55 protein-coding genes, 6 tRNA genes, 1 other RNA gene and 1 pseudogene (2 of these 63 only partly in view) are annotated in these 56,878 nt (G+C 65.2%); 4 read left to right on the top strand and 59 right to left on the bottom strand.

The annotated features are described in order from the left end of the window. The 8 genes from U1E26_09715 to U1E26_09680 form a co-directional block, all read right to left on the bottom strand. Nucleotides 1–686 carry the 5' portion of an acetylornithine/succinylornithine family transaminase gene (locus U1E26_09715; GenBank protein MDZ4169913.1) on the bottom strand. It extends 520 nt beyond the left edge of the window, so only the first 686 of its 1,206 coding nucleotides appear in the window; it begins with the start codon at nt 684–686; its stop codon lies beyond the left edge, outside the window. Then, entirely contained in the window at nt 686–1,561 is an 876-nt protein-coding gene (argB, locus tag U1E26_09710) for an acetylglutamate kinase (protein MDZ4169912.1), read from the bottom strand. The genes U1E26_09715 and argB overlap by 1 nt, the downstream gene beginning before the upstream one ends. Before the next feature lie 99 nt (nt 1,562–1,660). After that, nucleotides 1,661–2,890, bottom strand: a complete 1,230-nt coding sequence (gene argJ, locus U1E26_09705; protein MDZ4169911.1) for a bifunctional glutamate N-acetyltransferase/amino-acid acetyltransferase ArgJ — start codon at nt 2,888–2,890, stop codon at nt 1,661–1,663. Nucleotide 2,891: 1 nt separating this feature from the next. After that, a complete protein-coding gene (argC, locus tag U1E26_09700) occupies nt 2,892–3,932 on the bottom strand; it encodes an N-acetyl-gamma-glutamyl-phosphate reductase (GenBank protein ID MDZ4169910.1) in 1,041 nt (346 codons plus the stop codon). 100 nt (nt 3,933–4,032) lie between these two features. Further along, nucleotides 4,033–6,450 (bottom strand): phenylalanine--tRNA ligase subunit beta, encoded by a 2,418-nt coding sequence (gene pheT / locus U1E26_09695; GenBank protein MDZ4169909.1) that lies wholly within the window; start codon nt 6,448–6,450, stop codon nt 4,033–4,035. A 34-nt stretch (nt 6,451–6,484) separates the two neighbouring features. Continuing rightward, nucleotides 6,485–7,546: a phenylalanine--tRNA ligase subunit alpha gene (gene pheS, locus U1E26_09690; GenBank protein ID MDZ4169908.1), complete on the bottom strand. Its 1,062-nt coding sequence runs from the start codon at nt 7,544–7,546 to the stop codon at nt 6,485–6,487. 339 nt (nt 7,547–7,885) lie between these two features. Further along, nucleotides 7,886–8,311: a S24/S26 family peptidase gene (locus U1E26_09685; protein MDZ4169907.1), complete on the bottom strand. Its 426-nt coding sequence runs from the start codon at nt 8,309–8,311 to the stop codon at nt 7,886–7,888. Further along, on the bottom strand, nt 8,311–8,796 hold the full coding sequence (locus U1E26_09680) for a TasA family protein (protein MDZ4169906.1): 486 nt from the start codon (nt 8,794–8,796) through the stop codon (nt 8,311–8,313). The genes U1E26_09685 and U1E26_09680 overlap by 1 nt, the downstream gene beginning before the upstream one ends. 216 nt (nt 8,797–9,012) lie before the next feature. Here U1E26_09680 and U1E26_09675 point away from each other — a divergent pair, with 216 nt between their 5' ends. Next, nucleotides 9,013–9,552: a hypothetical protein gene (locus U1E26_09675; GenBank protein ID MDZ4169905.1), complete on the top strand. Its 540-nt coding sequence runs from the start codon at nt 9,013–9,015 to the stop codon at nt 9,550–9,552. Nucleotides 9,553–9,648: 96 nt separating this feature from the next. Here the strand turns inward: U1E26_09675 and rplT are convergent, their stop codons facing one another. The 15 genes and pseudogenes from rplT to U1E26_09600 form a co-directional block, all read right to left on the bottom strand. After that, nucleotides 9,649–10,005, bottom strand: coding sequence for a 50S ribosomal protein L20 (rplT, locus tag U1E26_09670; protein MDZ4169904.1), 357 nt, complete (start codon nt 10,003–10,005; stop codon nt 9,649–9,651). A 48-nt stretch (nt 10,006–10,053) separates the two neighbouring features. Then, a complete protein-coding gene (rpmI, locus tag U1E26_09665) occupies nt 10,054–10,251 on the bottom strand; it encodes a 50S ribosomal protein L35 (GenBank protein ID MDZ4169903.1) in 198 nt (65 codons plus the stop codon). Between the two features lie 15 nt (nt 10,252–10,266). Beyond that, nucleotides 10,267–10,881: a translation initiation factor IF-3 gene (gene infC, locus U1E26_09660; GenBank protein MDZ4169902.1), complete on the bottom strand. Its 615-nt coding sequence runs from the start codon at nt 10,879–10,881 to the stop codon at nt 10,267–10,269. Nucleotides 10,882–11,123: 242 nt separating this feature from the next. Next, complete coding sequence (locus U1E26_09655) at nt 11,124–14,186, bottom strand: proton-conducting transporter membrane subunit (GenBank protein MDZ4169901.1); 3,063 nt, start codon at nt 14,184–14,186, stop codon at nt 11,124–11,126. Next, nucleotides 14,183–15,664, bottom strand: a complete 1,482-nt coding sequence (locus U1E26_09650; GenBank protein ID MDZ4169900.1) for a proton-conducting transporter membrane subunit — start codon at nt 15,662–15,664, stop codon at nt 14,183–14,185. The genes U1E26_09655 and U1E26_09650 overlap by 4 nt, the downstream gene beginning before the upstream one ends. Further along, on the bottom strand, nt 15,657–15,974 hold the full coding sequence (locus tag U1E26_09645; protein ID MDZ4169899.1) for a cation:proton antiporter subunit C: 318 nt from the start codon (nt 15,972–15,974) through the stop codon (nt 15,657–15,659). Before U1E26_09645 ends, U1E26_09650 begins: the two co-directional genes overlap by 8 nt. Before the next feature lie 8 nt (nt 15,975–15,982). Beyond that, nucleotides 15,983–16,687, bottom strand: a complete 705-nt coding sequence (gene mbhE / locus U1E26_09640) for a hydrogen gas-evolving membrane-bound hydrogenase subunit E (protein ID MDZ4169898.1) — start codon at nt 16,685–16,687, stop codon at nt 15,983–15,985. A 58-nt stretch (nt 16,688–16,745) separates the two neighbouring features. Next, nucleotides 16,746–16,979 (bottom strand): annotated as a pseudogene (locus tag U1E26_09635) (hydrogenase subunit MbhD domain-containing protein). Continuing rightward, complete coding sequence (gene mnhG / locus U1E26_09630; GenBank protein ID MDZ4169897.1) at nt 16,976–17,278, bottom strand: monovalent cation/H(+) antiporter subunit G; 303 nt, start codon at nt 17,276–17,278, stop codon at nt 16,976–16,978. Before mnhG ends, U1E26_09635 begins: the two are co-directional and overlap by 4 nt. Beyond that, entirely contained in the window at nt 17,275–17,565 is a 291-nt protein-coding gene (locus U1E26_09625; protein ID MDZ4169896.1) for a monovalent cation/H+ antiporter complex subunit F, read from the bottom strand. Before U1E26_09625 ends, mnhG begins: the two co-directional genes overlap by 4 nt. Then, entirely contained in the window at nt 17,558–18,076 is a 519-nt protein-coding gene (locus U1E26_09620) for a Na+/H+ antiporter subunit E (GenBank protein MDZ4169895.1), read from the bottom strand. Before U1E26_09620 ends, U1E26_09625 begins: the two co-directional genes overlap by 8 nt. Beyond that, nucleotides 18,073–19,998: a threonine--tRNA ligase gene (gene thrS / locus U1E26_09615; GenBank protein ID MDZ4169894.1), complete on the bottom strand. Its 1,926-nt coding sequence runs from the start codon at nt 19,996–19,998 to the stop codon at nt 18,073–18,075. Before thrS ends, U1E26_09620 begins: the two co-directional genes overlap by 4 nt. An 88-nt stretch (nt 19,999–20,086) precedes the next feature. Further along, complete coding sequence (locus tag U1E26_09610; protein ID MDZ4169893.1) at nt 20,087–20,524, bottom strand: zinc ribbon domain-containing protein; 438 nt, start codon at nt 20,522–20,524, stop codon at nt 20,087–20,089. 79 nt (nt 20,525–20,603) lie between these two features. Continuing rightward, nucleotides 20,604–21,983, bottom strand: a complete 1,380-nt coding sequence (locus U1E26_09605) for a Mur ligase family protein (protein MDZ4169892.1) — start codon at nt 21,981–21,983, stop codon at nt 20,604–20,606. 8 nt (nt 21,984–21,991) lie between these two features. Then, complete coding sequence (locus U1E26_09600; protein MDZ4169891.1) at nt 21,992–24,631, bottom strand: valine--tRNA ligase; 2,640 nt, start codon at nt 24,629–24,631, stop codon at nt 21,992–21,994. Between the two features lie 169 nt (nt 24,632–24,800). Between U1E26_09600 and U1E26_09595 the strand changes: the two genes are divergently transcribed. Next, nucleotides 24,801–25,031: a hypothetical protein gene (locus U1E26_09595; protein MDZ4169890.1), complete on the top strand. Its 231-nt coding sequence runs from the start codon at nt 24,801–24,803 to the stop codon at nt 25,029–25,031. A 9-nt stretch (nt 25,032–25,040) separates the two neighbouring features. On the opposite strand, the gene clpX is transcribed toward U1E26_09595, so the two are convergent. From clpX to murI, 13 genes are all read right to left on the bottom strand, one after another. Then, entirely contained in the window at nt 25,041–26,312 is a 1,272-nt protein-coding gene (gene clpX, locus U1E26_09590; protein MDZ4169889.1) for an ATP-dependent Clp protease ATP-binding subunit ClpX, read from the bottom strand. Between the two features lie 2 nt (nt 26,313–26,314). Next, the gene (gene clpP, locus U1E26_09585) at nt 26,315–26,929 is read right to left on the bottom strand and encodes an ATP-dependent Clp endopeptidase proteolytic subunit ClpP (protein MDZ4169888.1); all 615 of its coding nucleotides are present in this window, start codon (nt 26,927–26,929) and stop codon (nt 26,315–26,317) included. A gap of 4 nt (nt 26,930–26,933) precedes the next feature. Then, nucleotides 26,934–28,265, bottom strand: coding sequence for a trigger factor (tig, locus tag U1E26_09580; GenBank protein ID MDZ4169887.1), 1,332 nt, complete (start codon nt 28,263–28,265; stop codon nt 26,934–26,936). Nucleotides 28,266–28,333: 68 nt separating this feature from the next. Next, nucleotides 28,334–28,418, bottom strand: a tRNA-Leu gene (locus U1E26_09575). 62 nt (nt 28,419–28,480) lie between these two features. Further along, nucleotides 28,481–28,556: transfer RNA gene (locus U1E26_09570), tRNA-Lys, on the bottom strand. A gap of 101 nt (nt 28,557–28,657) precedes the next feature. Then, nucleotides 28,658–28,734 (bottom strand) — tRNA-His (locus U1E26_09565). Nucleotides 28,735–28,745: 11 nt separating this feature from the next. Next, nucleotides 28,746–28,822 (bottom strand) — tRNA-Arg (locus U1E26_09560). A gap of 102 nt (nt 28,823–28,924) precedes the next feature. Further along, nucleotides 28,925–29,000 (bottom strand) — tRNA-Gly (locus tag U1E26_09555). 5 nt (nt 29,001–29,005) lie between these two features. After that, a tRNA-Pro gene (locus U1E26_09550) sits at nt 29,006–29,082 on the bottom strand. A gap of 77 nt (nt 29,083–29,159) precedes the next feature. After that, nucleotides 29,160–29,810 (bottom strand): RdgB/HAM1 family non-canonical purine NTP pyrophosphatase, encoded by a 651-nt coding sequence (gene rdgB / locus U1E26_09545; GenBank protein MDZ4169886.1) that lies wholly within the window; start codon nt 29,808–29,810, stop codon nt 29,160–29,162. After that, nucleotides 29,800–30,543, bottom strand: coding sequence for a ribonuclease PH (gene rph, locus U1E26_09540; protein MDZ4169885.1), 744 nt, complete (start codon nt 30,541–30,543; stop codon nt 29,800–29,802). Before rph ends, rdgB begins: the two co-directional genes overlap by 11 nt. Before the next feature lie 19 nt (nt 30,544–30,562). Continuing rightward, nucleotides 30,563–31,312, bottom strand: a complete 750-nt coding sequence (locus U1E26_09535) for an MBL fold metallo-hydrolase (GenBank protein ID MDZ4169884.1) — start codon at nt 31,310–31,312, stop codon at nt 30,563–30,565. Next, entirely contained in the window at nt 31,303–32,226 is a 924-nt protein-coding gene (gene murI, locus U1E26_09530; protein ID MDZ4169883.1) for a glutamate racemase, read from the bottom strand. Before murI ends, U1E26_09535 begins: the two co-directional genes overlap by 10 nt. Here murI and U1E26_09525 point away from each other — a divergent pair. After that, nucleotides 32,225–32,725, top strand: coding sequence for a hydrogenase maturation protease (locus U1E26_09525; protein ID MDZ4169882.1), 501 nt, complete (start codon nt 32,225–32,227; stop codon nt 32,723–32,725). The genes murI and U1E26_09525 overlap by 2 nt on opposite strands. Here U1E26_09525 and U1E26_09520 read toward each other — a convergent pair. The 13 genes from U1E26_09520 to U1E26_09460 form a co-directional block, all read right to left on the bottom strand. Beyond that, nucleotides 32,713–32,952: a hypothetical protein gene (locus tag U1E26_09520; GenBank protein ID MDZ4169881.1), complete on the bottom strand. Its 240-nt coding sequence runs from the start codon at nt 32,950–32,952 to the stop codon at nt 32,713–32,715. The genes U1E26_09525 and U1E26_09520 overlap by 13 nt on opposite strands. A gap of 1 nt (nt 32,953) precedes the next feature. Continuing rightward, nucleotides 32,954–34,366, bottom strand: coding sequence for a Ni/Fe hydrogenase subunit alpha (locus U1E26_09515; GenBank protein MDZ4169880.1), 1,413 nt, complete (start codon nt 34,364–34,366; stop codon nt 32,954–32,956). After that, nucleotides 34,359–35,249 (bottom strand): F420-nonreducing hydrogenase, encoded by an 891-nt coding sequence (locus U1E26_09510; protein ID MDZ4169879.1) that lies wholly within the window; start codon nt 35,247–35,249, stop codon nt 34,359–34,361. The genes U1E26_09515 and U1E26_09510 overlap by 8 nt, the downstream gene beginning before the upstream one ends. Continuing rightward, nucleotides 35,246–36,853 carry a hydrogenase iron-sulfur subunit gene (locus U1E26_09505; protein MDZ4169878.1) on the bottom strand — a complete coding sequence of 536 codons (1,608 nt, stop codon included), beginning with the start codon at nt 36,851–36,853 and terminating at the stop codon, nt 35,246–35,248. Before U1E26_09505 ends, U1E26_09510 begins: the two co-directional genes overlap by 4 nt. Nucleotides 36,854–37,066: 213 nt before the next feature. Continuing rightward, complete coding sequence (cheB, locus tag U1E26_09500) at nt 37,067–38,110, bottom strand: chemotaxis-specific protein-glutamate methyltransferase CheB (GenBank protein ID MDZ4169877.1); 1,044 nt, start codon at nt 38,108–38,110, stop codon at nt 37,067–37,069. Nucleotides 38,111–38,122: 12 nt separating this feature from the next. Then, complete coding sequence (locus U1E26_09495; protein MDZ4169876.1) at nt 38,123–40,501, bottom strand: hybrid sensor histidine kinase/response regulator; 2,379 nt, start codon at nt 40,499–40,501, stop codon at nt 38,123–38,125. 36 nt (nt 40,502–40,537) lie between these two features. Continuing rightward, a complete protein-coding gene (locus U1E26_09490; GenBank protein ID MDZ4169875.1) occupies nt 40,538–41,764 on the bottom strand; it encodes a methyl-accepting chemotaxis protein in 1,227 nt (408 codons plus the stop codon). Between the two features lie 27 nt (nt 41,765–41,791). Beyond that, a complete protein-coding gene (locus U1E26_09485; protein ID MDZ4169874.1) occupies nt 41,792–42,349 on the bottom strand; it encodes a chemotaxis protein CheW in 558 nt (185 codons plus the stop codon). Between the two features lie 2 nt (nt 42,350–42,351). Then, entirely contained in the window at nt 42,352–42,843 is a 492-nt protein-coding gene (locus U1E26_09480) for a chemotaxis protein CheW (protein ID MDZ4169873.1), read from the bottom strand. Between the two features lie 7 nt (nt 42,844–42,850). Further along, on the bottom strand, nt 42,851–44,665 hold the full coding sequence (locus U1E26_09475; GenBank protein ID MDZ4169872.1) for an ATPase, T2SS/T4P/T4SS family: 1,815 nt from the start codon (nt 44,663–44,665) through the stop codon (nt 42,851–42,853). Nucleotides 44,666–44,680: 15 nt separating this feature from the next. Then, entirely contained in the window at nt 44,681–45,061 is a 381-nt protein-coding gene (locus U1E26_09470) for a response regulator (GenBank protein ID MDZ4169871.1), read from the bottom strand. 74 nt (nt 45,062–45,135) lie between these two features. Then, nucleotides 45,136–46,647 (bottom strand): CheR family methyltransferase, encoded by a 1,512-nt coding sequence (locus U1E26_09465; protein ID MDZ4169870.1) that lies wholly within the window; start codon nt 46,645–46,647, stop codon nt 45,136–45,138. A gap of 5 nt (nt 46,648–46,652) precedes the next feature. Then, nucleotides 46,653–47,399 (bottom strand): DUF4388 domain-containing protein, encoded by a 747-nt coding sequence (locus U1E26_09460; protein ID MDZ4169869.1) that lies wholly within the window; start codon nt 47,397–47,399, stop codon nt 46,653–46,655. A 183-nt stretch (nt 47,400–47,582) separates the two neighbouring features. Between U1E26_09460 and U1E26_09455 the strand changes: the two genes are divergently transcribed. Beyond that, entirely contained in the window at nt 47,583–48,314 is a 732-nt protein-coding gene (locus U1E26_09455; GenBank protein MDZ4169868.1) for a hypothetical protein, read from the top strand. Between the two features lie 13 nt (nt 48,315–48,327). Here the strand turns inward: U1E26_09455 and U1E26_09450 are convergent, their stop codons facing one another. From U1E26_09450 to rnr, 10 genes are all read right to left on the bottom strand, one after another. Continuing rightward, nucleotides 48,328–48,798 (bottom strand): pyridoxamine 5'-phosphate oxidase family protein, encoded by a 471-nt coding sequence (locus U1E26_09450; GenBank protein ID MDZ4169867.1) that lies wholly within the window; start codon nt 48,796–48,798, stop codon nt 48,328–48,330. Continuing rightward, on the bottom strand, nt 48,795–49,649 hold the full coding sequence (locus U1E26_09445) for a hypothetical protein (protein MDZ4169866.1): 855 nt from the start codon (nt 49,647–49,649) through the stop codon (nt 48,795–48,797). Before U1E26_09445 ends, U1E26_09450 begins: the two co-directional genes overlap by 4 nt. Continuing rightward, nucleotides 49,646–50,047 (bottom strand): hypothetical protein, encoded by a 402-nt coding sequence (locus U1E26_09440; GenBank protein MDZ4169865.1) that lies wholly within the window; start codon nt 50,045–50,047, stop codon nt 49,646–49,648. The genes U1E26_09445 and U1E26_09440 overlap by 4 nt, the downstream gene beginning before the upstream one ends. A 33-nt stretch (nt 50,048–50,080) precedes the next feature. Next, nucleotides 50,081–51,733 carry an EAL domain-containing protein gene (locus U1E26_09435; GenBank protein ID MDZ4169864.1) on the bottom strand — a complete coding sequence of 551 codons (1,653 nt, stop codon included), beginning with the start codon at nt 51,731–51,733 and terminating at the stop codon, nt 50,081–50,083. A gap of 160 nt (nt 51,734–51,893) precedes the next feature. Next, nucleotides 51,894–52,245: a transfer-messenger RNA gene (ssrA, locus tag U1E26_09430) on the bottom strand. Nucleotides 52,246–52,369: 124 nt separating this feature from the next. After that, nucleotides 52,370–52,843: an SsrA-binding protein SmpB gene (smpB, locus tag U1E26_09425; GenBank protein ID MDZ4169863.1), complete on the bottom strand. Its 474-nt coding sequence runs from the start codon at nt 52,841–52,843 to the stop codon at nt 52,370–52,372. Next, a complete protein-coding gene (locus tag U1E26_09420; GenBank protein ID MDZ4169862.1) occupies nt 52,840–53,226 on the bottom strand; it encodes a hypothetical protein in 387 nt (128 codons plus the stop codon). Before U1E26_09420 ends, smpB begins: the two co-directional genes overlap by 4 nt. Nucleotides 53,227–53,276: 50 nt before the next feature. After that, entirely contained in the window at nt 53,277–54,344 is a 1,068-nt protein-coding gene (locus tag U1E26_09415) for a M42 family metallopeptidase (protein MDZ4169861.1), read from the bottom strand. Between the two features lie 56 nt (nt 54,345–54,400). Continuing rightward, nucleotides 54,401–55,504, bottom strand: coding sequence for a hypothetical protein (locus U1E26_09410; GenBank protein MDZ4169860.1), 1,104 nt, complete (start codon nt 55,502–55,504; stop codon nt 54,401–54,403). A 113-nt stretch (nt 55,505–55,617) separates the two neighbouring features. Then, nucleotides 55,618–56,878, bottom strand: partial view of a ribonuclease R gene (gene rnr / locus U1E26_09405; GenBank protein ID MDZ4169859.1) — the 3' portion only. 785 nt of this gene lie beyond the right edge of the window; only the last 1,261 of its 2,046 coding nucleotides appear in the window; its start codon lies off the right edge, out of view — the gene reads right to left on this strand; it ends in the stop codon at nt 55,618–55,620.

Genomic DNA, 56,878 nt, shown 5'->3' with positions numbered 1-56,878 from the left:
GTCTGGACCTCATCGATCATGAACAACGCGTCGCGCTCTCGACACAACCCTTCAGCGGCCCTCAGATACTCGGGTGTGGCCGACCACACGCCTCCCTCGCCTTGGATGACCTCGACGAGGAACGCTGCTGCTCCCTCGTCGAGCGCCTCGGACAGCGCATCGATGTCGTTCAGCGGCACGTGGACAAACCCGCTGGGCAGCGGCGCGAAGGCCTCCTGCTTGCTCGCCTGCCCGGTGGCGGCAAGCGCGGCCAGGGTCCGACCGTGAAACGAGCGATGGGTGGTCACCACTGTGAAGGCTCCGGGCTTCGTCTCCCCGGCCCAGCGCCGGGCGATCTTGATGGCGCCCTCGTTGGCTTCAGCCCCTGAGTTGGCGAAGAAGGTACGCATACCGCCGCCCAGCAGCCGGTTCAAGTCGCACGCCAGCTCGGCGCGGTGCTCGACGAAGAACAGATTGGAGACGTGGACGAGCTTGGCGGCCTGCTGAGCCACCGCCTCGGTGACCGCCGGGTGCGCGTGGCCGAGATTCACCGCGCCGATGCCGCTCACGAAGTCGAGATACTCGCGACCGTCATCATCGAACAGGCGCATCCCGTCCCCGGAGAGAAACATGATGGGCTTGCGCGCGTAGGTCTGCATCACGCACGCGGCGTCGCGCTCTCTGGCCGCCTCGAAGAGGGCACCCATCACTCAGCACCCCCCTGCTCGGCCTCATGAGTGATCATCGTACCCACACCTTCGTCGGTGTAGACCTCCAGCAGCAGAGCGTGGGGCACCGTGCCGTTGAGGATGTGTGCGCGCCTCACGCCACCTCGGAGGGCATGCACACATGCTGCAACCTTGGGCACCATGCCGCCCTCAAGCTCGTCGGCCATGATCATCTCCTCAGCCTCGACGGCGCTGAGCGCGCTGATGAGCGAGCCCTTGTCGGAGAAGTCGCGATACAGCCCATCCACGTCGGTCAGGAAGATGCACTTGTCCGCACCGAGCGCTGCAGCCAACCGGCCCGCGACGAGGTCTGCGTTGACGTTGAACGATCCGCCGTCATCGCCAGCGGCCACCGTCGCGACCACAGGAATGAATCCGTCCTCGATGAGGTTCGCCAGCACGGTGGTATCTATCTCGGTCACCTCTCCCACCCGGCCGAGCTCGGGGTCGAGCGCTGTGGCAACCACCGTGTTGCCGTCCTCGCCCGACATCCCGACGGCATAGCGACCGTGAGAGTTGATGGCGCTGACCAGTTCCTTGTTGACCTTGCCCACAAGTACCATCTTCACGACGTCCATGGCTTCGTCAGTCGTCACCCGGAGGCCCTGATGGAAACGCACGGGCATGCCGAGCCGCTCCATGAACGAGGTGATCTCAGGTCCTCCGCCGTGCACGACGACGGGGTTCACGCCCACGAGCTTCATGAGCACGATGTCGGCGGCGACGGCGTCGCGCAACGCGGAGTCGGTCATGGCCGCCCCCCCGTACTTGATCACAACCGTCCGGCCCCACGCATGCTTGATCCACGGGAGAGCCTCCATGAGGGTTGCGGCCTTGGCAAGTGAGTCCTTCATCGCTTCACACCATTCTTTGTCGTCGGGGGTGCCTGACGGCACGACGTGAGTCGAGTCCGCGTGCCGTGTGGCTTCGACCGAGTGATCGTCACCACACCGCTAACTTCGGTAGTCGCCGTTGATGCGAACGTAGTCGTATGACAGATCGCAGGTAAGGACGGTCACGGCCGCGCTTCCGGCGCCCAGGTCCACAGCGATGGAGACCTCGTCGGCTGCCAGCGCAGCAGCAGCTTCCTCCTCGTCAAAGGGAACTGCGGTCCCCTTGCTGCAGACCTCGATTCCGGCGAAGCGGATTGCCAACGCGCTCTGATCGAACGCGGCACCCGACTTCCCAGCTGCCATGGCCACCCTGCCCCAGTTGGCGTCGCCGCCAAAAAGCGCGGTCTTGACGAGCGGCGAGTCGGCGATCGCGAAGGCCGCGAGTTCCGCGTCAGCCTCGGTCGATGCACCGGTCACCGTCACGGTGACGAGCTTCGTCGCACCCTCGCCATCACGGGCGAGCATCCGGGCGAGCCGCTCAGATACGATCCGAAGGGCCTCAGCGACGTGAGCGAAAGCAGGTGCATCGGGCCCGATCGGCTCACCCCCCGCCGCACCGTTGGCAAGAAGCACCACCGTGTCGTTCGTGGACGTGTCGCCGTCGACGGTCACCCGGTTGAAGGTGGTTGTGGTCGCTGCGCGCAGGGCTGCATCGCACGCGCTGCTTGTGAGAGGCGCGTCGGTCGTGAGAACCCCAAGCATGGTAGCCATGTCAGGTCGGATCATGCCGCTGCCCTTGGCCATGCCGGCAACCGTGTAGCGCGCGCCGTCGTACGTGAACGCGACCGCGGCCTGCTTGGCGAAGGTGTCCGTGGTCATGATCGCGGCGGCGGCATCCCCGGCACCCGACCGCGTTGCAGCACGTGCGGCCGACGGAACCGCAGCGACGATGAGGTCGACCGGCAACGGGACACCGATCACACCGGTAGAGCACACGATCACGTCGCCCGGGTCACAGGCAAGCGTCGAGGCGAGCGCCCGCGCCGTAGCGATCGCGGCCGACTCGCCCGGCTCACCTGTGCATGCGTTCGCGTTGCCTGCGTTGATCACGACCGCCCGCGCGTGCCCATCAGCGATATGTCGCCGCGATACGACCACCGGGGCCGCGGCGACGCGGTTGATGGTGAACACGGCGGCAGCGGGGACCCGATCACCGGCATCCACCAGCGCCAGATCGAGCCGGCCTTCCGGCTTCAGACCGCAGTGAACGCCGGATGCGGAGAATCCTGTCGGGGCCGTGACCCCGCCTCCAACGTCCTCGAAGACAGGGACGGAGTGTCCGGATGGCATCTCAGATCACCGGGCCTATCGACGTGAGCCCCGTGTCCTCAGGAAGACCGAGCACCGCGTTGGCGCACTGGATGGCCTGACTCGCGGCACCCTTGCCGAGGTTGTCTAGGGCACACGCCGCGATAAGCGTCGATGTCCGCTCGTCCACGGTCACCCCGATGACCGCACGGTTCGTTCCGCGGACTTCGGCCGTCGAAGGCATCGAGCCGGCCTCAAGGACCCGGACGAACGGCTCTCCGGCGTACCGCGCGCGGTACATCTCCACTGCCTCATCTGCGCAGATCTCCCGCGCCATCCCGAGGTACACCGTCGACAGAAGCCCGCGCGACAGCGGCACCAGATGCGGTGCGAACACCACGGGGACCGATTCGTTCGCCGCCCGGCCCAGTGTCTGCTCGATCTCGGGCGTGTGACGATGAGTGCCGACCTTGTACGGCAGTACTGATTCGTTCGCGGCGACGAAGTGCGAACCCGGCGAGAGCCCTTTGCCGGCCCCGGTCACGCCCGACTTGGCATCGACATGTACGGGACGGCCGTCCCACAGGCCCGCCGTCTCGAGCGCCGGCAGGGCAGCCAGCGCAGTGGCCGTCGGGTAGCAGCCGGGCACCGCGACCAGCTTCGCGCCGAGCAGACCGCTCCTGTCGGCCTCAGGAAGACCGTAGACGGCTTTCGCCAGAAGGTCGGGCGCAGCATGCGTGACCCCGTACCAGTGCTCATAGATCGAGGCGTCACTCAGACGAAAATCCGCCGACAGGTCGATGACGGTCAGGCCGGCATCCAGAAGCGAAGGAACGATTGCCATCGCGGCGGTGTGCGGCACCGCTAGAAACGCCAGCTTCGCCCTGCTCGCGATGGTCGCCGCATCGACGGGCTCGAACACCGCATCTGTCGATGCGGCCAGCGCGGGATGGATCGCAGCCACGGGCCTGCCCGCCTCGGCGTCGGATGTGACCAGCGACAGCGCAAACTCAGGATGCCCGAGAATCCACCGAAGGAGCTCGGCTCCGGTATAACCCGACCCCCCTATGACAGCTACGTCCATCACGATCGCCTCCGACTCACAGCCAGGTACTGAGTCGGTACTATATTCAAAGTTATGCATACAAGTCAATCAATATGCGTAATTATGCTTCCCTGATGCGCTATGCCCTGAGTATTCCCCCCACGGCACCCGTCGCCTTGCGCACCAGCCGTTCGTGCGCCGCATCGACCTCCTCGGTAGTCAGGGTGCGATCCGCCGCGCGGTACTCCAGCGCGAACGCTATCGACTTCTTGCCCGACTCCACGCCGGTTCCGCGGTAGACATCGAAGACGCGTACGTCGGCCAAGAGCTTGCCACCCGCCGAGCGAATCGCCTGCTCGACGCGCTCTGAGGAGACCTCCTCATCCACGACGATGGCAATGTCGTGCGCGATGGCCGGAAACCGCGCGGGTTCCACGAACGGCCGAGCATCACGGGCCGCACGTATGAGCCTCCTCACGTCGAGTTCGAATGCCACGACCGGCGCCGTGGCGTCGAAGCGCTCGAGCACCAGCGGATGCACCTCACCGAGCCAACCCACCACCTCGCCACCGATCAGCAGTTCGACAGCTCGCCCGGGCTGCAGATGTGGCGGCTCGAACGCCCGCACCTTGAACTTCTCGATAGCGAGTTCGCGGACCAAGTTCTCGACAACGCCCTTGCCGTCGAAGAAGTCGAGCTGGACGGCCGGCGAGTTCCACGACGATCGATGCCACCCACCGGCAAGCACGCCGCCCACGACCGTGCGCTCCTTGGGCTGCTTGCGCCCCGGGGAGGTCCAGAAGACGCCGCCGACCTCGTAGAGATGCACATCGGACACCCCGCGTCGCTGGTTGTACGACACACTCGAGAGTAGCCCCGGCAGCAGGGAGCGGCGCAAGACCGCCTGCTCAACCGACATCGGGTTGAGCAGCTCGACCAACAGCTCGTCCGCGGCGAGGGGCATCGATGCCCGTTCGGGATCGCCGGGGTCGCCGAACGCGTAGGTCATGGTCTCGTTCAGACCACAGGCGCGCATGATCTCGCCGATTCGCTCGCGAAGCATCTGCTCGCGCGTGAGCATCCCTATGCGCTCGCGGCCGCCGGGCAGCGTCGACTCGACCCGCTCCATGCCCCAGATGCGCAGCACCTCTTCGATGAGGTCGATCTCGCGCTCAAGGTCGGGCCGGAAGCTCGGGGCTCGCACCTCGAGGCGGTCCGGATGCGCTTCGACCTCACACCCCAGTGACCCAAGGATGCGCTCCACTTCGACACGATCAAGCATCACACCGAGAACCGCCCCGAGGCGATCCAGGCGCAGTGTGAGGGCTCTCGGGGCCAGCGGCGCAGGGTAGGCATCGATCACCCCGGGGGCGACCGTGCCGTCGGCCACCTCGGCAATGAGCGCTGCGGCACGATCGAGCGCAGCGACACAGGCGGTTCGGTCCACCGCGCGCTCGAAACGCATCGAGGCCTCAGAAACGAGGCCCAGCGACCGGCTCGTGCGCGAGATCGACGCTGGCTGGAAGCAGGCTGACTCAAGCAGCACGTCGACCGTCGCATCTGAGACTTCCGTGGCCTCGCCACCCATGACGCCGGCGAGCGCAACCGGTCCGCTGCCGTCGCAGATCAGCAGGGTGTCTGAGCGCAGCTCGCGATCGACCCCGTCGAGCGTGCGCAGGCGCTCTCCCACCCCAGCGGTCCGCACGGTGATCGCAACCGTTCCATCCGGCTCAGGTGCCAACGTACCGAGGTCGAAGGCGTGAAGCGGCTGTCCGAGTTCGAACAGCACGTAGTTGGTTACATCCACGACGTTGTTGATGGGACGCGCGCCTGCCGCGCTCACCTTCTCGGCCAGCCAGTCCGGAGAAGGTCCGACGCGCACCCCGCGAATCACGCGGGCGGTGTAGCGCGGGCACAGGTCCGAGTCGAGAATCTCAACGGTGCACGCGGTTGCCGCTTCGGTTCCGGACTCAGACGGCTTGGACGCAGGAACCGCGGCCTGTGTCCCGAGCACCGCGCCCACCTCGCGGGCGACACCAGCCATCGACAGACAGTCAGGACGGTTCGGCGTGATCTCCAGCTCGAGAATCGTGTCGCCTACGCCATACCACTCAGCGAATGCGGCTCCCACAGGCGCATCCGCCGGCAGGATCATGAGTCCGTCGTGGTCCTCACCCAAGCCCAGTTCGCGCGGCGAGCAGTTCATGCCCTCGCTCACCACGCCGCGCAGCTTCGCCTTCTTGATCTCGAAGCCCCCGGGGAGCACCGCGCCGACGAGCGCGACCGGAACCTTGTCGCCGGCATCGAAGTTCTGGGCACCGCACACGATGGTCCGCGGCGTGCCGTCTCCGACGTCGACCGTGGTCACCCACAACTTGTCGGCCTCAGGGTGCTTCGCGCGCTCGACGATGAGGCCGACCACCACCCCTGAGAGCGACTCCCCGGTCTCGTGGATGGCCTCAACGGCCGTGCCGGTCATGTCGAGACGTTCCGCAAGCTCGCGAGGCGCGATACCTACCTCGACCAGCTCTTTGAGCCATGTCATCGATACTCGCATGGAGTGCGTCCTTCCGTTGTCTCGCGTCGTGGATCTAGAACTGGCGCAGGAAGCGCATGTCGCCTTCGACAAGCATGCGAAGGTCGGGCACGTTGTACTTGAGAGCGGCGATGCGCTCGACACCCATACCGAACGCGAACCCTGAGTACTTCTCGGGGTCGATGCCGACGTATCCGAACACGTTCGGGTCGACCATGCCGCAGCCAAGGATCTCGAGCCATCCCGAGTTCTTGCAGAAGCGGCAACCTGACCCGTCGCAGATGCCGCAGCTCATATCCACTTCAGCGCTGGGCTCAGTGAACGGGAAGAAGTGCGGGCGGAACCGCGTCTTGCGGTCCGGCCCGAACATCTGGTGGACGAAGTGATCGAGGGTTCCCTTGAGGTCAGCGAACGTGATCCCCTCATCCACCACGAGACCTTCGACCTGCGTGAACTGCGGAAGGTGGCTCGGATCGGCGATGTCACGACGGTACACGCGCCCCGGGGAGAGCACGTAGATGGGCGGCTTCTCGCGCTCCATGGTCCTCACCTGGACCGGAGAGGTCTGGGTGCGCAACAGCACGTCGGATTCACCTTTGACCGCTGCCTCATCGCCGGACAGGTCACGCACGTAGAACGTGTCGGCGAGCGAGCGAGCAGGATGGTCGGGCGGCGTGTTGAGCGCGGTGAAGTTGTAGTAGTCGAGCTCGACTTCCGGGCCTTCCGCAACCCGGTAGCCCAGCCCGAGGAAGATCTCCGTGATCTCTGCGGTGATCCGGTTGATGAGGTGCCGGCTGCCGAGGGGACGCGCTCGCCCCGGGAGCGTCACGTCCACGGCCTCGGCGATCAGACGCGCATCCATCGCGGCAGCGGACAGTTCGGCGTTGCGGTCTGCCAGCGCCTCTTCCAGCGCGACTCGGACCTCGTTGGCCCTCTTGCCTACGACGGGCCTCTCGTCAGTCGAAAGCGAGCCCAGCCCTCGCAACACCGCGGTGAGCGAGCCCTTCTTGCCCAAGATCGCGACGCGAATCGCCCCAAGCGCAGCCAGATCGTCGGCTCCGGCGATAGCCGCTAACCCGTCGTCGCGCGCCTGCATCAGTTCCTCTGCAACGCCCATACTCGCGGTCCTTCCCATCGAGACTGAAAGGAGCCGCCACCCCGCCCGAGAGGCATCTCGCCCCAAGGACGGGAGCAGCGGCTCCCGCGGTACCACCTCGGTTGGCCCCGAACCTGCGGGCCCTCTTGTTCCGGCTACGCCATGGCGTATGCCTTGGTGAAGCTCGCACCTCACCCGTCCCGGTATCGGAGGATCCGGCTCCCCTACGTGGCACCGTTCACGATCGGTGCTTTCAGGTCGCGGCTGATGGAGTGAACCGGTGGTGCCGTCGTCGTGGAGCCCTCTCAGTCTCGAGACTCCTCCCTGGGCCGACGATCCTTCCGCCCACCGTCTTCTCCGTCATCGCCTTGCACTATTCGATTGAGCCGAGATTGTAGCGCTATCGCCGTCGCCCCGCCAGCGCTCAAGCGTGCTTCCGACGGGCACAACCAGCACGGCTCGACCGCGGACGCACGTGCGCGGGGTTGCGGATGCATCCACGACGGGATTGGCGTCTCCACGCAACCGAACCCCCTCGTCAGGCATCACGCGGTCCACGCGGTGAACGACCGGGCCGTGGCCCGGTGAGACGGCAAGGACGATGTCTCCCTGCCGCACACCGGCCCCACGCCTGAAGATCACCAGGTCTCCGTGTGCGAGCGCAGGACGCATGGACCCGCCCGTGACGGCGACCGGGATGTACTCCCGCGAACCGACGACGACCAGGACAGCGACCAGGATGTAGGCGACGACCATGGGCAAAGCCTGATTCAACCGCTCAAGCATCAGTGGACCTGCTCGGCATCGACGTAGAGCGACAGCCGCACGTAGTCGTTAGCCAACGTGTTCGGGGCTTCAGCTGGCAGCCCCACCTCGAAGCGCACCTGACCTCGAGCGGCCGGAGCGAGCCGCACCGGTGCCGTGCGCATGCTCGACAGCGGGCCCCGGTACAGCTCGGTCTCTCCGCAGGTCGCCCGGCACGTCAACGCCTCGTAGAAATCCGTTATGCCGGCCTTCTTCGATGCAGTGACGACGACATCCACCGGAAGTGAACCATCGTTGATGACCGACACATCCCGTGCGACCACCGCTCCTGGCGCGAGCGCGTCGATGGACAGTGGCGCGACCGTCGGCTCGGTCGAGATCGCAACCGTCCCCGCCCGTATCACTGAATCGGGAACCTGCACCTGAGCCGTGAAGTACGCGCTCGCCGCGCCGACCGACAGGGCCAGCACTGCACCCACCGCGGTCACGATGACCTTTCTGAGCATGATGACGTCCTCCTCTCAAAGACGCACGTCGAGGGGAGACGCGCATACCCGCTGCCGTGCGGATGCCCGGCCGGATTCAAGCTAGCCGACGACGCTTTCCGCTTTCTTTCGAATGTCAAAATGCCGGGCCGCGCTCCGGCGACGCCGTGCGACTGCCTATGCGGCACCACGAGTGGGGTATGAGCTCTTCAATGACTGCACAGCCGAGGAGGACCCATGAACCGCCCCATCGCCCTCGCGTCCGTCTTCATCGCCCTCCTGCTTGCCCTGAGCGTCGGCGGCTGCGCCCCCGAACAAGAACCGGCCGCGCCGCTGCCGGTCGCTCCAGCTGAGGCCGAACCGCCGGAGACGGGCCAGTCCCTGCCCGCCGACCTGTACTCTCGCATCGAAAGCTACGAGTCGTGGAAGCCTGCACCCGACTTCGCCGAGCCCGCCCCCGCGAAGGGGCCGCACGGCGAGCAGGTGCGCATCTTCCTCGATCCGGCTGCCGAAGACGGCTACTTCAAAGCCGCGGCAAGCTCCGCATCGGGCGGTCACACGTGGCCCGAGCGCAGCATCATCGTCAAGGAGATCCTCGCCGGCGGCGAGGTGATCCAGCTCGCCGCCATGGAAAAGACCGCCGACGGTTGGTACTGGGGCGAGTGGTCCGCCGAGGGCGACCCGGTCGTAGAGGAAGGCGTCGGCACAGAGCCGTGCGAGGGTTGCCACTCACAGGGCGGGACCGACGGCACGCTGGGCGTACTGCTCGCCCCGTGATCGGCTGCAACTCACCGGACGAACCGAAGGGCCCCGCCGCGGCGGGGCCCTTCGTGGGTAGATCCTGTCACGCCGTAAGCTACGCGCGGGGAGTCCCTACGCGGCCTGGTTCTTCACCATCTCAGTGAGCTTTGCGAACGATGCGGCGTCGTTGACGGCCATGTCCGAGAGCACCTTGCGGTCGAGGGTGATGCCGGCCTTCTTCAGGCCGTTCATGAACACCGAGTACGACAGCCCGTTGAGACGAGCCGCGGCGTTGATGCGGGTGATCCACAGGCGGCGGATCTCACGCTTCTTGTTGCGGCGGTCACGGTAGACGTACTGGAGAGAGTGCTGGACCTGCTCCTTGGCGGCACGGTAGCTACGGCTTTTCGCACCGTAGTAGCCCTTGGCCTTGGTAAGTACGGTGCGGCGCTTCTTCTTCGCGCCCACTGCGCGCTTCACGCGAGGCATAACTGATCACTCCTTGCTTTGGCGTCGAGGGTAGACGGCCGTTTCGGGCTAGCCGAGGCCGAGGTTCTTCTTGATGACACGTGCGTCGCAGGCTGCGACTTCGGTCTCCTGGCGGAACCCGCGCTTACGCTTGGGGCTCTTGTGCTCGAGGATGTGGCTCTTGAACGCCTTTCCTCGCATGACCTTGCCGGTGCCGGTCACACGGAACCGCTTGGCGGTCGACTTGTGCGTCTTCTGCTTGGGCATATCTGCCGTTCCTCCCTAGCTGCTCTCGTCCGCCGGCTCTTCGGCGGCGCTCTCGTCTTCGATCGGCTGCTCCTTGATCTCCTTCTTCTTCAAAGGAGCGAGCAGCATATGCATGTTGCGGCCCTCAAGCTTGGGCTGCGTCTCGATGATCGCCAGATCCTGCAACTCGCCGGCGAGCTTCTCGAGGATATTCAAACCGAGTTCCGGGTGGGCCATCTCACGACCGCGGAACATGATCGTGACCTTCACCTTGGCACCCGCGTCGAGAAAGCGAAGGATGTGCTTCTTCTTGGTCTCGTAGTCGTGCTTGTCGACCTTCGGGCGGAACTTCATTTCCTTGAGCTCGATCTTCGACTGGTTCTTACGAGCGGCCTTCTCTTTCATCGACTGCTCGTACTTGAACTTGCCGAAGTCCATGATCTTGCAGACGGGCGGGTCCGCAGTCGGGGCGATCTCAACGAGATCGAATCCCTGCTCGTCCGCTATGCGCAGCGCATCGCTCATGGCGAAGATGCCGAGCTGGCTTCCGTCAAATCCGATGAGCCGGCACTTCGACGCGCGAATGCGGTCGTTGAGCCTGTACTCCGTGCTGCTGATAGGCAGCTCACCTCCGTGCTCACGGAGCCGCACCTACGGGCGGCTCCTCTTCCTGCAAAACAAAGAACTCCCGCACGGCGAAGGCCGACGGGAGTGTCACGCGCACTGCGGACCCACGGGGGCCTCAGGCTCGCATCTCATCGACCTGGCAGCTGCCCTAAGTTCGGCGCCGCTCGGGTGGGGACCATTCTCGTCCTCATCGGACGGGGTCCCGCTTGTAGGCGATATTCGATTGGTTCGGGGAGTATACCTGCACCGCCGCGAGGTGTCACGTCCTACCGAACCAGCAGTAATGCCAGAACGCCGAAGACGCCGAGCGCCGTCCCTGCGATAGCCCATGTGAGGAGCCAAGCCTCGGCGCGCGTCAGGCCGCCCGCGACTGCTACGACGCGCTGACGCGTCACCGCACGCCATGCCGGCTCGACCGGCACCTTCTGCTCCTGGGCTTCCAGCGACGACTGGTACGCTTCCCACCGTCGTTCGTACAGAGCGAGCAGAGGTGCCCAGACATCTCCGGGTGGCAGGCGCAGCGACCAGCGCGCGGGGATGCGCTCGCGCAGCACCCACGTGACCGCGCCCAGGGCCGTCCCGAGCACTACGGGCCACGTGAGAGCCCACAGGTAGTGGCTGTCGAGTGACTTCAAGGCCGCCGAGCGCACAACCTCAGCGTCCACCAACCACACCCAACCGACGACGAACGCGAACAGCAGCCCGAACGCTATCGACCGCCCACGCGGTACCGAGTCCGTCTCGGTCTCGGTGCGCGATCCAGTCCGCAGGTATACCAGTGCGAGGAAGCGCACCATCAAAAGCGTCGTCCCCACGGCCGCAAGCGGAAGCAGGAGCTCGAGCGCGTGAGCGACCGCATCGGGCGTCTTGCCCGCGACCGCCTTGAGCGCCATCTTCGCCACGGCTCCGCTCGTGAACGGCAGTCCGGCCAACGAGAGTGCCGGAAGTGCCAACGCCACGACGACCGCACGCGGGCGGGCGCCTGCGGCCGCGACGTCATCGCCCGCGAAGAGCGCAGCCTTGGCGAGACCGTGGTGGAGAAGATACACGGCCACGGCCGCCACGGCCGCCGGCCAAAGTTCCGCCTTCATGAGTCCGGCCCCCACACCCACCCACATGAGCCCGAACTGGCTCACGCTCGAGTAAGCGAGCACGTGGCGCGCATGGCGCTGGAAGATTCCGCACACGACTCCGTAGAAGGCACTCGCAAGGCCGAATATGACAAGCGCGAGCCCCCACTCGGCCAGATCGATCACGCCACCCGGCATGAAGCGCACGAGCCCCAGCACTCCTGCCGTCGAGACGACGCCGGCCAAGGCAGCACCCGATCCCCTCGTCGCCGCCCGATACGCACCGGGCATCCATCCACCCAGCCCGAGCATCGACACCTTCAGGCCGAACGAGGCGAGAATCGAGAGCGTGCCTGCCATGAACCACGGTGACACGAGGAGGTTGTAGGCAAACGGTCCCTCGCCCGCAGCGCCCACGAGCAGGCCGGTGAGCAACAAAGCCTCCCCCACCACCGTGAGCGCGAGATACGCCTTGCCTGCGGCGCTCGCACGCGGCGTCCCGTCATCGACGATCAGGCCGTAAGCGGACAGCGCCATCACGCCAAAGCACGCATAGAACGCGGCGGGGTCACGCGCAAAGGCGAGCAGCAGCGATGCGAAGGCCGACAGCGTCAGGAGCGTCCTGAAGCGCAGGGGATGCGAGCGCGGGGCCCGCCAGGTGCTCACGGCCGCTGCGAGCCACCCGATCGATGCCAGCACGAGGAACGCGACTCCGGCGCCGTCCAGCCCGAAGGCCGCCGGATCCCAGGGCCGAAGTGCCGTTGGGACGATACCGGCCACTGCCGCCGACCACGCGGAGGGCGTCCACGGTGCACCGGCGGCCACGCCGAACGCAACTCCGGCGAGTGCGGTGAGTCCGAGCGGCCACACCATGCGCGCATCGGCTTCGCGCACCCCGAAGGCTGCCCGCTTCGGCTCGGGCCATTCGCGCTCCGTCGCCCCGAACCACGCCTTGCCGATCATCGGCATCAGGTAGGCCGCGTTGAGTACGCTGCTCAGCCCCAGAACAACGAGCGGCCACAGTTGACCGGCGTCGAGCGCCCCCGATCCCAGCCCCCACTTGGTGACGAAGCCGGAGATGGGCGCCACTCCGATGATGCCCAGCGCAGCCAGTGAGAATGCGACCATGGTGAAGGGCATGCGGCGCCCCACACCATTCATCTGGCTCACACGTGAGACGCCAAGCTCCTCAGCGAGCACTCCGGCCGTGAAGAACATCGTGATCTTCATGACCGCGTGGTGCGCGATGTGTGCGACTGCAGCCGCCACGGCGACCGGCGTGCCGATCGCCAGCCCCAGTACGATGTAGGAGAGCTGCCCGATGGTCGAGTACGCAAGCCGCTTCTTGATGTCGTCGAAGGCCAACGCGCGCACCGATGCGAAGATCATCGTGAACGCGGCAAGCGCGGCGAGAGGCACGAGCACTCCGAGGACTCCGGCCGCCTGTGGTCCATAGACGTGTAGGACGACTCTCGCGATACCGAACACCCCCGCCTTGACCACGGCGACGGCATGGAGCAACGCGCTCACCGGTGCCGGCGCCACCATCGCAGCCGGTAGCCACCCATGGGCCGGGAAGAGCGCGGCCTTGACCCCGAAGCCCGCGATGAGCAGCACGAAGATGGCGATCAGCTCGGTGCGCCGACCCGCCATCAGCTCTGCCGAAAGAGCACCACCCTCCGCGAAGTCGCCGACTCCCCCAAGGGTGGCGAGCCCTATGATCCCCAGCGCGAGCAGCACGCCGCCGCCCAGCGCGTAGAGCAGGTACGTGCGCCCTCCGGCGATGGCCTTCGGCGTGCCGGAATGAACCACCAGCGGGTACGTTGCGAGCGTCAGTACCTCGTAGAAGACGAAGAGGGTGAGCAGGTTCGCGGACAAAGCGATTCCCGCCGCCGACCCCACGCACAGTGCGAAGAAGCCGAAGAACCGCGCTTTGTCTCGGCCATGTGACAGGTAGCCGATCGCATAGACCGTCGTCACCAGCCACAGGGCACTTGCGACGACAGCGAAGACCGCGCCGAGCGCATCCGCGCGCAGCGCAAGACCGATACCCAGAAGCTCGATTCCGACTCTGGCAGGCGTATCACCGCTGGCAGCATCAAGACCCACCGCGACCGCGGAGAGTGTGGTCACGGTCGCTGCGCACAGGGCGATCGTCTCGCGGATGCGCCCGCGAGCCTCTCCCAGCGCAAACACGACCGCCGCGCAAGCGAACGGCATGAACGCCGTCGTCAGAAGAGCGAACTGAGTAAATGTCATCGGCCCACACCCGCCAAGGACGCGGCGGCCGGGCCGATGAGGTCGAGCACGGGCTGTCCGAGGACGCCCACGAACAGCGACGCGAATGCCAGTGCAAGCGGCACCCACGTCAAAGCTGCCGGAGCAGATTGGAGCACCACGGCCTCCCCGACCGGAGCCCGCATGAAGACTCCGACTACACGGAAGACGTACGCACCGGCAAGAAGGCCACCGATGAGGACCGGTATGGCCCACCACCAAGCGGTCGAGCCCAGTGCGGCGGAGACGTAGAGCCACTTGGAGACGAAGCCGCCACTGGGCGGCAGTCCCAGCATAGAGACCCCCGCGACGCCGAACGCCAGCACGAGCGCGGGCGCGGTACGCACGAGCCCCGTGAGGTCGGCGATGCGATCATGCCCCGCTCGCACCAGTACGGTCCCGGCGACAAGGAACATCGCGCTCTTTGCCAGAGCGTGGCTCACGGCGTGGAACACGCCCGCTGTGATCGCCGTCGCTGCCGGCGCGGTGCCACCTGAGGCAGCGGTCACTCCGAAGAGTATGAACAGATAGCCGATCTGCGCGACCGTCGAGTACGCGACGAGCATCTTCAGTCTCGACTGCATCAACGCATGCACCGACCCCCAGACGATCGCGACGGCTCCCAGCACACCGAGTGCAGTCGAGAGTGCATCCGCCGCTCCGGAGACCGAAAACACGCCGATGATCGAGAGCAGGACGTAGAAGGAGCCCTTGACGACCAGAGCCGACAGGACCGCGCTGACGGGCGCCGGCGCGTTCGCATGAGCCGGCGGAAGCCAGAAGTGCAACGGCACGAGCGCCGTCTTGAGCACAAGCCCGGTCACGATGAGAGCGAGGCCCACCAAGCCCGCGGGGCTGTTGCCGGCGACAGTCGAAAGCGCATCAAGATCCAAGACGCCGAATGCACCGTAGAGCATCGCCACGCCGAGCAGGTAGAACAAGGAACCGCCCACCGCAGCCAGCATATAGCGCATCGCAGCTGTAAGCGCGCTGCGCGATCCGGCCACGGAGACGAGCGCGACGGCCGAGACGCTCACCAACTCGAGGCACACGTAGAGGTTGAACGCGTCATTCGTCGAGAACAGCGCGGTGAGAGATCCCCACAGGAAGAGCCACAGCGGCCAGAAGAGCCGGTAGCGCTCGTCGGAGCCGAAGTAGGCCACCGAGTAGATGGTGACGCCGAGCGCGACGACACTCGTGAGCAGAATGAGTACCGCCGAGATGCCGTCGACAACCAGGTCGATGCCGAGCGGCGCCCCCCAGCCCCCTATCTCGTAGCGCAGTTCGCCGCGTGATGCCACGGCAACGGCAAGGGCGATCGCGAGAGCGGTCTCGAGGACTGCGGTAAGCACCGAGACGACACGCGCGCCGCGCGCGCTGACGACGAACGCGATGGGCGCGGCGAACAGCAGCGTCACGATGCACAACGCCGGCAGCTGGACTATCAGAGCCTCAGACATCCCCGCGCTCCGCACTCTCAAGGTCGGTGCAGCCAGTCTCGGTGAAGATGCGTTTGACCAGCGCGAGCGCGAACGCCGTCGCCGAGACCGTGACGACGATGCCGGTCAGCACCATGGCATGCGGCAGCGGGTCGGGCACGTCGCCGGGAACGCGTCGCGCGATAGCAACGATCACGAGAAAGCAGCCGGAGCTCATGATGTTGAGCGCAAGCACCTTGTGGAGCAGATGCGGCCGCGTGATCAAGCCGTAGAGCCCGATGCAGAAGAGCAGGGCGCCCGCAACGGCATACAGATCGGTCTGACTCGGCACGTGTCCGATCACCCCTCTCGCTCGTGACGCTCGGGCGTCGCTGACGAGATGAACAGGCTCACGAGTATCACGCCGATAGAGAAGGTGAGCCACGACTCGATCACAAGCATGAGAGGCTTCGCGAGGCCATCGGGATAGTCCAACAGCGTCCCCCCTGAGAGCAGCGGCATCAGCGCGATCAGCAGGAACACGATGAAGCCCACAGCGATGGCCACGCGAAGCGCAAGCCGAGTCACCCAGCCAGGACGTGCGTACCCGGACAGCGCAAGCAACACGCCCGCGGCACCCAACACCGCCCCGGCCTGGAAGGCACCACCGGGCGCGTGCTCCCCTGCCCACAGCAGGTAGCCGCTCGTGAGAACCATGAGCGGAACGAGCACTCGCGTCATGCTCGACAGCACGGGGTCAGCGGCGGGCGCCAGCGGAGCCCAGATGCCGGAGGTACCCTTACGAAGCGAAAGCACCCCGATGGTGGCCAGCATCAGCACCGCGATCTCGAGCAGGGTGTCGTAGCCGCGGAAGTTCAACAGTACCGCTGTGACAGCGTTCTTCACGCCACTTTGAGCCAGATTCTGCTCGATGACCGGCGCGAGCCCCGGCTCCTTCTCGGGAATCGCCACAACGCCCGATGCGAGCATCGCGAACACGAGCACACACAAGAGGCCCGCGACGAAGCGCAGACCCACACGAAGCGGCCGCCGCGATTCATTCATCGCCATCACCCTCACGCACTGACGGCCCGGCCACCGGGAACGGCACGTCCCGCCCGCGCAGGTGTCCCGCCGCGTCGAGCAGCAACGCCCCGGTGATGCCGGCTCCGATGGCTGCCTCCGCTAGAGCGATATCCGGCGCCGCCAGTCTCACCCACGCGAGCGCGGTGAGCAGACCAAAGGCGATGAAGAGCACGACTGACCGGAACAGCTTGACCTCAGCAAGCGTCCGGAGGGCCAGCCACACGATGGCGAGCAGTAGCACGGTGTCAAACAAGATGCCCGTCGCGCTCATCCACGCCTCCACGGCTTTGTGCCGCTTACACGAGCGGCTTCAGAGATGAGATGCCCCGCGGTGGCGCCAGCTATCAGCACGAGCACCCATGTGAGCACGAGCTTCGCGGCAACGACCAGGGATCCTGCCTGGACAGACAGGGCGATGACAATGAAGCCAAGGCCCAGGTTGTCCGCCTTCGTGAGCGCATGGAGACGCGTGTAGACATCGGGGAAGCGCAGAACCCCGACGGATCCGGCGACGAAGAAGACGGTCCCGATCACAAGCAGCGCAAGCGTCAAGAGATCCTTCAGCGTCATGGCTGCTCGCCTACCGAGGTATCGCGCGGACCCTTGTGCCATGCACGCTTCACGAAGGCCACCGCGGTCATCGCAGCCAACAGTGCGAAGACAAGGCCGACATCCCTCAACGACGGCATGTTCAGCCCCTCAGAGAGAAGCAGGAGCATCGCGACGCCGGAGGTGCCGAACAGCTGTGCCGCCAGCATCCGATCGGCGGGCGACGGCCCGCGCTCGACTCTGATCAGCCCGACCACGATCGTCGCAAGCAGAACGGTAGCGAACGCGACGTACACGACGTCACTCACGCGCACCACCGCCCCGACCCGCAGCTGCCGCGGGCTCGAGCGACAGCCCCAGCGCTTCGGAGATTCGCGATTCGACCTGCCGCACATCGTCGAGGATAGGCAGATTGCAGTCGAGCACGTGCATCACGAGCGTGTCACCTTCGAATCCCGAGCTCAATGTGCCCGGCAGCAGACTCACCGTGTCTGCGAGCAGAACGCGAGCGGACTCTGTAGGCAGCCTGACAGGATAGGACACGAAACCCGGAGAGATAGGCATGGAAGGGCGCAGGGCCCGTAGCGCGACATCGACCCCTCCTACAATCGACTGATGAGCGAAGAAGACGATGAATCGCAGTGTTCCGCCCGCGCGCAGCCTCCACGCACGCGCCGGCGTCAGTCTCAGGGACGTGATGGAGGCGAGTACGACGAAGGGCACGCCGAACAACCAGGAGGACGGCTCGCCCTCCGCGAGCACCCACCACACGAAGGCGAACGCTACGAGGCGCTCGGTGAATCGCAGTGCCAACCTCATCGAACCACCGCGGTCTCGCTTTCGACCCGGTGCGCGAAATCAGCAACACGCACTGCGCCGATGTCACCCTCAGTGCGCTCGCGCACGCCCACGGTGCCGTCCTCGGCCTCGCGATCGCCCACAATCAGCATGTAGGGCACCTTCTGCTGCTGCGCCTTGGCGATCTTCACGCGCATCGGCTCGTTGTCCGCGTACACCTCCACGCGCACATCGGAGGCCACCAGCTCGGCGGCTACCTTCTGTGCGTACTCCAGGTGGCGGTCGGCAATCGGGATGATGACGGCTTGAACCGGCGCGAGCCACGTCGGGAACGCGCCCGCGTAGTGCTCGATGAGGATGCCGAGGAAGCGCTCCATCGATCCGAGGATCGTACGGTGAAGCATGAACGGCCGTGCCTCGGTGTTGTCCGCCGTGCGATACGTCATGTCAAAGCGCATGGGGTTGTTGAAGTCGACCTGGATGGTGGCCGTCTGCCATGTGCGACCGATGGCATCGCGCAGCTTGATGTCGATCTTCGGCCCGTAGAACGCGCCGTCGCCCTCGTTGATGTCGTACTCCATACCCCGCTGGTCGAGTGCGTCGATGAGCGCCTTGGTGGCGTGCTCCCACTCATCGTCGAAGCCTTCGATCGACTTCTCGGGGCGCGTGGAAACTTCGGCGGTGTACTCGAACCCGAAGACGCCGTTCACGTAGTCGACAAGGTCGAGCATGAGCATGACCTCAGGCGTGACCTGCTCGGCGGTACAGAAGATGTGTGCGTCATCCTGGGTGAAGCCACGGGCCCGCATGAGGCCATGCACGACACCCGAGAGCTCGTGGCGATACACCGTGCCGAACTCAAACATGCGGATGGGCAGGTCGCGATAGGACCGCAGGGCGTTGTTGTAGATCATGATGTGGCCCGGGCAGTTCATGGGCTTGATGCCGTAGTCATTGACGCGCCCGTCGCCCTCGTCCACCTGGAAGAAATACATGTTCTCGCGGTAGTTGTCCCAGTGCCCCGAGATCTTCCACACGTCGGCCTTGTAGATGTGCGGCGTGATCGCTTCGACGTACCCGCGACGGTAGAGCTCGGCGCGCAGCCACTCCTGGATCATGCGCAGCACGCGCGCACCCTTCGGGTGGTACAGCGGCAGGCCGGCGCCGGCCTGTTCGTGGAGCGAGAACAGATCGAGCTCGCGGCCCAGCTTGCGATGATCGCGCTTCTCAGCCTCCTCGATGCGGGTCAGATACGCTTCGAGATCCTTGGGCGTGAACCACGCGGTGCCATAGATGCGCTGCAGCATCGGCCGATCCGAGTCACCCCGCCAGTAGGCGCCGGCGATCTTCGTGAGCTTGAACGCGCCCACGCGCCCCGAGTCCGGGATGTGCGGGCCGCGGCACAGGTCGATGAAGCCACCCTGCGAGTAGGTGGAGATGGTCGCGTCGTCAGGCAGCTCGTTGATGAGCTCTTGCTTGAACGTCTGACCGTCCATGCGATCGAACGCCTCGAGCCGCGTCCACTCCTCGCGAACGAACGGCGCCTCGAGAGAGATGATCTGCCGCATCCGCTCCTCGATCGCCTCAAGATCCTCGGGCGTGAAGGTGCGGCCGATGTTGAAGTCGTAGTAGAAGCCATCCTCGATCGAGGGGCCGATGCCGAACTCGGCATGAGGGAACAGTTCGCGGACCGCCTCGGCCATGACGTGCGCCGTCGAATGGCGAAGCAGGTCGAGCGCCTCGGGGCTTCGATCGGTGATGATCTCGATGGTGTCCCCGTTTGCGACCACACGGTTCACGTCTACCATCTCGCCGTTCACCTTGCCCGCAAGGGAGGCCTGCGCCAGCCGGGCGCCGATAGCCGCGGCGACATCGTGGACGGTCGCCCCTTCGGGAACCGCCTTCTCAGACCCGTCGGGAAGCTTCACGTTGATGTCAGGCATCGCATGACTCCTGTCGTGTGCGCGAACGCCCCGCGACAAGGGCGGGGCGGTCATCGTTGTCGTACGAAATGCGCAGGTGGCAGGGTGCCTACTCCTGGCGCGTCTTGCAATACGGACAGACCGTCCACTGAAGCTTGAGCGCCCTGCCGCAGTCTGTGCAGGACTTGCGCAGCTTCTTCATGCAGTACGGACAGATCAAGAAGTCGTGGTCCACAGGCTTGTAGCATGCGGGACAAGATTCGAAATCGCGCGACAACGTGACCTCTTTGGCGCGAATCTCCAAGTCCCGCTCACGCGCGTCATCGATGAACTCCGGTGGACGCACGACCAGGTAGATAATCCACCCGGCCACGGGGAAGATCAGTGCTGCCAAGCCCCAGAACCATCCCATGGCACCGCGGCGGTTCGCATCACGCCACGTCCAGAAGACGAGCGCGATCCACAGGACGACGCTGAACAGGATGCACAGCTGGGATACGAGCTTGAAAAGCGGGCTATCAAGAACCGGTGCGAGAAGGTCGCCCATCATCTCCCCTTATCAGGCCACCCGCGCAGGCGCGCGGACGTACGCAGGGATGATATCAGAAGCCGCTCACTTCCTTGCCCTACGGCTCGAGCTTCGTCGCCAGGATGTCACGAAGCGCAGCCCGCGCCTGTCCGGCTGTGGCGAGCGACCCTGTGATGACCATAGCGCCCGGGTGCGTCCGCACCAGCTCCGGGAGCCCCTGAGCGAGCGTACCGACGAACACAGGAGCCACCCCGGTGCGCTCCCCGATGACTGCGCCCATCTCCTCGGCCGAGCGTGCACGAGGCGTGTCGGGCGCTACGACCGCGAAACCAGACGCAACGGGCGCAAGAGCTGCCACGATGCCGTCAGCGTCCTTGTCCGAAAGGATACCGAGCGCGACCAATGGCCGCTGTGCGGAATCGGGCCACGCATCGCGGATGGCTCCCGCCAGCACTGCAGCCGCCTCAGGGTTGTGCGAGCCGTCCACGATCAACGCAGGGTGGTGACGAACCATCTCGAACCTGCCCGGGAACCGAACGCCACTCACCGCCCTGCGTACATCCTTCGCATCGAGCGCGCGTCCCAGGTGCGCCTCCGCAGCTGCGATGGCGATCGCAACGTTTCCTGCCTGGTACGCCGGGGCGGCTACTTCAAGGTCCGTGTAGGACCCGCGAGTTCCTCGTACGTCCATCCTGGTAGAACCGTCAGGCGACGCCGGGCGGCTGCGCACGTGGTAGCGCACCGTCAGTTCTTCGTGCGCGAAGGAGGGTTCATCGGCGGCCAGCACCGCCACCCAGTCGTGCCCACCGACCCGAGCGATCTGCGCACGGAACACGTCCTCGACCCCGGCGACTCCCGGTCCAAGCACGGCAGTTGCACCGGGCTTGATGATGGCCGCCTTCTCGGCGGCGATGGCCTCGCGGGTCGCGCCGAGAACCGCGGTGTGATCCAGCCCCACGCCCGTGATCACGGCGACCCGCGGCGTGGTCACGCTGGTTGCGTCCCAGCGACCACCCATCCCCACTTCCAGAACCGCGACCTCGGTCCCACGCTCGCGAAACAGCCACAGTGCCGACGCAGTGAGCAGCTCGAATTCGGTGGCATCCGCTGCCGCGCCCGGCGCAGCGCCGGCGCTCATGGCCACGCGGGCCGCCGCCTCAAGGGCCGCGCCCACCGCGCGCGCGAACTCGCCGTCCCCCACGACCGAGCCACCGATCTCCATGCGTTCCGGGTAGCGCTCCAGTTCGGGACTCGTATACAGAGCGCTGGCCAGGCCCTCGGCGCGCAGTAGTGCGTCGGTGATCCGTGCCACCGAGGTCTTTCCGTTGGTTCCTGTCACCTGAATGACGTCGAAGCTGTCCTGCGGTCGGCCGAGCTCCTCGCACATCGCCCCGATGCCGTCGAGGGACGGGTTGATGCCGAACCTGAGCGCGGTCGCCAGCACAGCCGCCGCCTCGAGGTAGCCGACCTCGCTCATGGCGCTCGCTACCCTCCGAGTTCGGCGAGTTGGGCTTCGATGGTTCGGAGCGTGTCGGCAAGATCGGAGGCCTTGGCACGGTCCTTCTCCACGATCTCGAACGCTGCCTTGGCGAGGAAGCCCTCGTTGCCGAGCTTGCGCTCGAGCTTCTCCAGCTCGCCTGCGGTCTTTCCGCGCTCGCGGTGGAGTCGCGCCGCCTCGGCTTCGAAGTCGACTAGCCCCTCCAGCGGCACGTAGACCTCTAGGCCGCTTGCGATGACCGTGGCCGAGTGCGGTGGCTTCACCGAGTCGGTCGCCGCCACGAAACCACTCACGCCGGCCAGCCTCGACATCTCCGAGAACTCGCTCTCCACCCAACGCGTCTCGGACTCGCCCGCGGTGCGGAAGACCACATCCACGCCCTGCTTGGGCGGAACCTGGTAGCGCGCACGCACCGCGCGAATGCCGGTGACGACCTCGATCAGTCGTCCGATGGAACGCTCGGCCCCTTCATCCTCGAAGCGGGCGAGCGCTGCGGCGTCCGGCCAGGATGCGACCATGAGGGAGGGCGCGTCATCGCCGTGGGGCACGTTGCGCCATATCGCCTCGGTCACATAGGGCATCAGCGGGTGGAGCAACCGCAGCGCTTGGTCGAGGACGAACACGAGCACCCGCTGCACGCCGCCGCGCTGGGAGTCGTCACGCAGACGGCCCTTAGCCAGCTCGATGTACCAGTCGCAGAACTCATTCCAGAAGAAGTCGTAGAGCAGACGCGCGACCTCGCCGAACTCGTAGGTGTCGAGGCCCTCGCTCACGCGTGCGGACAGCCCGGCAAGCCGCGACAGGATCCACCGGTCCGCGACGGTGTGCGCCACCGGCTCGCCCGGCTCGTAGCCGTCGAGGTTCATCAGCACGAACCGACTCGCGTTCCAGATCTTGTTGGCGAAGTTCCGGCTGGAGACGAGCTTCTCCTCGCTGAACTTCAGGTCTTGGGCGCCCGTGACCTGGAGCATCAGACCGAAGCGCATACCGTCGGCACCGTAGTGCTCCATGAGATCCAGGGGGTCGACGCCGGTACCGAGCGACTTGCTCATGCGTCGGCCTTCGGCGTTGAAGACCGTCGGGTGGATGATCACATCATCGAACGGGATCTTGCCGTCGACGAAGTACATGCCGCTCATCACCATGCGTGCCACCCAGAGGAACAGGATGTCACGGGCGGTGGACAGTACGCCCGTCGGGTAGAAGTAGTCCACGCGCGGGTCGGCATCGGGCCAGCCCAACGTTGCGAACGGCCACAGCTGCGAGCTGAACCACGTGTCGAGCACGTCCTCGTCCTGCCGAACCGCCGCGCTGCCGCACGTAGGACATACCGTCAGGTCCTCCTCGCTTGCCACCATCGCGCCGCAGGCGTCGCAGTAGAACACCGGAATGCGGTGACCCCACCACAGTTGGCGCGATATGCACCAGTCGCGGATGTTCTCCATCCAATGGAAGTAGACGTTCTCCCAGCGCTTGGGATGGAACGTCACGCGCCCATCGCGCACCGCCGCAATCGCAGGGGCCGCGAGCGGCTTCATATCGACGAACCACTGGTCCGAAAGCCACGGCTCGACGGTGGTGTGGCACCGGTAGCAGTGCCCGACCGAGTGGACGTGGTCGTCGGTGTGCTCGAGCAGTCCTGCTGCGTCGAGGTCGGCGATGATGCGCTTGCGAGCCTCATAGCGGTCGAGTCCGGCGTAGGCGCCCCCTGCTTCTGCGATCGTCGCATCTGCTTCCAGGATGTTGATCTGGGGACAGTCATGCCGGGCGCCGATCTCGAAGTCGTTCACATCGTGGGCCGGCGTGACCTTCACGGCCCCGGAGCCGAAGCTCGGGTCGACGTAGTCGTCGGCGACGATTGGAATCTCCCGACCAAGCAGCGGCAACACCACGGTCGCGCCCACCAGCGCCGTATAGCGCTCGTCGTCAGGATGGACCGCCACGCAGGTGTCGCCGAGCATCGTCTCCGGACGGGTCGTGGCGACCACGACGTGATCCACGCCGCCCACCGCCTCCTTGAGTGGGTAGCGCAAGTGCCACAGGTGGCTGTCCATATCCTCGTGCTCGACCTCGATGTCGGACAGCGCCGTGGTGCAGCGCGGACACCAGTTGATGATTCGCTTGCCGCGGTAGATCAGACCCGCTTCGAACCAGTCGACGAAGACCTTGCGAACCGCCTGCTGATAGCTGGGGTCCATGGTGAACCACTCGTCGGAGTAGTCGCAGGAGCACCCCATCGCCTTGAGCTGGCTGATGATCGTCGAGCCGTGCTCGTGACGCCATTCCCAGCAGGCGTCGATGAACGCCTCCCGGCCCACGTCATGGCGACTCTTGCCTTCGGCAGCGAGCTTCTGCTCGACTTTGTTCTGCGTCGCAATGCCCGCGTGGTCGGTACCCACGATCCATCGCGTCGGACGACCGGTCATGCGTTGGCGGCGAACGACAACGTCCTGGATCGTGTTGTTGAGCGCATGGCCCATGTGGAGCGAGCCGGTCACGTTGGGCGGGGGGATGACCACCGAGTAGGGCCTGACGCCCTCAACCATGTCGGCGCCGAAGTAACCGCCCTTCGTCCACGAGTCGAAGATGGGGCCTTCGACGGCCTTGGGGTCGTAGGCGGTCGGCATGTCGCTCACTGGCGGTCCCTTCGTCACCGGATTGTCGTGTATGCGCGATTCTATCAGGCACGGGTGGGCGACCGGCGGCCAACGGCCAAACTGGCGATTGGGTCACGTCGCTACGTGGAACAATCCACGGTAGTGGGCGGAGGGGCCGCCGACCAGCGAGGTGATAGCCATGGCGTGCGAACTGTCCGTCGGCTGTCCATACTTCAACTCCACCACCGGCATGCCGCCGGCAACGTCAGCGATGTTCAAGGCCCGGTACTGCCGAAGTCACAACCACGAGTGCGCCCGTTACGCGGTGTACGTGAGGCTGGGGAGACAGTCCATCCCCGATGACCTGCCGCCCAACGAGAGGCTGCGCGCGCTGACGATCATCCGCGCACCGCACGCGCACGCGTCCTGACGGTCGGCGCTACGCGGAAGCCTCGTGCGCTTGGCCGCGACGCACGAGGGTAGGCCCGGCATCGCCGTCCACAGCCTCAGCGGTGACAACGACGCGTTCGATGTCACTTTCGCTGGGCAGCATATACATGGTGTCGAGGAGAATGCCCTCACAGATCGAGCGAAGGCCGCGAGCACCGGTGCCGCGCTTCATGGCTTGGTGCGCGATGGCCGAGAGCGCATCTTCGGTGAAGAAGAGTTCGGCCTCTTCCAGGGCGAACAGGCGCTGGTACTGCTTCACGAGTGCGTTCTTGGGCTCGGTCAGGATGTGGATCAGGTCGGCCTCAGTGAGCTCCGTGACACCGGTGACCACCGGCAAGCGTCCGACGAACTCGGGAATCAGCCCAAATCGGTTGAGATCTTCGGGCAGCACCCGAGCGAGCAGCTCACTCTCTGAGTCGCGCGACGCGTCTGAGAGCTCGGCCTGGAAGCCGACACCCTTCTTGCCGATGCGGTCGGCGATGATCTTGTCGAGCCCCACAAAGGCCCCACCGAGGATGAACAGCACGTTCGTGGTGTCGATCTTGAGCAGCTCCTGCTGGGGGTGCTTGCGCCCTCCCTGAGGCGGCACCGATGCCTCAGTGCCTTCGAGGATCTTGAGCAGCGCCTGCTGCACGCCCTCACCCGAGACGTCGCGCGTGATGGACAGGTTCTCGGCCTTGCGCGCGACCTTATCGATCTCGTCGATGTAGATGATGCCGACCTCGGCGCGCTTGATGTCGAAATCAGCGGCCGTGATGAGCTTGAGCAGGATGTTCTCGACGTCCTCGCCGACATATCCCGCCTCAGTGAGCGCCGTGGCATCCGCGATGGCGAATGGCACCTTGAGCACACGAGCGAGCGTCTGAGCGAGCAGAGTCTTGCCGCAGCCCGTGGGTCCCAGAAGCAGAATGTTGCTCTTCGCCAGTTCGACTTCCTCATCAGCCGAAGATGGCGGCAGCGTGACCCGGCGGTAGTGGTTGTACACCGCGACGGACAGGACCTTCTTCGCCCGCTCCTGACCGATGACATAGCCGTTCAGGGCCTCGTGAAGCTCCAGCGGCGTGGGCAGATCGTCGAGCAGTGTGTCCTCAGACGCCGCCTCGGCAACCTCATCTTCGACGATGTCGTTGCACAGCTCGATGCACTCATCGCAGATGTAGACACCCGGGCCGGCTATGAGTTTCTTGACGTGCCGCTGGCTCTTGCCGCAGAACGAGCATTTGAGCTGGTCGGAGCCTTCCGGCGTGCGCGAGGGACTCACGGCTACTTCTCCTCGACCGACTTGCGGCTCTCGATGACCGCATCGACGAGCCCGTAGGTCTTGGCCTCGTCGGCCATCATGATGTTGTCGCGTTCGGTATCGACGTGGATGGTCTCGGCAGACTGCCCCGTGTGCTTGGCGAGTATCTCGTCGAGCTGGGCGCGCATGCGCAGCATCTCCTTGGCCTGGATCTCGATGTCGGTGACCTGGCCCTGCGTGCCACCCCACGGCTGGTGTATCAGTACGCGCGAGTGAGGCAAGGCGAAACGCTTGCCCGGTGCACCGGCAGCCAGCAGAACGGCGCCCATCGACGCACACTGTCCGATGCAGATAGTGGACACCGGAGGCTTGATGAACTGCATGGTGTCGTAGATGGCGAGTCCGTCGGTGACGCTGCCGCCGGGCGAGTTGATGTAGAGACTGATCTCCTTGTCCGGATCGGCACTCTCGAGGTGCAGAAGCTGAGCGATCACGAGATTGGCGACGTGATCATCGATTGCCATGCCGAGGAAGATCACGCGCTCATTGAGCAGCCGCGAGTAGATGTCGAAACTGCGCTCTCCGCGGCTCGTCTGCTCGACGACGATCGGTACGAGCGAGTTGATCTCAGGTAGCATGCGTCTACTCCTCTGTCTCGGCGTCCGGCTCATCCGGCGCCTCGATGACCGCGACGTTGTCCAGCAGCCACATCACGGCCTTGCGGTGCATGATCTGCTCATGAAGGACCGCCATGAGGCCCATATCTGCCCATCGAGCACGCGCCTCATCGGGGGTCGAGTTCGTCGCTTGAGCGACCTCCTTGAGCTCCTCATCGACATCCGCATCCGTGAGCTCCATGTCCAGAGCGCGGAACAGCGCCTCAAGCGCGAGGTCCTCACGAACGGTCTGCAGCGCCTGCACGCGCATATCGGCCTCGAAGGTCTCCATGTCGACCCCGGCTTGCGCCAGATACTGATCGATCATGAGCTCCTGGCCTTCGAGCATCGTGATGAAGTCGCGCGTCATCGAACTCTGCCGCGCCACGATCATCGCCTCAGGCACCTCGCCCTCGAGGCGTGCGGCGACCGCCTCGCGCGACCGCTGCTCCCTGAGCCGCTCATAGTTGACGGTCTTCTGGGTTGTGATGCGCGTGCGCAGATCGGCACGCAGGTCCTCGTAGGAGTCGAATCCGCCGACCTGCGCCGCAAACTCTTCGTTGAGCTCGGGCAGAACCTTGGCCTTGACCTCGTGCACTGTGATGTCGAACGCCGCGTTCTTTCCGGCGAACTCCGGATTGGATGTCGTATCGGGGATCACGAACTCGACGCGGGTCGTGTCGCCACCCGTGAGGCCGATGATGCCGGCGTCGAACTCCGGAGGCATGAGGCCACGACCAAGCTCGTAGAGGTACTTGTCTACCTCGTTGCCCTCGTAGCCCTCCCCCTCCACGGTGCCGACGAACGACAGCAGGGCGAAGTCATTCTCCTGGGCACCTCGGTCCTCCACAGGCTCGAGACTGGCGAAACGATCACGGGCCAGCTCGATCTGTGCGTCGATCTCGGCGTCGCTCGCCTCCTTGCCCGGCAAGGTCACTTCGAACTCGTCGGTGCCGGTGAGGGTCAACTCCGGGCGCACGTCGATGTCGGCCGAGTAGGTGAACTCCGTGCTCGGTTCGACGGTTTCGAGATCCTCGAGTTCAGGGGCCTCAATGGGACGCAGCCCCTCCTTGTCCAGGGCCTGCGGGTACGTCGTGTTGACGACATCCTCAGTGGCCTCAGCCATGAGGTACTCGCGTCCGAGCATCGACTCGAGCATCGGCTTGGGCGCCTTTCCGGGGCGGAAACCCGGAATCTTGACCTTGGCGGCGGCGGACTTGTAGGCACGCTCGATGGCAGCGTCAACCTCGTCGGCGGCCACCGTGACGGTAAGCCGGACAGTGACGCCCTCGAGACGCTCGACAGAAGTAGTCAGCACAGGTGTACGTTCCTTTCACGGGGTGTTCGTTCGGTCGATCCGACGACCAGCGCCGGCGTTTGCTGCTGTGGTGCGGGCGAGAGGACTCGAACCTCCATGAGTTTCCCCACTGGAACCTAAATCCAGCGCGTCTGCCAGTTCCGCCACGCCCGCGGATACGGCGTCCCATGATAGCAAAAGGCCGGGCGGCGAGCCTCCCGGCCTTGCAAGTCCGATGGTGGGCCGTGTAGGGGTCGAACCTACGACCTTGGGATTAAGAGTCCCCTGCTCTGCCAGCTGAGCTAACGGCCCGTGAATCAGCGAATCGTAATTCTACCCAGTTCGCGCGGGAATGCAAGCGCCTACGCCTACAGCAACGGCCCGCCGGTGAGGGCGGGCCGCGCATGAATCACTGGGGTGGGTAACGGGACTTGAACCCGCGGCCTTCGGAGCCACAGTCCGACGCTCTAACCAACTGAGCTACACCCACCGTGAGTGGCTTGGCACGCCCGGAGGGATTCGAACCCCCGACCTAGAGATTAGAAGTCTCCCGCTCTATCCAGCTGAGCTACGGGCGCACATGTGTTCTCGCGAACCGCCCGGAAGTGCCGAGGCAGTACGGTACTCTGAGCCGCGAGATTCTGTCAATCAGCCGCCCTACGGGGAGGCTGGGGTGATCATGGAGCGGCGGACGGGACTCGAACCCGCAACAATCAGCTTGGAAGGCTGATGCTCTACCAATTGAACTACCGCCGCGAAAATGGTCGGGCCGACAGGATTCGAACCTGCGACCCTCTGCTCCCAAAGCAGATGCGCTACCAAGCTGCGCTACGGCCCGACATCTCAACGCGCCCCTTGCGCGAACGTTCGTCGGGCGCAGGGCGAGAGACAGTATAGCGCGAGCTTTGGTGTGCGCTACTCCCCCGTGCCTGATTCGCCCGAGACGACCGCATCGACCGAATCGGTGAGCTGTGCACGCAACGCCCGTAGCGCGGCGCCCCGGTGGCTGATCGCGTTCTTTTCCACCATGGACAACTCAGCCATGGTCACCCCGGGTGTCGCTGCAGGAAAGAACAGCGGATCGTACCCGAAACCGTTCTCACCACGCGGCTCAAAGCCGATCGCGCCTTCGCACGTGCCTGTTGCCACGAGCTCGGTTCCGTTCTCGGACACGAACACGAGGGTCGAGCGGAAGTTCGCTGCGCGCTCCGACGGCGGAGTGTCCCGGAGTGCGAGAAGCAGCCGCCGGTTGTTCTCGTCGTCACTTGCACACGGTCCGGCGTAGCGACTGGAGTAGACACCCGGCTCGCCGTCGAGCGCGTCAACCTCCAAGCCGGAGTCATCGGCCAAACACGCAAGATCGAAGTCCTTGCGCGCCGCCTGAGCCTTGATCCGTGCGTTCGCCTCGAACGTCTCGCCATCCTCCTCGGGACTGGGCCACTCGGGGTTGAGCTCCGTAGCCGCGACGAACTTGATGCCCGGAAGGTCGATGGCTGCGCGGATCTCATCGACCTTGTGCCGATTACCGGTAGCCACGACCACCGTCCTGACGTTGTCAGAACCCATAGGACTCAAGCCCCTCGTCAACGATACGGCGCTGAATCGCCAGCAGCTCGCCCGTGGCGTCTGCGGCAAGATCGAGCATCGCTTCCAGACGCTCCCGGCTGAAGGGGGTCTGTTCACCGGTCCCTTGCACCTCGATGAACCTGCCCGAACCATCCATGACGACGTTCATGTCGACCTCGGCTATCGAGTCCTCTTCGTAGGCCAGGTCGACCAACAGCTCGCCGTCCACGAGCCCGACGCTTGTGGCAGCGACCTGACCAAGCAGGGGGATGGCCGCGACCTTGCCCGCGTCCTGCCAGGCAGCCAATGCATCGTGAACCGCCAGCCACGCGCCGGTGATCGCCGCGCAGCGAGTGCCGCCGTCCGCCTGGATCACGTCGCAGTCGATGGTGACCGTCGCCTCGCCTCCCAGCGCGCCCATGTCAACGATAGTGCGCATCGAACGGCCGATGAGACGCTGGATCTCCTGCGTCCGACCCTTCGGTCCCGTCATCGACTCACGCCTTGATCGGGTGTGGGTGGAGGCGGGCAGCATGGAGTATTCGGCTGTGACCCAGCCCAGTCCCGAGCCGCGACGCCACGATGAGACCCCCGCCTCGACCGAGGCCGCACACAGCACGCGCGTGTCGCCCATCTCGAAGATGCAGCTGCCCATGGCGTGTCTCAAGTAGTTGCGCGTGACCTTCACAGGCCTAAGCGACGACGGACCGCGTCCGCCAGAACGTTCCCTCATGTGAGTCCTCTCCCTGAAGTCATCCGACGTCGAAGACGTCGAACTCGGTGGCTATGGTGACCGCTCGCCCGAACGCCTCGTCGGCCTGTCGCTGCATCGCCTCACGGTCGTTGGTGGGCCACACGTGCGCCAACACGAGCTGTTTGACGCCCGCGCCCCGCGCCAACTCGCCAGCCTGCCGCGCGGTCAGGTGGGGGCTTGCGCCGGCCCACTGCTCAGGTAGCGTCGCCTCGGCCAGCAACAAGTCCGCACCCTCGGCCGCAGCCGCAACACGGGGACCCGGCGCCGTGTCCGAAGTGTAGACGAACCTGCGCCCGGCACACTCCGCGACGAGCGCGTACGTCGGCTCGGTATGGTCAACGAGTAGCGGCGTCACGGTCAGGCAGCCGACGCTGACGGCCCGGCCGTGCTCCAACGGGCGAAAGGTGAAAGCCTCCCGGAACTCCAACGCACCGCGCTCGGAGAGTAGCAGCTGCATTCGTTCGAAGAGCGTCTCCGGCATGAACAGCGGAACGGCAGGAGCCGGGCCCTCGGGCGAGTAGCGCAGCATCGACTGCATCGAGTACAGATCGACGTAGTGGTCCGGATGGTTATGCGTGACGAACACTGCGTCGATCTCGGTTGGATCAGCAACCCGATACAAGTTGGCCAAGACCCCGTTGCCGCAGTCGAACAGCACCCGCGTCTCATCGCACTCCACGAGATGGCCCGCGCACGCCTGCCCCTGTGCTGCGTGGCTCGCTGCCGAACCGAGAACAGTCACGCGCATGTGGGCTCCCCTTCATAGACGGCGGCACGTCGCATCGCCTCGGGCGAGACGAAGTCGGCGAGTTCTTCGAGGGTGATGCGTTCGACCGCTCCCAGCGGCGCACCGAACACGCGCGAACCGAGCCGCTCGAACTCACGCTCATCCCCTGTGGTGACGAAGGCGCGCGAAACGCCGCTGCCCGGCGCGGCCAGCGCGCCGCGACGCCTGAGCGTCTCGGCGACCTCCAGCGCGGTCTCCTCGGCAGAACTGATGATACGCACCGACGAGCCCATCGCCTGCCCGATGGCGGCCGAGAGCAGCGGGAAATGCGTGCACCCCAGCACGAGGGTATCCACCCCGGTTCGCTTGAGCGGGTCGAGATAGTCCCGCGCGATCTCATAGAACGAAGGTCGGATGAACACCTCGCTGGCGTGCGCGAGCATGTCTTCGATACGCCCCGAGTCCCGCCTAAGGCCCTCCTCGACGATGTCGACAAATCGCGGGGTGGCCGCCGAGAACACCGTGACGCCGGCGTCTATCGCCCTGACGGCTGTGCTATAGGCGCCGGACTCGATGGTTCCCACCGTCCCGATCACCCCTACCCGCCGGTTGTTCGTAGCCATCACAGCCGCGCGCGCGCCTGGCTCGACCACGCCGATCACCGGCACCGAGAACGTCTGTTGGGCGAGCGCCAGACCGGCTGCGGTCGCCGTGTTGCAGGCGATGATGATCAACTTGACCGCGCGGCCTTCCAGCCACGATCCGATCTCAAGCACAAAGCGGCGAACCTCGGCCAGATCGCGCGGACCGTACGGGCAGCGCGCGGTATCACCGAGGTAGACGAGTGACTCCCCCGGCAGAACGGCCGCGACTTCCCGCGCAACCGTAAGCCCCCCCAGGCCAGAGTCAAAGATGCCGATTGCAGCAGGTTCCATGCACCGAAGTATACCGTTCGTCGCGCCGACAGTCGGTCATACTGTGACGATGGGCACCACACTGGTCATCTGCATCGGAAACCTGGCACGTGGCGACGATGGAGTCGGGCATGAGGTCGCGCGGCTCATGAGAGAGTCGGAGCCCGTGCCGGACGTGGTCGTTCTGTCCGCCACCGACCTCGACGTAGCCATGGCCGAGGACGTCGCGGCCGTCGATGCGCTCGTGATCGTTGATGCGGTGCGCCGCGGCGAGCCGCCCGTTGACGTGCGAGCTCTCCACGCAGGACCGGCACCGCGCCCCACCGGCCATGGGATCGATCCGGCGTCGCTTCTGGCCATGAGCGTCGCGCTCTGGGGCAGGTGCCCGCGCGCGTTCGCCGTCACGGTGGCGGCCCCCGAGATGGGACACGGCGAGCGGCTCAGCGCGACCGCGACCTCGGCCGCGCTCGAGGCCGTGTCGGTGATTCGCAGAATCGTGGGCCAGGCTCAGACGAGTTGACGCCATTGCGCGAGGGCATCTGACGCACCGGCCGTGCCCCACATGTCCACCACGCGCTGGTCCGCACTGACCTTCTCTGCGAGCCTCACGAAGCCCGTGGCATCGATTCCGATGGTCGACACATCAGCAGCGTTGCTCGCGCTCGCTATGATCATCGTCGCAAGGCCTCTGCCGAAGCTGTCCTCCAGCCTGCCCCTCAGCTGAGCGAGCGCACCGCTTGCCTCCACGCTACGACACCCCCCGCTCTGCGACGAGGGTCCCGTCAGGGTTGTGCACGGACACGACGAGGGGCATACGCCCGATCTCGTGCGTCGCGCAGCTCAGACACGGATCGTGGGCCCTGATGCCGAGTTCCATGCGCAGCACGCTCTCGTCGGTCAACGCGTCTTCCTTGGCGAAGCCCTGTACCGCCTCAAGCACGGCGGCGTCAAGGGATCCGACGTTGTGCGTCGTGGCGACGACCAGGTTGGCCCTCGTGACCCGTCCGACCATGTCGACCTCGTAGTCATGGATGAGGGTGCCTCGTGGTGCCTCGACGGCGGCGACTCCGCGCCCCTCGATCCCGCGGTCGACGCGCACCCTGACCGCGTCGGAGACGATCTCGTCGTCCTCAAGAACCGCGATCATGCGCTCCACGGAGGCCACGAGCTCGATCATGCGGGCGTGATGGAATGCGAGCACCGAATGCACCGGGCGCCCGTACCGCTCACGGAAGCCCGCAAGCAGCTCATCGGCGTGCGTACCGCCCATCGTCTCGGCCATGTTCACCCGAGCAAGCGGGCCCACGCGATAGCCGCCTTTGTCGGGGCCCTCGGCAGTCAGGTACGGCGAGTTGGCGTAGCTGCCATCGAGGGTGCGCTCGGTGAGGTGATCGGCGTAGGCGGCCGCATCGAACTCGGCAAAACCCGATCCATCCGGTGAGACGATGCGAATCGTGCCGTCGTAGATGGCGAACTCATCGCCGCGCATCTGCGCCATGTTGTACCTCGGCGTCGAGGCGTATCCCGGGTTCTCGGACATCAGCCTCGCGGTGGTCTCGACGGCAAGGTCGGCCGCTGAGCGCGCGTCGTCGAACATGCCTTTCGCGGCCGCCAGCAACTCATCGCGCTGTGACCGGTCGATGCCTCGGCTCATCCCGCCGGGTATCGCAGCGACGGGGTGGCTCTTGCGCCCCCCGACGACCTCGACGACGTTTTGCCCGGCGCGCCTCAGGGCGATGGCCCTTCGAGCCAGATCCGGCCTGGCCTCGATCACGCCCAGCAGGTCACGGCTCGCGCCCCCTCCCGTGAGGAAGTCCGGCCCTGCGAGGAAGAAGAAGTGCAGCGCATGGTCCTGCGCGAAGCCCCCGAGGTGCATGAGCTCTCGAAGGAGGAGTGCCGCCCGCGGGATCTCGACGCCGTAGAGCGCGTCCACCGCCTTGACTGCGGCCAGATGATGCGAGACCGGGCAGACGCCGCAGATGCGGCTGGTGATGAGCGGCATCTCCCAGACCATGCGACCTTCGAGCATCTTCTCGAAGCCCCTGAACTCGATGACGTCGAAATGGGCGTCGGCGACACGACCATCGTCGTCCAGGTGCAACGCCACCCGGCCGTGACCTTCGATGCGCTTGATCGCAGGAAGCGTGACCGTCTCAGTCATCGTCGCCTCCTTCGTGGTCAAGGGCACCAGGGAACACCGACACCGGCATCGAGAACCGGTACCCCGTACCTATCAGATCGTCCATGTACATGATTCCTCCGGCCGGAAGGACTGCAGCCAGTGCATCGATGGTCTTGGCGCCCTGCTCGTAGTCGAGCCGGCTCGGGCCCATGCATCCGCGGCACGGCACGTTGGCTGCGGTGCACTTCGCGCCACAGCCCTCTCGTGTCATGGGGCCCATACAGATGAGGCCCTGTTCGAGGAAGCAGCGCTTCGGGTCGATCTCATCGAGCTCCATCAGCGCGAGCACGTCGTCGGACACGAACTCCGAGGAGTGCTCCAGCAGCGCACGCTTCTCGCGATGACACTCGTCACACAGGTTGCGAACTCCGAACGAGAACTCGTTTCCGCTCACCGCCGCGACGAGCGCATCAACGATGAGCCCTGTCTCGGGTGCGCAACCGGGTACGGAGATGTCGATCTCGACGAAGTCGCTCAGTGGCTGAACAAGACGCCTCAGACGCGGAAGGCGCTCGGACTTGGTCACGTGGTCTCCGAAGGCACGTGCCTTCACCTCCGCCACGGGGCTCAGGTTCCTCAGACCGCCGATGCCGCCGAGCACCGCACACGATCCGACAGCCACGAGGGTCGTCGCGGACGCTCGAGCTGCGTGGAGTCGGCGGAGGTCCTCCTCGGTGGTGATGGCACCTTCGACCATCACCACATCGACGTGGGCGGGAATCTCCTCATCGCCACTGAACGGCGAGTGCACGAGATCGGCCGCTTCGAGCAGATCGAGAAGGCCCTCGTGGGCATCGAGGAGCGAGACGTGGCACCCCTCGCAACCGCCCAATGACACCGTGGCCAAAGTGGGCTTGCTCACAGCGGACCTCCTTTCCCGTTGGCGAGTCCGCCGATGGTGGAGTACACCTCTTCAAGTGTGTGGATGAAGTGCTCCCCTTCGAAGGGCGAGATATCGATGATGCGCAGACGCGCGTCGTCGATGTTGCGCGAGCGCAAGACGGTCCGAAGCAGGTTCACCCGCCGGTCCATGTCGAGGTTGCCCACGAGGTTGTGGCAATGCCCCTCGCGACATCGATACACGCAGACGCCTTCAAAGCCGACCTTGAAGGCCTCCAGCACGTAGAGTGCGTCCAGGCGCCCGCCGCACGGGATGCGCAGCGGCAGGAACGATGAAGGATAGCCGACGCCGCGCCCGGCCACGGTGCTCGCCGCGCTGTCGGCCGCAGGGTACCCGCAGCCGCCGCACAGAAAACCGATGACCTTGTCGCCTTCGACCTTCGCACGCGCCAGGTCGCGGACCGCCCCCAGCAGATAGTCGTGCGGCGAGCTGACGATATCGCGAGCACCCACCGGACAACTCACGACGCACTTGCCACAGCCGACACAGCGACGGATGTCCACGTCACTGAAGCCGTCGTCGCTGATGGAGCAGGCGCCGAAGGCACACGTGCGTACGCAGGTGGCGCACCCTCCGCACAGCGCCGTGTCGACCGCTGAGGTGTCACGGTAGTGCACGACGGTGTCGTGCGAAAGCTTGAGGACGAGGGCCATCGCAGCGGCATCGGCGGCTGCGACCTTGTCGACCTGTTGCGCATCACTGCGCCTCAAAGGCATGACCATGATGCCGGGGTCGACCGTCTCGGCCGGGTGCATCGCCGGATCCAGTGAGCGGGCGAACCCGGCATCGTCCACGTCGACGCGGAAGTGCTGCCTCAGTTCGCTGACCCACTCCGTGTGGTCGGGGCGAGCAAGAAGGATCCCGCCCACCCGATAGGTCTCGAGGCCGTCGGCGGACTCGAGGACGATGCGAAAGTCGCCGAGATAGCCGTCCCCGTCCTGCAGACGCGCCGAATCGATGACTCTGGCCTGGGGATGGTCCAAGACGTATGACGTCGTGGCGTGCATTTCGAAGGCCCGTCCCGCCCTCTTGGACCCGTCCTCGCGATCTGCGAGAACAACGCTGTATCCCAGACGCAGGAGACGTTGGGCGGCCACAACCGCCTCAGCGGTGACGCCGAGGATCAGTACCGAGCTGCGTGGCCGGATCATCTCACCCTCGACCGCTTCGGCCATCTCGGCCCGGGTGGCGGCGACGTCGATGATGGCACGCGCCTTCGCGGTAGCGCCGGCGACATCATCGGGATGTGCCAGAGCGCACTGCTCCAAGATGTTGGCCGCCGCCACTCGATTCGCGTTCACGCCTGCTGCGACGATGGCGTCCCGCAGGTGGCTCGCCGAGAGGCTCTTGGCGAAGTGCTCCTCAGAGTGACCCGCGAGAACCACGGCATCCAGCCGGTGCTCTTCGATGTCGCGTGAGATGCCTTCGGCCACGCCGGCATCGAAGAAGTCATCGAGCACGCGCACGACCGATGCACGACCAGCGACTCCCGCAAGTGCGGCCTGAATGTCGAGCGCCGATTCGATTCGCCCGCCGCAGCGGGACAGGAAGACTCCGAGCGCCATGCGCCCTCACCCCTTATTCTCTCTCGCCGATTTCGCTGGCTGGAGCATGCCCTACCGGGGGCGACTCACGGCCTCAACACGCGAATAGCCTCAGTATCGGCTCAGAGGAAGGGTGCCTCAAGCGCCAATCGAGATGGCAATTGGGCGAAAGGGGGCAATCGAACGACAATGCGGCAGATCGCGACGCACCAGGAGCTCAGCGCCGCGTCCGTATCAACCCGCGATGAGCGCTTCGACAGCCTCGGCGATCTTGGTGATCGGGAGGACCTTCTCGGCGGCGCCGATCTCGATGGCCGCTCGCGGCATGCCGAACACGGTGCACGTCTCTTCGTCCTGAGCGATCGTGGCAGCGCCCTTGTTGCGCATGAGCTTGAGCCCCTCGGCTCCATCGGCGCCCATACCCGTCAACAGCACGCCCACCGCCCGGTTGCCGTGGCTCACCGACACCGAATCGAACAGCGTGTCAGCGCTCGGAATATAGAGTTGGCCGTGTCCCGGCGGCTGGAACCTCACGGTGCCGCCATCGAGCGCCATGTTCGACCCCGTCGGGGCGAAGTACGCGATGCCCGGCTCGATCCGCTGGCCTGACTCCGCGGCGACCACACGAATACTGCAGCCTGAATCGAGCCAACCCACCAACCCGGGAACGAACCCGTCCGCGATGTGCTGCGCGACCACGATGGGCGCGGGGAACTCCTGGGGCAGCCTGCCAAGCACCTCGAGCAGAGCGGACGGACCTCCGGTCGATGAACCGATAGCCACCAGCGTGCGCGAGCTTGACCCGACCTGCCGCAGCCGACCCGCTGAAGCCGGTCCGTGTCGCCCGCGAATATGGGTGATCACGCGCACATTGGAGAGCACCCGGACCTTCCTGATGACCTCTCGGCCGATGCGGTCCAGATCCGCCCAATCACGCGGCTCGGGCTTCTTGATCACTTCCAGGGCTCCGAGGTTGAGCGCATCGAACGCGCGGCCCATTCCCTCACCGTGAACGGAGGATGAGACCACCAGAATCGGAGTGGGCGTGAACGCCATGATCTTCTCAGTGGCGCGCAGGCCGTCGAGTTTCGGCATGTGGATGTCCATGGTGACCAAGTCCGGGCGCAGTCGCTCGACCATCTCGACCGCTTCGTGGCCGTCCTTCGCCTGACCGACGACCTCGATGTCGGGTTCGCTGCCCAGAATGGTTGCAAGCATCTCTCGTGCGACGAGTGAATCGTCGGCGATGACGACTCGAATCCTCTTCTTTTCGGGCACGCGCATCCCCTATCAGCGTATGAGGCGTTCGACCGTTTCGAGCAGGGTGTCTTGATTGAAGACCGACTTGGTGATGTAGGCATCGGCGCCTGCCTCGATGCCTTCGGCCTTCTCCTCATCACGCTCGAGCGAGGTGACGATGATGACCGGGATCGACATGAGGGATGGGTCCGACTTGATGGCCTTGGTCAGCTCGAAGCCCGTCATGTTCGGCATCTGAACATCGGTGACCACCGCATCGACCTTGAGCCCCTCGTGCAGCTTCGCGTAGCCCTGTGCACCGTCCACCGCCGTCTCCACCTGGTAGCCGGCTGCCTCGAAGATCGAACGTTCGAGCTCACGGGTCGTGAAGGAGTCCTCGCAGATGAGAACCGAGCGCGGACCCTCACTCTCGTCCCTGTGTGTCGGACCAGCCCGGTGACCCGAACGGGTTCGCGCATTGGTCATCAGGTCAGGAATGTTGAGAATCGGCACAACCTCGCCCGCACCCAGAATCGTCACGCCGGCGACGTTGTCGATCTTCTTGAGGTGGCTCCCCAGCGGCTTGATGACGATCTGCTGCTCGCCGACGAAGCCGTCGACCATGAAGCCCATCCGGTGCCCTGAATAGCTGATGGTGACGATCGGCTGTTTCATGCCTTCAGCGGGCGCGACGGGCACGCCGAGTATCTCTGACAGACGCACGAGCGGAATAGTCCTGCGCTGCCTCCGAATGACCTCGCGGCCTTCGACCTTGATGATCTCGGCCGGATCGACCCTGAGGGTCTCGTCGATGGAGCCCGTAGGCATCGCGAAGACCTTCTCGCCCACTCGGATCATGAGAGCTCTGATGATGGCGAGGGTGAGCGGTATCGTCAGCTTGAACGTGGTGCCCTTGCCGACCTCGGACTCAACGTCGAGCGACCCCTTCAGCTTCTCCACGACGAACTCGCGCACCACATCCATGCCGACTCCGCGCCCGGAGATCTCGGTGATGATCGCCGCAGTCGAGAAGCCCGCTTCGAAGATCAGGTACTTCGCCTCGCGGTCCGACATCGCGCTCGCTTCGGCTTCGGTGAGGTAGCCCTTCCGAACCGCGGACTCCCGTACCTTGTCGGGGTCGATACCGGCGCCGTCATCGGTGATCTCGATGATGATCCGGTCACCCTCTTGGCGAGCCTCCAGCTTGACGTGACCCACGGCCGGTTTGCCCAGCTTCTTTCTGGTCTCAGGATCCTCGACGCCGTGATCCACGCAGTTGCGCATTATGTGCACGAGGGGGTCGTTGATCTCTTCGAGCACCTTCTTATCGAGTTCGGTCTCGCCGCCCTCAATCTGAAAGTCGATCTCCTTCTTGAACTGCTTGGCGAGGTCCCGAACGGCGCGCGGGAACGTCTGGAAGATCGTGTTGGCCGGAAGCATGCGCAGGCGCATGCCCTGTTCCTGTAGATCGGTGACCACAAGCGAGGTCCTGCTGACATCCTCGGAATAGACCTTGACGAACTCCGAGAGCGCCCGCTGGCTATTGGCGAGGCTGCCGTCTAGCAGATTCACGTCCTCCGCCAGCCCGTCGACTGCCCCGCTTTCTCCGAGCGCCGCGAGCATGGACCTGATTCGTGCCCACGCCTGCCAGGACTCGGTGGCACCCGACTGGATGACCCGCATCTCGTTGGCACGCTGTTCGGCCTTGATCTGTCCGATCACGACCTCGCTTATGAGATTCAGTAGCGAGTCCACCTGAGCGGTCTTGATTCGTATGGTCGCCTGCACCTTGGTCTTGAGTTCGTCCGGCGAGAGGTTCTTGCCCGCGGATGAACGGCTCTTAGGCGCCGCGTCCTGAGTGACTCGCTCCGTTTCAACAGCCTCATGGGCATCGTCGTCATCATCGTCCGGCAACTCGTCATCCAGTTCCTGCACCGGTTCAGCGACCTTCTTGCGACTGCGTTTCTTGGGAGCCGGTTCAGCTGCGGCATTCGCTGCCGCTTCTGCCGTTTCGGCTTCAGCAGCCTTCGCGGCATCCGTGCCGCCGTCTGCGAGTGCAGCCAGTTTAGATTTCAGGCCATCAAGGTCGAGGACATCGCCCTCGTTGACGCCCTTGTTGTCGGCAAGGTAGACGATGGCGTCGAGCGCCTCGAAGAAGTAGTCGCTCATCTGCGGCGTGTATTTCATGTCACCGTCGCGGACCTTGACCATGATGTCTTCGAGCCAGTGTGCGACGTCTGATATCTCGATGAGGCCGACCATCCGCGAAGAGCCCTTGATCGTGTGGGCATCGCGCATCATCTGGTCTATGAGCTCGCGGTTCTCAGGGTCACCCTCGAGCGTGATGACGCCCTCGTTGAGGCGCTGGAGTAGTTCCTGCGCCTCTTCTTGGAACTTCCCTATGAACGCGCTGCGGTCGAACTCGACCATGGCGAGCCTTCCTGTCCGCTGACCGACCTTCGAATCCTACGCGCCATCGACGATGGTGAAGGCCGAGCCCACCTGGCTGGACTCTCGGGCCATCGCCGAGAGCGACTCTGCCGAACCCGCCACCTGGCGCGAACCGGCGGCCGTCTGCTGAGCCACGGAGGCGACCTCCCGCATCGCCTTGACGACCTGATCGGTCGCTGACTTCTGCTGCTGGGTAGCCGCGCTGATCTCCTTGGCGGCGACGGTCGTCTGCTCAACCATCTCCAGAATCTGCTCGAGCGATTCGCCGGTCACGTGAGCGAGGTCTACACCCGACTGCACCTGCTTGAGCTCCTGCTCCGTCGACATCACGAGTTCGTTGGCCGCGGCCTGAATCTCGGTCATGATCGTCGATATCTCGCTGGTCGATTCCACGACAGACTCCGCGAGCTTGCGGATCTCGATGGCGACCACGCTGAAGCCTTTGCCGGCTTCTCCCGCGCGGGCTGCCTCGATGGCAGCGTTGAGGGCGAGGATCTTGGTCTGGTCCGCGATCGAGTTGATGATCGTGAGGACCTGTCCGATCTGCTGGCTGCGCTCGCCGAGCGCAAGAATCTTGTTGGCGCTCTGCTGGGTACGCGACTTGATGGTCTCCATCGATGTGAGCGTGTTCATGACCGCCTGCTGACCTGATTCGGCGTTGCTGAGCGATGCCTCGGCCATGTTCACGACATGATCGGCGTTCTCCGCGATCTGTCGATACGTGCTAGCCAGCTCCTCCATGGTCGCCGTGGTCTCACTGATGGATGCGGCTTGTTCAGCGGAACCGGACGCCTGCTGTTCGGTCGCTGAGAGGATGTCGTTGGCCGACTGCTGGAGACGGCGGCTGGACTCCTGGGTCTGGCGAATGAGATACACGATCAGGTCCAGCATCTGGTTGTAACTCGCGGCGAGTGTACCGATCTCGTCGTCGCTCCTCACGGTCACCTTGCGCCCGATCTCGCCCTGGCACGCGACACGAACCGACTCGGACACCTCGGTGAGCGGACCCACGGTTCGCTTGACGAGGAGGTAGTTGATCACGCCGAACACGATCGTCAGCAGAATGGATACACCGAAGATGATGCCGACGCCCGTCTGTACCCTGGTCTCGGCCCTCAGGTCAGTAGCGAACAGCGAGACCATCAGCGCGAACTGGCACAGAAGGAACAGCACCTGCAGCACGACGACGAAGAACGTCACCTTGTAGAGCAGTTGACTGTTGATGCGCTTCCAGATACCCATGTGTCCTCCAGCTTTCGGTCTGCGTGACTAGTGACGTCCGCCCGTGATTACCGGCTCGAGCATTCGTTCGATGTTGATCAAGCCGACCATGTTGTCGCCGACGTGGACCGAGCCCGAGATGAACGCTGCCTGCGCCCTATCGATGATGCTGATCGGTGGCTCGACAGAGTCGTCCGGAATCTCGGCTATATCGCCGATCTCGTCGACCACGATCGCCGTCGCGACCTCTCCGTTGACGATGACGATCGCCGGAGGCTGTTCTACTCCGTCGAGCGAGATGGCACCGATGTGCATGAGCGTCGCGGGGTCGGTGATCGAGAGAATCTCACCGCGCACGTTGACCACTCCGAGGATGTAATCCGGGACACCGGGAACGGTCGTGATGTCGTACTCCTGGAAGATCTCGCGCACGTCCGAAACGCGCACGCAGTACCACTCCTCAGCGATTCGAAAAAGAAGGAGGGCAAGGCGGTGTGCCGCCTCTTCCTCGATCGTCTCCCGTGCGAGAGACTCCGCGCGCCGATTGAGGATCTCCTCGGCGGTCTCGGCGAGAGAGCCCGCCCGGTGTATCTCGGTATTCGCCACCGTCACCACCCCCCTGACAGCGTCGATGCGAGCAAGGGGTCAAGATCGAACAGGTAGATGAGTCCATCACTCATGCGGGCCACGCCGAGCATCTTCGATGAGAGCGAGTGCATCGGGGGAGCCGCCTGAAGACATCCGTCGGGCAACTCGAGCACGTCTTGCACTTCATCGACAACCAGCGCGACAAGCTGACCCTTGATTCGGCAGATGATCATCGGTGTCTCTAGATCGTACTCCTTGGGGCCGAGTCCTACGACCTGTCTCAAGTCCACAGCCGGAATGACGTGACCGCGAAGGTTGACCATGCCCACGACACCCGAACCACCGCTTGGGACCTCAGAGAACGCGACGATCTGCTGGATCTCCTGGACACGATCGATGGGAAGCGCATAGCGCTGGGAGTCCAGATAGAACGTGATCACCCTGTCCACGTACAGACAGGTCGCGTCTTCCTCGGGCGCACCCTCGGGTGCGATGGCAGTCTCGTCGGTCATCTCGTCCTCACTGTGCGAACCTCATGACTCGGTCGAGCTCCTCGGGACTCACGAGCCCGTCGCGCACCTTCGCGAGTCCCGATGCGATCATCGGTCGCATGCCGGCAGCACGCGCGGCTGACTCGATCGCCTCGGCGGACCCCCCACGCGCGATGACCGCGCGCACCGGTTCGGTGAACGGCAGCACCTCGTAGACGATGGTAGCACCCGCGAAACCGGTCTTGCCGCAGTTCGGGCAGCCCGTTCCCCGCTTGGTCACCAAACCGGGTTCGGCCCCCGGGATCTTCGCGGCGAGCGGACTCTTCTCCTCGACCGAGCAGTTCGGGCAGTTGGTGCGCACCACGCGCTGCCCCACACCCAAGGTGAGCGCGCTCGCAAGCGAGACCGGCTCGGTTCCCAGGTCGAGCATCCGCCTCACACCGTGCACGATGTCTCCGCCGGCGAACGTGGTCACGATGAGCTTGCCAAGGCCGGCCGCCTCGATGGCGAGGTGCACGTCCTCAGCGGACTGGACCGAGTCGATCGCCATGACGTCGGTGTCCTGACGGATACCTGCGGCGAAGTAGCTGGCCGCGCCGATCGGCTGACCGGGGCTGACCAGGACCTGCGCCACGGCAGGAATCTCGTAATCGATGGAGCGCTCAACGGAGTAGACGGTCTTTCCGACCTGCGCGGCATGCTGCAAGAGCGCGTAGTAGGACGTCGAACGCCCGCCACCCACCGGTCCGGCGACCAGCAGGATGCCGCGACCACGCTCCACCATCGCATAGAGCGCGCGGCTCTCCGCCTCCGACATCCCGAGTTCAGCAAGATCACGAGGCTGCGGCTTCTGGGCGGTGATCGATACCACCAAGCGCTGACCCGCCACGGTAGGCACAGACGAAAGGGTGAGCACCACCGGCTTGCCGGCGATGTCGGCATGCATACGGCCAAGCGTCGGACGGTTCGCCGCCACGCCGCCGAGCTTCGCAAACGACTTGAACCCGTCGATCAGAGGCTGCTGCATCGACAGTGGCGCGCTGGCGACCTTCTCGAGCCGTCCCTTGACGCGGAACACCAAGAAGAAGTCGGTCTTGTAGGGAAGCAGGTGCACCCGACTGGCCCCACGCTGCACCGCCTGCTCAAGAATGTCGGTGACGAGCACGGCGACCTTGCGCTCATCGGCAACCGCGAGCACGTCAAGGTCGACCGTGGCGGCACCGACCGGAGCGGCCGATTCGACCACCTCTTCGACGGTCTGGGAGGCAGCTGTCTCGTCCGGAGCGTCCGCAGCAGGAACCTCCATGACCACCGGCGTGTCATCGCCGAGTTCGAAGAAGTCAGAGGCCAGGATCTCAAGGTCCTCGGCGGGCAGCTCGATCACCGGCTCGACGAAGACAGGTTCAGCTCCGAGGTACTGCAGAATCGCAGCCTGAACGTCGGAGGCATCGGCGAGCACGGCGTCCATACCGACGCCCAGCTCAGTCCCGATGTCATCGAGGTCGAAGATGTCTTGTGGCTTGCCGATAGCGACGGTGAGGGTCCCCTCGATCTCGAACAGGGGAAGCATCGCTCGCGCACGAGCCACCGACGTAGGCATGAGAGCCAGGGCCTCGTCATCCGGGGCATAGCTTTGCAGGTCCACTCGGGGGAAGCCGAGTTGATCTTCCAGCAGAGATGCGAGCTGGGTTTCGGTCACCAGCCCCTTGGCGAGCATGGACTTGCCGGCTGCGGCATCGCTGCCAGCCTCACGCCGTGCCGCGCTGACTTGGTCAACGGCAAGCATCCCGGCGCCGACGGCTGCCTCAAGCACCCTGCATGCGATGGACGTCGCCTCAGCCACTTCGCGAGCCTTCCGCTACCCTTGGGCCCGCTGGAGCTCCTCGGCGACCGCAGAAAGCAGCCTCTCGGGCTCGATCGGCTTCGTGAGGTACTGGTTGGCACCGGTGCGAATGCCCGTAGCCATCGCCTGTTCCTCTGTCTTGGCAGTCAGCATGATGATCGGGATGCTCTTGTACTTCTGGTCGAACTTGAGCAGTCGGCACACCCGATACCCGTCGAGCTTCGGAAGCATGACGTCGAGCAGGATGAGATCGGGCATCTCAGCGCGAGCGGTCTCAAGCGCCTCCGCACCGTCCGCCGCCGTGATGACCTCGTAGCCGCCCGCGATGAGGATGGCCTTGATCATCTCGAGGATGGTCGGGCTGTCGTCTACCGCGAGTATCCGCGCTGTCGCCATTCGGGTGACTCCCCTCGTATCCTGTGTCCAGCGTATCCGCCCTGCGAACACCCCGCCTCAGCAGGGCACAGGCGTCATCCGCTCCGTCCACACTCTATCAGACTGCGCTCACAACTCCGTGCCAGAAGGTCGGATCTGAACCCGCCCAGAAACGCCGTCCACGACCCCTCGGGTTTCGCATAGAGGGACTTCAGGGTGTTCTCGTACTCTCGGCACGCATCCGCGAGGTTGCCCTGCTGCCGCTGGAGATTCGCGATGGCGAAATGCGCCAAGACGAAATCCGAGTCGATGTAGATGGTCCGCTTGAACTCAGCGATGGCAAGATCGACCTGCCCGCGCTGCTGGTAGATGATTCCTTTGATGTAGCGGGCGCCTGCGGTCAGCGGGTAGGTCTCAAGCACCGTCTCGGCCTGTTCCATGGCCTCGTCAAGCTTGCCGAGATCCGCATACGCGAACGCCGCCATGAGATGAGCCTCCGTGTTCTCCGGATCGGCTTGGATGGCCTGAGTGGCAAGCACCAACGCATCAGCTGCGCTCGCCTGTTCGAGCTTCGCCTTGGCTTCGGCGATGAGCACCTCGGCGACGGATTCCTCGGGCTCGGGTTCCGGCTTGGGCTGGTAGCGCCGGACACGCGCCGGGCGCACACCCGCCGGGTGCGACGCGGGATCCTCGCGACGAACACCGGTGCGCCCCTGACGACGTGCGACCACGTCATCGAAGGACAGAGCCCGCTTGATCTCAGGCTTGCGGTACAAGAAGACGCCACCGATCTCGACGGGCTCGAACCGGTCGGAGATCGAAGTGAGTGTCTCCGAGTGGCCGATGAAGAGGTAGCCGCCCGGATTGAGTGCGTCGAAGAAGTGGTCCACCACGCGACGTGTGGACTCGACCCGGAAGTAGATCGTCACGTTGCGACAGAAGATGATGTCCCAGTTGCTCATGAGCGCGAGGGGGTACGGTTCTTTGATGAGGTTGTGGTAGTGGAAGGAGCATCGGTCTCGCACACGCTTGACGGGGCGCTGGCCGTCCGGGGTGGGCTCGAACCAGCGCTGCAGGACCGACTGGTTCAGGCTCGTCAGCGTACGTGCCGGGTAGACCGCCTTGCGCGCGCGCTCCAACGCTTGAGTCGAGACATCCGTGCCCACGACCTCGAAGTTGTAGCCGAGCCCTTCCAGACACGATTCCAGCAGCGTCATCGACAACGTGTACGGCTCTTCGCCGGTGGAACAACCGGCCGACCACACCCGGAACTGCCGCGAGGAACTGATGGGCCGAGCGTCAAGAATCTCGGGGATCACCGTGTCTCGCAGCGCATCGAACTGCGCGGGGAAACGGAAGAAGCTCGTCTCGTTGATGGTGACGAGGTTCATGAGCTCCTTGAACTCGTCCTCGTCTGCCGACAAGAGGCGGAAGTAGTCCCTGTAGTCGGTGAAGCTGAAGCGGGTCGCGCGCGTCACGAGCGAGATGCGCAACGAGTCCATCTTCGATTCCTCGAGAAAGATCCCTGAGTGCTGGTGGATCCAGTCCCGGAAGAGCTGGAACTCGGATGGCGTGAGGTCCTTGCGAAGCGCTTCCTCGTTCGGCATGGCCGTCAGTCCTCGAGCCGCTCGCCTGCGGGTCCGACCTTCTCGATCAAGCCTCCGGCATACATGCCGTACAGGATCTTCGCCGTGTCGAAGTCGCTGTAGCCCGTCAGTTCCACGAGCTCACGCACGCTGCGGCTGCCATGTAGGTAGCACAGCAGCATCCACTCACGGGGCTTCAGGTGGATCTCACCGGACTTGCCCCCCGGCGTGCCCGACATCGAGAACCGCGTGTCGAGCGAGGGGATCTTCTCGCAGATGCGGTTCCACAGCTCGAGGCGCTTGGCCGCATCCGTCAGGGCGCCGTCGACGGGTACGGTGATGCCGAGGTCTGCGGCGGCGACGGTCTCGTCAGGCTCAAACCGCAGTTCGCCGTCCTCCCATCGCATGAGGTCGAACAGCGCATCGGACACGGTGTCACGAACGAAGCTCTCGAGAACCTCCGCCTCAAGATACCCTTCGTCCACGAGGATCTGACCGAGCTTGCGCTCCGCCTTGTCTCGCTTCTGGATCTTCATGAGCCCCTGGGCCTGACGGAGCTGTTTCTCAGAGACGACGCCCGCCCGGACGAGACGCTTGCCCACCGCCTCCGACGAGCCGGTGGAGTTGGCGTGGTAGACCTGGCCATCTCGGAAGCACACGATCCCGTGCGCGGACGAGCGATCGATATGCAGAGTGCCCGTCTTCGACCCGGTCTGGAGCAACCGGAACATGTCGGAGAGTGAGAAGTCCTTGAGATTGCCCTCTAGCGCCACTAACCGACCCTCCGTTGAAAAGGGGCTGACCTGAAATGCGGGCGCGCGCAATCCCCCGAGCGGTCCACCGCGCGCACGCCCATCCTAGCACGCAGGCCCTGCACGTCGCCAAGACGAACCCGCCGCTCAAAGGCATCGCTGAGGGCACCGACGGGTATCATCGTCCTCAAGCGACGGAAGGCGGTGATCGTGCGCAACGGCTCGTCATGGCGCAATGTGCTCGCGCTCCTCGGCCTGGCTTTCGGCCTGACCGTAGGGGTCCTGCTCGCCGAGCGCCGGGCTCGTGTGCGACGGTCGACGACGCAACGCACCATTCCGCCGATCGACGAGCCCTTGGCGGCGGCCGACCCATCGGATACACCGCTGCAGCCTCGACGTGACGATTCTGCCCCAGCCACTCCCCCGATCGAGTCCATCGACCGCGTCCACAGCGAACGGGATTCGCTTCCGGATGTGCTCGTCGACCCATCGATCGTCGTGCGTAAAGCGGCACGTGAGATCGTCCTTCGCTCTGATGGCGCTCCCGTTGCCCGCTACGCCATCATCTCGCTGGGCCGTGAGCCCCTCGGAGCGAAGTGTGCCCGGTCCGACGGGCGAACGCCTGAGGGCGAGTACCACGTGTGCGCCAAGGGCCACCGCGACGGCGGCGAGTACCTGAAGATCTCCTACCCAGGCGAATCCGATGCTGATGCAGCACTCGAGCGCGGGGCGATCTCGCGGCGCGATCACCGCGCGATCATCACGGCGAGCCGGGCGATGACACCGCCACCCGAGAAGACGGCGCTCGGCGGAGGGCTTGTCATCGGCACCGAGGAGGGCGGCTGGCCCGAGGGAAGCGTAATCGTTTCGGCGGCTGACATCGGTGCTCTTGAGGCCGCACTGCCCCTCGGCGCCACGATACTCTTGGAGCCCTGACCGACGCGAAGCGTCAGGAACCCGCTTTGCCGGTCACCTCAGATATCTCGAAACACAGTGCCGTGAACCCGGCGGTCCGTGCCGGTTCATCGAGGCTCCGGCTCACCCAGTAGGTCTCGGGATCGTCCTCGAGGTGCTCCACGAGAACGCGGATCGCATGACGCTTCTCATCAGCATCGGTGACCACCCGCATCGTACCCCGCATCACGACCGACTCGTAGGGGTGGGCGCACTCGCCCTGGAGGTACTCCCCGGCGACCACGACCGTCACGCACGCGCGGGCGTCGATGGCGATCGCGTCGAGCTTCTCGCCCTCGTGGGCCACGTGAAAGTACAGTCGGCCCCGTTCGGCGTCGTACCCATGGCTCAGGGTCACGACGTAGGGTCCGTCGGGAGCGATAAGCGCGCAGTTGGCGAAGCGGCCGGCACGGATGATCGCGTCGAGTCGAGCAGGGTCGGTGATCGCCCTGTCGTCTCGCCTCATCGTGGCACCGGCCCTTCGGCTGCCAGAGTTCGTACCATGCGCTGGACCTCCGTGACCCTCGTCAGCTGTTCGCTCGTCATGAGGCCCCCATCGTCGCACAACACGAACGCACCCTCGAGCGCGACCTCGGCGCAGAGACGCGCGAGCTCCTCGACTGACGTCTCGGCAGCAGCCGCGGGGATCCCACCGGCGGGAATCAGTCCGCAGGTGCGCACCCCCCTGAGCACCGCGCGAAGCGACCCGCTCGGCACCGCTCCCACGTGCAGGGCCACGAACCCGCAGCGGACCAGTTGCGGGCAGACCGTGCGCAGATCACCGTCCGAATGAAAGATGGCGCGCCCACCGCCGCCCGTCACCGCCCCGGCCAGGCGCCGATAATGCGGCATGAGCACCGATACCGCGGCGGGGTCCACGAGCCAACCGACGTCAGACGCGAGGTCATCGGCGATCACGTGGACCCGCAGGCCGCCCCGCAGGCCAACCGCGACACGGGCAAGGGCGGTGCGCGTGGCCTCCTCGATCTCGGTCTGCAGCGACGCGAACCCGCTCGCAGACGCCCTGATCACTCGATCCCAGCCGAGTTCCGCCGCGACGCTACCCAGCGGCCCGCCGACAACCCACACGGGCTCGATGGCGTGCTGGCGCAGGGCGCGCGCTTCCTGCAGCGCGTGATCGGCGCCGGCATCCACGAAGACGAACTGCGCACCCGCGCCAACCGCGAAGGCAGCAAGGCCGCCGGGTCCGCCGCCTTCCGGCAGCACGGCGCGAACCTCATCGGAAAGCCAGGTGACGCCCACGGCCGTGATGGGTGGGCCCCCGGACAGCGCCCGCCACAGCACGGAATCGCTCATCGGATACGCCTCTCTTCGTCGTAGGCGTTCCACACCCGTTGCGCCTGGGCTCGCCAGTACTCCTCGCGGTCGGTGATCTGCTGGTTCTCCATCGCCTCGGCGAACCGGTAGAAGCCCTCCCCCGGCCGACCGGTGTCGGCACGAACCACGAGAGCTGCGACCATGACGCCGCGCTCACGCAGTGCAGCCTCGTCCACCTCGGCGAGCAGCGCCATCAGCGCCGAGGACCGAGCCGAGAAACGGCCCCCGAAGGCGACCCGGGCGGCCTGGCCATAGGTGACGGTCTGTCGACGTACAGCAGCCGCGTCAAGCAGGTCGACCAGCGCTCCTGCGGCCGCAGACCACTCGTCGAAGGAGAGCCCGAAACGGCGCTCGCCGAAAGTAGGATGCACGTTCATGGCGGCGATTCTAACCCACGCGGTGCGGTGCGCTCATCGCCCCATGCGCGCGACCAGGACGGCTAGGTCCGCCTCGGGCTCGCCGAACTCGTATCCCTGCCCGAGTTCGAACCCCGCGTCACGCGCCTCGCCCAACAACCGCGCGGTCTCGACATAGGTTGCGACGACGGTCTTTCCCTGTGACTCGATGAGTTCGCGCAGTGCCAGCACGAACGCCTGATGTCCCCGCTCGCCCGAGAGTGCGCGGGTGGCCGCGCGAGACAACTTGACCTGCTCGATGTAGGGCTCACGAAGGAGGGCAAACACCCCGGTCCCCGTTCCGAAGTCGTCCAGAACGAACCGACATCCCAGCGGAGCCAGCGTCTGCATCCAGAGCCGTCCGGCGGCGAGGTGAGACAGCAGGTTCACCTCGGCGATCTCGATGATCAGCCGTCCTGCGGCAGAACGGGAGGCATCGATCGCATCGGCGATCTCGCTCAGCAGCTCCCGGTCTTCCAGCTCGCTGCCCGATACGTTGATCGAGATGCTTGCAGTCGGAACGGCCGCGAGCTGTGCCAGCGCCAAGTCGAAGACCTGGCGCGCCAAGCGTGGCAGCAGCCCCTGTCGCTCAACGACGGCCAGAAACTCGCCGGGCACGTGTTTACGCCGTCCCGTGCCCTCCATGCGCACGAGCGACTCGTAGTAGGCCACCGATTTGTCAGCCAGACAGACCACCGGCTGGTACACGAGACTGAACCCCTCGGAGGCGAACGCGCTGCGCACCAACGAGGCCATGCGCTCTGACTCTCCCGGTCCACCGACCTCGGGAGCCCACACCACGACGCGATTCCTGCCCGCTGACTTTGCCGCATACAGCGCCAGGTCCGCGCGCTCGATGACACTGCGCGCGTCGCCCGAGGCGTCGATAGCCGCCAGTCCACACGAGAATCCCAGGCCGAGTTCGCTTCCCCCCGTGACGAGCCCGTCAACTGCCGCGGCGGCTCGGATTCGGTCGGCGATGACGAAAGCCTCGTCTGCGGTTAAATCCTCAAGTAGGACTGCGAACTCGTCTCCGCCGATGCGCGCAGGCAGGTCCATCGCACGGACGTGCCGGCGAATGAGCAGCGCCGCGTTGACGAGCGCCTGATCGCCCGCAAGGTGACCCCGCGAATCGTTGAGCGTCTTGAGATTGTCGATGTCGAACACGAGCAGGTGTGCCATCGCTCCGCGCTGAGCCCTGCTGACGGCTCGCCCGAGGCCCTCATCGAAGGTCCTTCGGTTTGCCAGACCCGTAAGGGCATCATGACCCGCCATGAACGCGAGTCGCTCCTCGTTACGCCGGCGCTCGGTGATGTCCCAGATGATGACCAAGGCCCCGTCGACACCCTTGCGGACGGGGGCGACCGCGATGACGAGCTGGCAGATCGCGCCCGTCGCAGTGAGTCCTGAGACCTCGATCTCCTCAGAGAATCCTCGCGAGAATACGGCAGACAGCTCTCCGCGCACCCGCTCCCTCCCCGGGCTGACGAATGCGTCGAGCCAGCCCCACGGCTCAGAAGGCGGCACGCCCAACAGGCTCGACCATGCCGGGTTGTATGCGGTCAGGAGCCCGGAGGCAGACACGTGCGCCACCGGTACCCCCGCGCCCTCGAAGAACGCGGTAGCCGCATCCAGTCCTTCAGGACGCGTGTCATCAGGTGATCTCAACGGCTGTCCTCCTTCGCGGAGCGCACGAAAACCCTCCCGCGAGCACCGGGCTCATCGGGCCTACTGGGTTGTCTATTCCCCGCGGAAGCAAACACGGCCCGCCGCACGAAGCGACGGGCCGTCAAAACCGGATCCGCATGAAGCGAACCCGAACCGGTGGTGGTGGAGGTGATGGGAGTCGAACCCATGTCCACAATAGCCCTCCGGGAGGCATCTCCAGGCTCAGTCACCGCTTGGTTTCTCGGCTCAGGCGACACGCGGTGACCCACGTGCCCGCGCCCAGTCGGTTCAGTCTTTCGCGAGCGTCATACCGACTACGTACGTCGCGGCAGTCTCCTGAATGGCGCCGTCGCGGTATCGGAGACGCATACCGGTTGGCGTCGCTGCTCTATTTAGGCAGCGAGGGCGTAATTATTGTCGACGCTTGAGCGTCTTTACCCCTGTTTAACGAGGCGAGGAGACCTCGGCCTGCTTCCTCCGTCAGAACTATCATGTCGAAACCAGTCACCCCCGGATAAGGGTGGCACTCGACGTTGTCAATGTGCCTAGCGTGCACGGCAGAGTATACCCGCCTCAACTGACATGGGGGGAAACGCCGTGCGAACCGTTGGGAATCGGCGCCCTCGCCGACCGGGTTCACTCCGCCTTCGTGCGATCCCTGAGCGCCCGCTCCACATCACGCTGCTGATCGCGTTTGGCGATGGTGTCGCGTTTGTCGTAGTTCTTCTTGCCGCGAGCAAGCCCCATCTCCACCTTCACCTTGTTCTGAGGCGAGAAATACAGGCTCAGCGGTACGAGCGTGTATCCGCGCTCCTTCGTCTTGCCGATGAGGTAGCGGATCTCCTTCTTGTGCAGCAGGAGCTTGCGGTGGCGGTCGGGGTCTGCGTTCGCCCGGTTTCCGTGGCTGTAGGGCGAGATGTGAACGCCGTGAAGCCACACCTCACCACTGCGAACCGTCGCGAACGAGTCGCGCAGTGCCGCACGGTTCTCGCGCAACGACTTGACCTCAGTCCCGGTCAGAACGATTCCGCACTCGAAGGTCTCGTCGATGAAGTAGTCGTGGCGAGCCTTCTTGTTGGTGGCTATGGCACGGTTCTGCGGCTCGCTCATGCGACCGTGGCCTTCGCGACTTTCCGTATACGCAGCCACATGACCGATCCGGCGATGACGAATATCCACATCAGCGCGTGCTTGATCATCAGCGCCGTGAACAGGTACTTGTTCGACGGGTCGGCCATGTTCCACTCGACGTCGCCGAAGAAGATGGTGCGCGGGATTCCGCCCACCACGATCCAGACGATGGACCACTTGGCTATAGATGAGAGGGTGGCGTAGGCCCCGGGGAACCAGGCGGCCGCGTCTCCCCCGTCACGCTCGACGCGTCTGCCGAGCAGCCAGACGATGAGGGCGCTTGAGAACAACATCGCCGTGGCAACGTCGTGGAAGTAGTTGTTCATGATGATGAGGACCTTGGCGAACGCGGTTATCTCCACAGAGGCGCTCCCGGACGGACGAAGGTGATCTTCAAGGCGGCTGAATGCTCCTAGCGAGGTGTGAAGTCAGTCCCGGGCGCCAGATCGAGCACGAACCGCGCCAGAAGCTTCACGGCCGAGTCGAGGTCTTTGAGGGAGAGCACCTCGGTGGGCGTGTGCATGTAGCGCAGCGGAATAGACACGAGAGCTGCCGCCTTACCACCACGGGACAGCTGGATCGCGTTGGCGTCGGTACCCGTACCGCGGGGCTCGGCTCCGATCTGGTAGGGCACCTTCGCCTTGTCCGCCGCGGCAAGGAGCAGGTCGAACACTGCGGGGTTGATATTGGGCCCCCGAGCGATGATCGGACCCTTGCCGCAGTCCGCCTCGCCATGCTTACGCTTATCGATGTCGGGGTAGTCGGTGGCATGACCCACCTCGACGGCGATGCCGACCTGAGGATCGACTCCCCAGGCGCTCGTGATGCCGCCGCGCAGGCCGATCTCCTCTTGGACTGTGGCCGCCGCGACGAGGTCGCCCGCCGCGCCACCCGCCTTCTTGACCTCCTCGAGCACGCGCGCCGCTATCCAAGCGCCCATCTTGTCGTCGAACGCACGCGATACGGCGAGGTCATCACCGAAGGCCTCGAATCCGACGCCGAAGGTGATGCAGTCGCCCACCCGGACGCGCTCTTTGACCTTGTCGGCGGGCAGGCCCAAGTCGATGAAGAGCTTCTCGATCTTCGTGACGTTCTTGCGCTCGTCGTCCTCGATAAGATGAATGGGCTTGCGACCCATGATCCCGAGCAGCGGCCCCTCGCTCGTGTGCACGTGGACGCGCATGCCCGGCAGAATCGCTGCATCGACGCCGCCTATCGCCGCAAAGGCGATGAAGCCCTCGGACGTGATGTAGTTGACCATGAGGCCGATCTCGTCGATGTGACCGGCGAGCATGACGCTCACGCCATTGCGCTTCGTGCCCTTGAGCGTGGCGTGGACCGATCCCATGACGTTGGTCTCAACGGTGTCGGCGACACGAGAGAGCCGCTTGCGGAACACCGCGGCCGCAGGCTGCTCGAAACCGGACGGCGATGGCGCTTCGACGAGTTCCTGAAGGAACGCGAGGTCTCTCTTCTGCATGGATGGGCCTTTCTATCGTTTCGGGACGCCCGTAGTGTAGCGCGTCAGCCGACCGACTACGGCGCCAGCAGCTCGCCGAGTACCCCGCCGATATCGGCTCCTGACCCCGAGATACCGCCGACTCCGCTGCGCATGATCGCGCGCCGCATGCGCGGTTCCCGCAGCGCATGCGCCTTGGCCACCTTCGCAAGCACCTCGAAGGCGACGGGACGCACCGCACGCCGGTACTGCTCAGCCCCAGCCGCCCCGACACCCGCGACCCTCAGCGCCTCGGCCGCCGCAGCGCCGGTCCGTAGCGCATAGCTGATGCCCTCGGCTGAACTGGGGCTCACGAAGCCGCCGGCCTCACCGACGAGAAGCACGAGGTCGTCGCCCGCGAGGATATGCCCGGGCCGTGAGGGCCGAAGGATCGTCGCGGCACCGCGGTCCAGCTCCGCACCGGAGACCAGCCGAGCTTCGCGCACACCGACGATGAATCGCTCGTAGGACTCAAGCGCGGGCCGGCCTGCCGGAACCGCGATGCCAGCGAGCACGCGGTCGCCCTTCGGCACCGTCCAGCCGTAATGGTCCGTGAGTCTCTGGTCGAAGATCGCGCCGAAGTGCGGCTCCTCGCCCCACGCCGGGAACTCCCCCTGCAAGGCGACGTAGCGCGGTGCCTCCCGGCCCGGGAACGCTGCGCGCCGCACGGTTGATGCGGCTCCATCGGCACCCACGACCAAGCGAGCGCGAACGCTGGCGCGGCCGCCCCCCGGCGTGCCGAACGACACGACCGAGGTAGCGCCCTCGCGCTCAAGTCCGGTGAAACGCCAGCCGTACGCCCGCTCTACCTCGGCCGGCACCAGCCCTTGCAGCCAACGGTCGAAACCCGCGCGGTCCACGTTGAGGTAATGCCGCTGGTAGAGTCCGCTATCCCCGCTGACCAAGTCCAACGCATTCACGGCGAACAGCTGCGGGCCGACGGTGACGTGAGCTGGCAGGCCCAGACCCTGGGCCGCCAGTGCGCGCTGCGCGGATGGGGCCAGAAGCCCTCCGCAGACTCGATGAGGGGCAGCGGCCTCCGCCGACCGCTGATCCACCAGCAGCACCCGTCCAGCATCCCCGGCCAGTCTTGCGAGCGTGGATCCGGCCGGGCCTGCGCCGACGATGACGAGATCGTACATGCGGGCTCCCTTCGCGATGGGCACACCCACATCATCGCCACAGACTGCGGTCAGCCCCACTACGCGTTGCCAAGAGCGGGCTCAGACGTCACCGTCGCGTTGCGCGCAAGGCCTCACGCCATCTCGAAGTCCAGCCGCGACTCTGACACGCTCGCATCGACAAGCCGCACCCTCACGGGCTGCCCGAGCCGGTAGACACGGCCCCGGTCCTCGCCGTAGAGAAGGAACTTCGTGGCATCGAGGCGGTAGTGGTCGTCCCTCATGCGGTCCACGTGCACGAGCCCCTCGGCGGTGTTCTCGAGCTGCACGAAGAGCCCGAAGGTGGTCACCCCGGTGATGAAGGCGTCGAACACCTCGCCCACATGCTCGGCCATGAGTTCGGTGAGCTTGAACTTCACGGAATCGTCCTCGGCCATCTCCGCCTCGCGCTCCATGAACGACGAGTGCTCCGTCAGCCACGTCAGCTCGGGCACCATGAGCGCCGTGTTGCGGTCGGTCTCAAGCGTCCCCGTCAGTTGGGCGCGCAGCAGACGGTGCACGATGAGGTCGGGGTAGCGGCGGATCGGGCTCGTGAAGTGCGTGTAGGCCTCGCTCGCCAGACCAAAGTGGGAGCCGAGGTAGTCGACGTAGCGCGCACGCTCCAGGGCACGCAGGAGCAGCGAGTTGATGAGTCGCTTCTCGGGGCGGTTGTGCGCGAACTTGATGATGCGCTGGAACGTGGCTGGCGAAGCGCCATGCGTGTCCTTGACGGGATAGTCGAACTCTTTGAGGATCTGCGCCAGGTGGCCGAGCGCATCAGGATCCGGGTCCTCGTGGATGCGGTAGACCATCGGCACTTTCGCCCGGCTCATGTGCCCGGCGACGACCTCATTGGCGAGGATCATCGCCTCCTCGATCATGTTCGTGGCCTGCGTGCGCTCGCGGACGACCACCTCGAGCGGCGTTCCGTCCTCGGCCAGGCGCAGCTTCGCTTCGACGGTCTCGAAGTCGAGCCCGCCCCGCGCCACCCGCCCCTCGCCGATCCGCTGCGCCACGCGCGCGAAGTCGCGCACAGCAGCCTCGCTCTGAGGGTCCGGGAACGCCTCCTCGCCGTCGAGCATGCGCTGGACCTGGGCGTAGTTGAAGCGTCGGTCGGAACGCATCGCGCTCGGGTACAGCTCGTAGCGCTCCACATGGGCGTGGGCGTCGAGGTAGATGTCCACGGTGAAGGAGAGTCTGTCTTCGCCGGGATTGAGCGAGCAGATCTCGTTGCTGAGCTTCTCCGGGAGCATCGGCAGCACACGGTCGACGAGGTAGACGCTGGTGGCACGCTGACGAGCCTCGGAGTCGATAGGTGAGTCCCACGGCACGTAGTGGCTCACATCGGCGATGTGC

It is taken from the genome of Coriobacteriia bacterium, from assembly GCA_034370385.1.
Taxonomy (GTDB): Bacteria; Actinomycetota; Coriobacteriia; order Anaerosomatales; family PHET01; genus JAXMKZ01.
Note: the sequence above shows the minus strand (reverse complement) of the source record. Positions and strands in the feature narration are given on the sequence as shown.

Coding starts and splice junctions, on each gene's coding strand:
- argB (MDZ4169912.1), bottom strand. CDS start 1,561: ATGAAGGACTCACTTGCCAAGGCCGCAACCCTCATGGAGGCTCTCCCG.
- argJ (MDZ4169911.1), bottom strand. CDS start 2,890: ATGCCATCCGGACACTCCGTCCCTGTCTTCGAGGACGTTGGAGGCGGG.
- argC (MDZ4169910.1), bottom strand. CDS start 3,932: ATGGACGTAGCTGTCATAGGGGGGTCGGGTTATACCGGAGCCGAGCTC.
- pheT (MDZ4169909.1), bottom strand. CDS start 6,450: ATGCGAGTATCGATGACATGGCTCAAAGAGCTGGTCGAGGTAGGTATC.
- pheS (MDZ4169908.1), bottom strand. CDS start 7,546: ATGGGCGTTGCAGAGGAACTGATGCAGGCGCGCGACGACGGGTTAGCG.
- U1E26_09685 (MDZ4169907.1), bottom strand. CDS start 8,311: ATGCTTGAGCGGTTGAATCAGGCTTTGCCCATGGTCGTCGCCTACATC.
- U1E26_09680 (MDZ4169906.1), bottom strand. CDS start 8,796: ATGCTCAGAAAGGTCATCGTGACCGCGGTGGGTGCAGTGCTGGCCCTG.
- U1E26_09675 (MDZ4169905.1), top strand. CDS start 9,013: ATGAACCGCCCCATCGCCCTCGCGTCCGTCTTCATCGCCCTCCTGCTT.
- rplT (MDZ4169904.1), bottom strand. CDS start 10,005: ATGCCTCGCGTGAAGCGCGCAGTGGGCGCGAAGAAGAAGCGCCGCACC.
- rpmI (MDZ4169903.1), bottom strand. CDS start 10,251: ATGCCCAAGCAGAAGACGCACAAGTCGACCGCCAAGCGGTTCCGTGTG.
- U1E26_09655 (MDZ4169901.1), bottom strand. CDS start 14,186: ATGACATTTACTCAGTTCGCTCTTCTGACGACGGCGTTCATGCCGTTC.
- U1E26_09650 (MDZ4169900.1), bottom strand. CDS start 15,664: ATGTCTGAGGCTCTGATAGTCCAGCTGCCGGCGTTGTGCATCGTGACG.
- mbhE (MDZ4169898.1), bottom strand. CDS start 16,687: ATGAATGAATCGCGGCGGCCGCTTCGTGTGGGTCTGCGCTTCGTCGCG.
- mnhG (MDZ4169897.1), bottom strand. CDS start 17,278: ATGACGCTGAAGGATCTCTTGACGCTTGCGCTGCTTGTGATCGGGACC.
- U1E26_09620 (MDZ4169895.1), bottom strand. CDS start 18,076: ATGAGGTTGGCACTGCGATTCACCGAGCGCCTCGTAGCGTTCGCCTTC.
- thrS (MDZ4169894.1), bottom strand. CDS start 19,998: ATGCCTGACATCAACGTGAAGCTTCCCGACGGGTCTGAGAAGGCGGTT.
- U1E26_09610 (MDZ4169893.1), bottom strand. CDS start 20,524: ATGGGCGACCTTCTCGCACCGGTTCTTGATAGCCCGCTTTTCAAGCTC.
- U1E26_09605 (MDZ4169892.1), bottom strand. CDS start 21,983: ATGAGCGAGGTCGGCTACCTCGAGGCGGCGGCTGTGCTGGCGACCGCG.
- U1E26_09600 (MDZ4169891.1), bottom strand. CDS start 24,631: ATGCCGACCGCCTACGACCCCAAGGCCGTCGAAGGCCCCATCTTCGAC.
- U1E26_09595 (MDZ4169890.1), top strand. CDS start 24,801: ATGGCGTGCGAACTGTCCGTCGGCTGTCCATACTTCAACTCCACCACC.
- clpP (MDZ4169888.1), bottom strand. CDS start 26,929: ATGCTACCTGAGATCAACTCGCTCGTACCGATCGTCGTCGAGCAGACG.
- rdgB (MDZ4169886.1), bottom strand. CDS start 29,810: ATGGGTTCTGACAACGTCAGGACGGTGGTCGTGGCTACCGGTAATCGG.
- rph (MDZ4169885.1), bottom strand. CDS start 30,543: ATGAGGGAACGTTCTGGCGGACGCGGTCCGTCGTCGCTTAGGCCTGTG.
- U1E26_09535 (MDZ4169884.1), bottom strand. CDS start 31,312: ATGCGCGTGACTGTTCTCGGTTCGGCAGCGAGCCACGCAGCACAGGGG.
- U1E26_09525 (MDZ4169882.1), top strand. CDS start 32,225: ATGCACCGAAGTATACCGTTCGTCGCGCCGACAGTCGGTCATACTGTG.
- murI (MDZ4169883.1), bottom strand. CDS start 32,226: ATGGAACCTGCTGCAATCGGCATCTTTGACTCTGGCCTGGGGGGGCTT.
- U1E26_09515 (MDZ4169880.1), bottom strand. CDS start 34,366: ATGACTGAGACGGTCACGCTTCCTGCGATCAAGCGCATCGAAGGTCAC.
- U1E26_09505 (MDZ4169878.1), bottom strand. CDS start 36,853: ATGGCGCTCGGAGTCTTCCTGTCCCGCTGCGGCGGGCGAATCGAATCG.
- U1E26_09495 (MDZ4169876.1), bottom strand. CDS start 40,501: ATGGTCGAGTTCGACCGCAGCGCGTTCATAGGGAAGTTCCAAGAAGAG.
- U1E26_09490 (MDZ4169875.1), bottom strand. CDS start 41,764: ATGGGTATCTGGAAGCGCATCAACAGTCAACTGCTCTACAAGGTGACG.
- U1E26_09480 (MDZ4169873.1), bottom strand. CDS start 42,843: ATGACCGACGAGACTGCCATCGCACCCGAGGGTGCGCCCGAGGAAGAC.
- U1E26_09470 (MDZ4169871.1), bottom strand. CDS start 45,061: ATGGCGACAGCGCGGATACTCGCGGTAGACGACAGCCCGACCATCCTC.
- U1E26_09465 (MDZ4169870.1), bottom strand. CDS start 46,647: ATGCCGAACGAGGAAGCGCTTCGCAAGGACCTCACGCCATCCGAGTTC.
- U1E26_09450 (MDZ4169867.1), bottom strand. CDS start 48,798: ATGAGGCGAGACGACAGGGCGATCACCGACCCTGCTCGACTCGACGCG.
- U1E26_09445 (MDZ4169866.1), bottom strand. CDS start 49,649: ATGAGCGATTCCGTGCTGTGGCGGGCGCTGTCCGGGGGCCCACCCATC.
- U1E26_09440 (MDZ4169865.1), bottom strand. CDS start 50,047: ATGAACGTGCATCCTACTTTCGGCGAGCGCCGTTTCGGGCTCTCCTTC.
- smpB (MDZ4169863.1), bottom strand. CDS start 52,843: ATGAGCGAGCCGCAGAACCGTGCCATAGCCACCAACAAGAAGGCTCGC.
- U1E26_09415 (MDZ4169861.1), bottom strand. CDS start 54,344: ATGCAGAAGAGAGACCTCGCGTTCCTTCAGGAACTCGTCGAAGCGCCA.
- U1E26_09410 (MDZ4169860.1), bottom strand. CDS start 55,504: ATGTACGATCTCGTCATCGTCGGCGCAGGCCCGGCCGGATCCACGCTC.